Raw genomic sequence first — 57,083 nt, 5'->3', positions numbered from 1 at the left:
CACTCGCTTCTGCTATTCGCGCCATTATCCAAAACCATGCTGTTGTTTGGTTGTTCTCTGCTATACTAAACGGCATACCTGTATATGAAAACGCGTGGAACATGTCCAAAACAGCCACAACGAAAAAAGCGAGCGATACAAGTAACAATAATCTTGACTTAGTAAAAGGATAAGTTAACCAACCATAAAGAAAAATGGAGAAGGAGATTGCAATACTTATGAGCTCTAAAATAGTATGAAATAATAAATGATCACCTACATGATAAAGATTCGTTTCTATTCCTTGAAAATAAACTAATGTAAATAAAAGTATTCCCACCATAATGAGAGCAATGGAATGTCTTTCACTTTTATCAATATTCAAACGGCTTCACCCCACGCGGATTATCCATTTATTATAACACTTCCCTTTATAGTGAAACTTCACCTATTTATAAAAATAATAAGAAAAACACGGAAGCGTGTTTTCGTTTCAAGCGAAGTGCGAAGCCATCGCTGCTAGACCAAAGCTTTTTAACTTTCTATCTTTTTAAAAAATGACTGATTTACCGCTGTGAAAATCGTTAATACAATCATTGAAATTGTAGCTCAGACTCATCAACATCTTTATAGATCCAATCTCCTCCCGCTCCATAAGCAATAACGGTATGATGAACAACCAACACATCCCATGTCTCATATTTGCGGTCAGAGCAGCCGTTATTTGTGAACATGAAACGGGTTTCCGTTTTTTAGCAGCCACAGGAGCGCTTATTCACGCAAAAGCAACTCTATTCCTCGCTATATATTAGGATTAACTGCTCCTGTGTCCACCAACGTTCCAAAACGCTAGCAATGTTCACAGATAACGGTTTTCATGGCCGCTTACTTACCATAAAAGTGCGCAGCCTTCGCTCTTCTAGAATAGGCGTTCTAAGCTTCACTGCTATACCAAAATTATTATACTTCCTTATTTTCAAAAAAATAAATAAGACCCCCAAGCATAAATACTCGAGAGCCTTCCATACACACATATTAACGTTTTGAGAACTGAGGTATGATTTTTAAGCACCTATTTCATTGAACTCAGACGGTATAAAATCAATTTCAACATCAAGTGATTCGATGAAATGAATATAATCAGATATGCTTATTTTTTGAATCTTTTCCTCATTAACAGAATTGCCACTCTCATCAGTTCCGTAGAACCAATCCAAAGTTAGAACTGTTTCACCATCACCAGAAAGAGCTAAAAACTCTGAACTACTAAAAAGGTCTCTTTCTGTTTCATTTAGATATTCATTTTTGTACACCGATTCAAAGAATTTAATATCACTTCCTCTGTAGCCAAACCAACGATTAGCTCCCATATCATAAATGACTTGTCCATATTCACGAACACTGTCAAAGACAAAACCATTTGGTCTAACAAAGTTCATACCAAAACCATGCCCAATATGAATTTCCTCTTCAGATTGCAAATTAAAAATGTAGCTATCTACGTAGTTATAATGCTTCCCACCAGATACCCCTCGTAATCGATACATAATATACTGCCCATCAGGAGATATTTGGCCTTCTACAGTAGTAGCCTCGTCATCATCAGGTACCGCTTTAAATAAGACAGGATCAGAATCCTTCGATGCGTCATATGTGTAAGCCTTCCATTCATCATCGTTTGCGCCGTAAATAAAGAAGATTTCGCCTGATTGATCAAAGTTAAAGCCAAGGATTGTTGGCATATCGTTAATCGTGATAAATGGACTTGACCCTTTATCGGTTAGCTCGTAAATCGTTCCTTCATCACTATAACTTTCAATGTAGAGCACTTTTCCTGTTGGAAGAGCATATAAGGTGTAATCACTATTGGCGGAATGACTAATTTCATTCGCTTCTATATTGAAAACAACGGACACGTTTGTTTCTGTTTCGTCTTTACATCTTCCTTCAAAATAATGAGTACTTGTAGCTTTAATTCCATAAAAACGGCAATCTGTATAAACCCCAATTGTGGATGCATCAATGACCTCACCATTGTATACAAAATAAGGCGTTGTCATTTCTTTTTCACCACTTTTGTCTACTTTATTGAAAAATACAACACTACCATCATAATTTATAGAGATGGCGTCATATTTCACTCCTTCTTCCTCTTCAAAGGAATAGACTTCTTCTATAACAGTACTTGTCTCACTTACAGAAGTATCTTCCTTTTCAATACTAGCATTGTTTTCGGATGAATCATTGTTACTTACTTCTTCGTTACTGCTGCACCCCCATAACAATAGAATAGCAGCAATCATAACAAAGTTAAATTTAGCATATTTTCTCATATTTTCCTCCCCTATGTAAATTAACAGGAATTATTATAACATCCTTTTCTGGAAATGAAAACCAATAGTTAATTAATCTATGCAAAAAAAGTATTTATCATAAAAGGCTTGAAAGTATTATCAAAAATAAGTTGCGGTCAGTTGCAACCGATAAAAATCCCGCAGTAGAAAACTCTTTTTAGCATTAAGAAAAACGCGGAGCGTGTTTTCGTTTCAAGCGAAGTGCGGAACCCTGCCCGCTTTTGACAGTCAGCCCCAAGTGCTCTTTTGGGGTGAAACGCGCAGGTGCGCAGCCTTCTCTCTTCTAGAATAAGCTTTCAAAACTTCACTGCTACACCAAAATTTTTATACCTATCTTTTTAAAAAATGACTGGTTTACCGCTGTGAAAATCCTTAATACAATCATCGAGATTGTCAGCTCAGAGTCATCAACATCTTTATAGATCCAATCTCCTCCCGCTCCATAAGCAATAGCGGTATGATGAACAACCAACACATCCCATGTCTCATATTTGCGGTCAGAGCAGCCGTTATTTGTACATGATACGGGTTTCCGTTTTTTAGCGGCCACAGGAGCCCTTATTCACGCAAAAGCGACTCTATCCCTAGCAATATATTATGATTAACTGCTCCTGTGTCCTCCAACGTTACAAAACGCTAGCAATGTTCACAGATAACGGTTTTCCTGGCCGCTTACTTACCATAAAAGCGTCTTTTCTTTCAAGCGAAGTGCGGAGCTTCACTGCTATACCAAAATTATTATACTTCCTTATCTTTTAAAAAATAAATAAGACCCCCAAGCAAAATAGCTTGAGAGCCTTCCAAACGTACATATTAACGTTTTGAGAACTGAGGTGCACGACGAGCTGCTTTAAGACCGTATTTTTTACGTTCTTTCATACGAGCATCACGCGTTAAGAAACCAGCAGCTTTTAAAGATGCACGGTATTCAGGATCAACTTCTAATAGAGCTCTTGATACACCATGACGGATAGCACCAGCTTGACCAGTATATCCTCCGCCTTGTACATTAACAAGAACATCATATTGTCCTTCTGTCGCTGTTTCTACTAATGGTTGTTTTACGATTAATTTTAACGTTTCTTTACCACCAAAATACGTATCGATTTCACGATTATTAATAACAATACGACCGTCACCAGGCACTAAACGAACACGTGCTACAGAGTGCTTACGACGACCAGTACCATAATATTGTACTTGTGCCAAGAAAATAACCTCCTTTTAATTATCCACGAAGCTCATAAGCTTCTGGCTTTTGTGCTTCATGTTTATGCTCACTACCAGCGTAGACATGAAGTTTCATACCTTGCTTACGTCCAAGTGTATTTTTCGGTAACATACCTTTGATTGCTAATTCAAGCATTCTTTCAGGTTTGTTTTTTAACATTTCTCCAGCTGTTGTTTGTTTTAATCCACCTGGATGATTAGTATGACGATAATAAATCTTGTCAGTTAACTTCTTCCCAGTTAAAACAATCTTTGAAGCATTAATAATAATTACGAAATCACCTGTATCTACGTGTGGTGTAAACGTTGGTTTATGTTTACCACGAAGGATTGAAGCAACTTCACTCGCAAGACGACCTAAAGTTTGGCCTTCTGCGTCAACTACATACCACTTACGTTCAACTTCGTTTGGCTTTGCCATATATGTTGTACGCATCTTGTTCCCTCCTATGCGAAACGTTTCATTTCATTTTGAATTTTTATTTAGATTTTCCATTGTCTATAGTAACACTCTAACCGTAAACCCGGGGCTAGTGGGTTTATTTTAGAAATACCATTTAACATCATATCCTATATAAAACTTAATGTCAACCGTTTTGTTACACTAGGATACGTTGTTTATAATATTTTTTTTAATACGTCACTTTCCATAAATACAATCCATGGCTAGGTGCTGTTTTTCCTGCTTTATCCCGGCTTTTTGCCTCGATGATTTGTGTTATATCTGAAACCTTTTTCTTACCTTGTCCAACTTCAAGCAATGTCCCTACTATAATACGAACCATATTGTATAAAAAGCCACTTCCGACAACACGAATAATCAGTTCATTTCCTTCTTCAATCAATTCTAGCTCATAAATTGTTCTCACTTTATTCCCCACGACTGTTTTAGCAGAACAAAATGAGGTAAAGTCAAACGTGCCTATGAGTAGCTTTGCCGCTTCTTTCATCTTATCTAGCTGAAGAGGATATGGATAATGATACACATACTTTCTTCTAAACACTTCTTCGGTTTGTGAACATAATATCCGATACCGATATTCTTTTGTTTTCACATCAAACCGAGCATGGAACTGATAATCCACTTCCTCTGCCTGTACGATAACTATATCATCAGGCAGCAAAGAACGTAGTGCACGGGGCCATCTTTCTTCATCAATGGCCAAAGTTGTATCAAAGTGAATGACTTGTCCTTGGGCATGCACACCTGCGTCTGTACGACCTGAAGCTGTAAGGGCCACGTCTTGACCTTTATGTATTTTTCGTAAAGCTTCTTCTAAATCACCTTGGACCGTTCGTTTATTAGGTTGAATTTGAAACCCGGAAAACTCACTTCCATCATAAGAAACAATGCATTTCATTCTTTTCATCATTATCCCTCCTTTTCCCATTTATTAAACATTACGAACGAAACAATAATAACCCAATGGCAATTAGAGAGATGACAATAAATACGAGACTATCCTTTCTCGTCCATTGCAACACTCTTATTTTTGTCCGTCCTTCCCCGCCGCGATAACCACGCGATTCCATCGCAGTCGCTAAGTCTTCTGCTCGTTTAAAGGAATGAATAAATAAAGGGATAAGGAGTGGGAAAATGGCCTTCACCCGGTCGGTAATCGGACCCGATTTGAAATCGACCCCTCGAGCCATTTGTGCTTTCATAATTTTTTCCGTTTCTTGCAGTAATGTTGGAATAAAGCGTAAGGAAATCGACATCATCAACGCTAGTTCATGAGCAGGTACACCTACTCGTTTAAATGGACGTAAGAGACTCTCGAGTCCGTCTGTTAAATCGAGCGGTGGTGTTGTTAACGTAAGTAATGATGTGAGTAAGAAAATGACAAGCAGTCGAATACAAATAAAAACCCCATTTGTAATACCACCTTCATAAACGGCAAACGGACCCCATTCATAAACAAGTGCCCCTTCTTTATTTATAATGATATGGACGACAAGTGTAAAAACTAAAAGAAAAAATACTGGTTTTAACCCTCGGTATATAAATCGAAGCGATACCCGAGAGAGAAGTACAAGTCCTATGGCTACAGCGGAAATTAGTACGTATGTTGTCCAATTGTTTGCTAGAAATATAATGATAATAAAAAATAAGATTGCAAGTAGCTTTGACCTAGGATCTAAGCGGTGTAAATAAGAGTGTCCATCTACATATTGTCCAATAATGACGTGCGAAAACATGTTACGTCAACCTTTCTTTATGGCACATCGCCGTAACTTGTTCTGCCACTTCTTCAACTGAGAACGCCACGGGCGGCATTTCTTGGTTCAGTCTTTTACTTAACGCATACAGAAACTGAACAGGTTCTGGCATATCCAACCCTAACTCAAAAAGTCTCTCTCGTTGCTTAAAGATTTCCGTAGGGCTTCCGTTAGCGGCCACCGTCCCTTCTTTCATTACAATAATTTGGTCAGCAAACCGTGCGGCATCGAGCATATTATGTGTAACGAGAACAACACTCTTCCCATGTTCTTTATGTAACACTGAAAATAGATCCATCATTTCTTTTCTTCCTTTTGGGTCAAGTCCGGCTGTTGGCTCATCAACAATTAATACTTCTGGGTCCATCGCTAGAACTCCGGCTATGGCGACACGCCTCATTTGACCACCACTTAGTTCAAAAGGTGACCGTTGTAGAAATTCTTCAGACAAGCCAACTCTTTGCAGCCATAAGGAAGCTCGATGTTTCGCTTTTTCTATCGGAACACCAAAATTTAAAGGACCAAAACAAATGTCTTTCTCTACCGTTTCTTCAAATAATTGATGTTCAGGATACTGAAAAACTAGTCCAACTTTTTGCCTAAGTTCTTTTAAATGCTTATTCTTTTTCGTTGAATAAATCGTTCTATCACCAACTTTTATTTCTCCTTTTGTTGGTGTTAATAATCCGTTGAAATGTTGAACAAGTGTTGATTTGCCCGATCCTGTTTGTCCAATTATAGCGGTGTAGGATTTAGATGGAATCGTAATCGATATATCTCGTATCGCATAATGAGAAAAAGGGGTTCCTGGCATATATTCATAGGTTACTTTTTCTGCACGGATATCCATAGCTCACTCACCAACTCTGCTTCTGTCATACTTTGACCTGAAAGAGAAATTCCCCTTTTAATTAGCTCTTCTTGCAGTTCGATAAGAAACGGAAGTTCTAAACCAACATTTCTTAATTTTTCCTGTTGTACAAATAATTCTTTAGGTTTTCCTTGTATTATGATTCTTCCTTCCTCTAAAACAACCATTCGGTCGGCTAATATTGCTTCTGACAAGTCATGGGTGATTGTAATAATCGTTAATTTTTCCTGTTGGTGAAGTTGTTGAATGGACGTTATAATCTCTTTTCTTCCTATCGGGTCTAACATCGATGTCGCCTCGTCAAACACCATAACCTTTGGTTTCACTGCTAAAATTCCCGCAATCGCCACTCGTTGTTTTTGTCCACCTGATAGGTGATGAGGCTCTTTCATTAACAACTGGTCTACGTTTACTCGTTTGGCACTTTCAACAATAATGGCTTCCATTTCACTTGGTGGGAACCCTAAATTCTCCAACCCAAAAGCGATATCATCTTTCACCGTTGTTGCAACAAATTGATTCTCTGGGTTTTGAAACACAACCCCTACTCTTTGACGAACTTCCCATACATTGTCTACTTCGTTCGTTAAAAACCCGTCGACGACAACCTTGCCACTAGAAGGTATATATAATCCATTTAATAGTTTGGCTAAAGTCGACTTTCCAGAGCCATTGTGACCCGTAATAGCGATCCATTCCCCTTCATTCACAGTAAGAGTAACATCTTGAAGTGCAGGTTGTTGTGCGCCCTCATATGTAAAGCTCAGATTTTCGATTACGATTACCTCTTTCATAATACCCAACCTCACTTCTTTAAAGTTGTAAGACCAAACAAAAAAGGGCCCTCAGAGTCAGAGCTGTAGCTCGGATCTGTTGCGCCCTTAGTCGTTAGAGTTTGACTCTTACTGTTACACTAGTTCAATAATTACCATCGGCGCGCCGTCTCCACGACGAGGGCCAACTTTAAGAATACGTGTGTATCCACCTTGACGTTCTTCATAACGAGGTGCAATATCACTGAATAACTTTTGAATTGCATCTTGTCCTGATTCTTCGTCTGCAACTTCACGACGTACAAATGAAGCCACTTGACGACGTGCATGTAGGTCTCCACGTTTTCCAAGCGTAATTAGTTTCTCCACGATTGAACGAAGCTCTTTCGCTTTTGCTTCAGTCGTTTCGATTTTTTCATTAATGATTAAATCTGTAGCTAAATCACGGAACAATGCTTTACGACCAGCACTGTCACGTCCTAATTTTGCATATGCCATATGAGATTCCCTCCTTTGCTGCTAGTTAATCTTCTTTACGTAATCCTAAACCGAGTTCACCAAGCTTTTCTTGAACTTCTTCAAGTGATTTACGTCCTAAGTTACGAACTTTCATCATATCTTCTTCAGACTTATGAGTAAGCTCTTGCACGGTATTTATACCGGCGCGCTTCAGGCAGTTGTAAGAACGAACAGACAAATCTAATTCTTCGATTGTCATTTCCAGAACTTTTTCTTTCTGGTCTTCTTCTTTTTCTACCATAATTTCAGCATTTTGAGCTTGATCTGTTAAGCCTACGAATATATTTAAATGCTCAGTTAAAATTTTTGCTCCAAGAGAAACAGCCTCTTCAGGGCGAATGCTTCCGTCAGTCCAAACATCCAGGGTTAGTTTATCATAGTTTGTAATTTGGCCAACACGAGTGTTTTCTACTTGATAGTTTACGCGAGAGACAGGTGTGAAAATCGAGTCAATTGGAATAACGCCAATTGGTAACTCTTCAGACTTATTTCCTTCAGCAGGAACATAGCCTCGACCACGCTTTGCATTAATTCGTAGGTGCAAACGACCACCACTTGCTAATGTAGCAATATGAAGATCAGGATTCAGCACGTCTACATCACTGTCATGAGTTAAATCTCCTGCAGTAACAGGTCCTTCACCTTGCATATCAATTTCTAATGTTTTTTGTTCATCAGAATATATTTTTAAAGCAAGCTGTTTTAAATTGAGGATAATCGTTGTTACGTCTTCTACAACGCCTTCAATTGTAGAAAATTCATGCAACACACCATCAATTTGTACAGATGTTACAGCTGCCCCTGGTAATGAAGATAAAAGGATACGACGTAGCGAATTACCTAAAGTTGTACCATACCCGCGCTCAAGTGGTTCAACAATAAACTTACCATACTTTGCATCTTCACTAATCTCAACCGTTTCAATATTTGGCTTTTCTATTTCTATCATTCAACAAACCCTCCTTCAAAACGTCGAATTCCGGTAGACTTCTTTTCTTGCCTGACCGGAATCCCCCATTAGGCAGTTCCGAACGTATACAACCTAAACAGTCAATAACTTGTAAGAACCGTTTCACAGGGAAATCTCGTCTTAACCCATTATTGACACTTTAAGGAAATCTATTCAATCCTTTTGATTTCTTTTACACTCTACGACGTTTTGGCGGACGGCAACCATTATGAGGTACAGGAGTAACGTCTTTAATCATGTTAACTTCTAAGCCAACCGCTTGAAGTGAGCGAATTGCTGCCTCACGACCAGCTCCAGGTCCTTTAACAGAAACTTCAACTGTTTTCATGCCGTGTTCCATTGCTGTTTTACCAGCAGCTTCTGCAGCCATTTGTGCAGCAAACGGAGTAGATTTACGAGAACCTTTAAACCCTAAGTTTCCAGCACTTGCCCATGAAATTGCGTTACCATGTACGTCAGTAATTGTTACGATCGTGTTGTTAAATGTAGATTTAATATGAGCAACTCCAGTATCAACATTTTTACGTTGACGACGTTTTGTACGTGTGTTCGTTCTTTTAGCCATTTACGTTACCTCCTTTACTTCTTCTTATTTGCTACTGTACGACGAGGACCTTTACGAGTACGAGCATTGTTTTTTGAATTTTGTCCACGAACTGGTAAGCCACGACGATGACGGATACCACGATAAGAACCGATTTCGATTAAACGTTTGATGTTAAGAGAAATCTCACGACGAAGGTCACCTTCTACACGATATGCATCGATAACTTCACGGATTTTGTTTAACTCTTCCTCTGTTAAATCACGAACTCGAGTATCTTCAGAAACTCCTGCTTTTGCTAGAATTTCAGAAGATCTTTGTTTACCTACACCATAGATGTATGTTAGCGAGACAACAACTCGTTTATCACGAGGGATGTCGACACCTGAAATACGTGCCATTACATAAGCACCTCCTTTAAATTAACCTTGTTTTTGTTTGTGCTTTGGATTTTCACAAATTACCATAACCGTACCTTTACGACGAATGACTTTACACTTTTCGCAAATCGGTTTGACTGATGGTCTGACTTTCATCCTTTTTACCTCCTTATGATGCGGAGTACCATGAACTTATTGCTTCTATCAGCTTTGCCGAAGAATAATAAATTCAATCTAATCTAATCTTATTTATATCGATACGTAATTCTACCACGTGTTAAGTCATACGGTGATAACTCAACCGTTACTTTATCTCCTGGAAGAATACGAATAAAATGCATGCGAATTTTTCCGGATACATGGGCTAACACCTTATGCCCATTCTCAAGCTCAACTCGAAACATCGCGTTTGGCAGTGGCTCTATAACAGTACCTTCAACTTCAATTACGTCTTCTTTCGCCATGAATTTACTCTCCTTCCTTCAGCAAATGATTTTGTTGTTCTAAAAATTTTTGCAAGGCATATCTCAACTTTCCATTGGTAACACGACCAGTTTCTTCGACGCTTTCTTTGACTTCACTTGATATATAATCGATAAGTTTTAGATGAAGTACATTTTTCCGTTTAGCTCGGTCATACTTACGCTTATCTCCATCGGCTATATATACAAAGCGAGGGCTGTCAATTCGAACGACAACGCAAAACTGATCTTTATCTCGACCCTTTAAAATCTCGACAACCTGACCTATTTGAGGTCCCGATTCAGGATCTATCATAATAGCTACCACCTACATTTACAGTTTCGTTAAAATCTCATAGCCAGTCTCTGTAATCGCAACAGTGTGTTCAAAATGTGCACAATTTTTACCATCCGTAGTCACAACAGTCCAATTATCGGCTAGCGTTCGGACATAGCGACTACCGGCATTCACCATCGGTTCAATCGCTAAAACCATTCCTGGTTTTAAACGAGGACCTTTTCCTGGAGGACCATAATGAGGAATTTGTGGGTCTTCATGCAGCTCTTGGCCAACGCCATGACCAACGTACTCACGCACGATAGAATAACCAAATGGCTCCACATACGATTGTATAGCATGCGAGACATTGGATAAACGTTCACCCGGTTTTGCCTCCTGTAGTCCTTTGTACAATGACTCTTCCGTTACATCGAGAAGTCTTTGATCTTCATCAGAAATATTCCCAACAGCATATGTCCATGCCGAATCTCCGTGATAACCATTATACTTGGCACCTATATCAATTGAGATAATATCCCCGTCTTTCAGAACTTTCTCCCCCGGTATACCGTGGACTAATTCTTCATTTACTGAAGCACAGATACTACCCGTAAATCCATTATAGCCTTTAAAGGATGGAACCGCATCATGTGAACGAATTAGCGCTTCTGCAATTTTATCAAGTTCTGCCGTAGTTACACCAGGTTGAATATGTTTCTTCAACTCTTGATGTGTTAATGCGACAATTCTCCCTGCTTCACGCATAATCTCGATCTCTCTTTGCGTCTTACATATAATCATGCATTTAACCCTTTCAGAAGTTGTTCAATATCTTCGTAGACTTTATTAATATCTTGTAATCCATTGATATTACGAAGGGCACCGCGCTCAGTATAAAAATCAATTAAAGGTTGTGCCTGTTGCACATTGACTTCAAGTCGCTTTTTCACTGTCTCAGCTTTATCGTCATCACGTTGGATAAGTTGACTACCATCTACGTCACATACTCCTTCAACCTTTGGAGGATTAAAAAGAACATGGTACGTCTTACCCGAAGTTGGGGAAACTCGACGACCCGTCAATCGCTCCATTAAAACCTCTTGTGGCACATCAATGTTTAGCACGTAATCAATGCCAGAACCCATCGATGAAAGTAATTCCTCTAGCGCCTCAGCTTGAGCCACCGTACGAGGAAACCCATCTAATAGGAACCCTTTTTTACAATCCGAATCACTCAAGCGCTCACGTACAATGCCAATGGTAACTTCATCAGGAACAAGCTCGCCAGCATCCATAAACTGCTTTGCTTTTTTCCCCAACTCTGTTTCATTTTTCATAGCTGCACGAAACATGTCTCCAGTAGAAATGTGTGGTATATCATAGTTCGCTACAATTTTTTCTGCCTGCGTTCCTTTCCCAGCACCAGGAAGTCCCATTAAAATCAGATTCATAAAATCTCCTCCCCAAAGGTTATCGATAATTAGGTTAAGGGAAGAAAGCTTCCCTTATTAATTATTTAATAAAACCTCTATAACTACGTTTAATTAATTGACTCTCGATTTGTTTCATCGTATCTAATGCTACACCAACGACGATTAATAATCCAGTTCCGCCAATTTGTACTGCAGGAGGTAGATCCATAAACTGAGTAAAGAAAAACGGAACAATCGAAACAGCAGTTAAGAACAAAGCACCTACAAAGGTTAAACGATATAGGATCGTTGTGATAAACTCCTGAGTCGCTCTTCCCGGTCTTCGGCCAGGGATATAACCACCTTGTTTTTTCAAGTTTTCCGCCATTTGTTCAGGGTTAACTTGAATGAATGTATAGAAATACGTAAATCCAATGATTAGTAAAGCATAGATTGTCATTCCAATTGGATGTGGATCTTGTAAATTCACATAACGTAATATCCATTCAGACACTGCATTACCACCAAAGAAACCAGCGATTGTTGCAGGGAAGATGAATAAGGACATTGCAAAAATAACAGGAATAACCCCGGCTGCATTTACTTTTATCGGTAAGTGTGTAGATTGACCACCTACTGGACTTCTACCAACAAGCTTTTTAGCATATTGTACAGGAATTTTACGAATGGCTTGCTGTACATAAATAACTCCAACAACAATTGCTAATACAACTAATAATAAGAGCACGATGGTTACAATGTTTAAAAACAGTGCATCCCCAGCATCTTCAATTTGCTGTAAATACAATTGGTTGACTGCGGTTGGAATTGCAGAGGCAATCCCCGCAAAGATAATAATTGAAATCCCGTTTCCTACACCTTTAGCAGTAATTTGTTCACCTAACCACATTAAAAATGCAGTTCCCGCAGTTAAAACTAACGCAATGAACAAATATTTCGGAACACTTGGGTTAGGAATTAACCCAGGGAAAATGTTATTAAATCCAATAGACATTGCTAGAGCTTGAATAAACCCTAACACAATTGTTCCGTAACGAGTAAACTGAGCTAATTTTTTACGGCCAGCTTCCCCTTCTTTTGCCCATTCTGCAAATTTAGGAACAACATCCATTTGTAATAACTGAACAATAATTGAAGCGGTGATGTAAGGCATAATACCCATTGCAAAGATCGAGTAGTTCTCGAGTGCTCCACCACCGAATGTATTAATTAAGCCAAATGCACTCACTTCGTCTTGGAACTGAAGTACATCACGGTTTGAACCGGGTACAGGTATAAAGCTTCCGATACGAAATACAACGAGCATTAGTAATGTAAAAATAACTTTTTTACGCAAATCACTGACACGCATAATATTAGATATCGTCCGAAACATTACATCACCTCAGTTTTTCCGCCGACAGCTTCGATCGCTTCTTTAGCAGAAGTAGAGAACTTTGCTGCTCTAACAGTAAGTTTCTTCTCAAGCTTGCCGCTGCCAAGGATTTTAATGCCGTCTTTTGCATTCTTCACGACACCAGTTTCTAATAATAGTTCTGGTGTTACTTCAGTACCTGCGTCAAAACGATTTAACGTATCAAGATTTACAATAGCAAACTCTTTACGTGTAGGATTTGTAAATCCACGTTTTGGCAAACGACGGAAGATTGGGTTTTGCCCACCTTCAAAGCCTGGACGAACACCGCCACCAGAGCGAGAGTTTTGACCTTTATGTCCACGACCTGATGTTTTACCGTTACCAGTAGCAATACCACGTCCAACTCGATTGCGCTCTTTACGAGAACCTTCTGCAGGTTTCAACTCATGAAGTTTCATGTTGCCACCTCCTCATTGAAAACTTTTATTTATTACGCCTCAATTTCTTTTACAGTTACAAGGTGAGATACCTTGTTTACCATTCCACGAATTGCAGCATTATCTTCTTGTACTACAGTTTGATGCATTTTACGTAAGCCTAATGTATTCACAGTCACTCGTTGATCACCAGGACGTCCGATTAGGCTTCGAGTGAGGGTAATTTCTAACTTTTTAGCCATCTGATTTCCCTCCTATCCTAACAGTTCTTCTACAGATTTTCCACGAAGTTTTGCTACTTCTTCAGCACGCTTCATGTTACTTAAACCTTGGATTGTAGCACGAACCATGTTAATTGGGTTATTAGAACCATGTGATTTTGATAAGATATCACCAACACCTGCAAGGTCTAATACCGCACGAACAGGTCCACCAGCAATAACTCCCGTACCTTCTGAAGCTGGTTTAAGTAGTACGCGACCTGCACCATAGTGTCCTACGATTTGATGAGGAATTGTTGTACCTACGATCGGTACTTCAATTAAATTTTTCTTTGCATCTTCAATCGCTTTACGAATTGCTTCAGGAACTTCTTGTGCTTTTCCTAAACCGAATCCAACATGGCCATTTTTGTCTCCAACAACAACTAACGCTGCAAATCGGAAACGACGTCCACCTTTAACTACCTTCGCTACACGGTTGACAGCTACAACTTTCTCTTCAAGCTCTAGTGTATTAGGGTCAATACGACGCATTCATTTTCCCTCCTTTGTTTCTTAAAATTGTAATCCTGCTTCCCTTGCTGCATCAGCAAGTACTTGAACACGTCCGTGATAAATATATCCACCACGATCGAATACAATTGTTTCATAACCTTTTTCTTTCGCACGCTTAGCAACTAGCTCGCCGACTTTTTGCGCTGCTTCTTTATTTCCACCGTTTTCTAAATTTAGTTCCTTATCTAAACTAGACGCTGATGCTACAGTTACACCTGCTACATCATCAATTAATTGAGCGTAAATGTGTTTAGATGAACGGAATACGTTTAGACGAGGACGTTCAGCAGTACCTGTTATTGTACGACGAACATGAGCATGTCTTTTCTTACGTGCCACGTTTTTGTTAGGCTTCGTAATCATTGAACGTCATTCCTTTCCGTTATCTTTTTACTTACTTACCTGTTTTACCTTCTTTACGACGAACATATTCTCCTTCATAACGAATCCCTTTACCTTTGTAAGGTTCTGGTAAACGTACAGAACGAATATTTGCCGCAATCGCACCAACACGTTCTTTATCGATACCTTTTACTAATACTTTTGTATTAGATGGTACTTCAATATCAATGCCAGCTTCAGGAACGATTTCTACTGGGTGTGAGTAGCCAACGTTTAGAACTAATTTCTGACCTGATTTTGTAGCACGGTAACCAACCCCGATTAACTCAAGACCTTTCTCATAGCCTTTTGTTACTCCTTCAACCATGTTACTAATGATGCTTCGAGTCGTACCATGAAGAGCACGGTGTTCTTTTTGATCACTTGGGCGTTCAACTGTAAGTTCTTTTTCTTCTACTTTTACGATCATATCAGGATGAAGGTTACGAGTAAGTTCACCTTTAGGTCCTTTTACAGTAATCGTATTATCGTTTAACGTAACTGTTACTCCACTTGGGATTTCAACAGGCTTTTTACCAATACGAGACATCTAGTTACACCTCCGTTCCTTTCCTTTTGTTCTTACCAAACGTAAGCTAATACTTCTCCGCCTACTTGTTGTTGTCTAGCAACTTTATCTGTCACTACTCCGTTCGAAGTTGAAACGATAGCAATTCCTAATCCACCTAGTACACGAGGTACTTCAGTCGCTTTCGCATATACACGAAGGCCAGGTTTACTAATACGTTTTAATCCAGTAATAACACGCTCATTGTTTACACCGTATTTTAAGAAAATACGAAGTACTCCTTGCTTGCTATCCTCGATGAACTCATAGTCACGGATGAATCCTTCACTTTTAAGGATTTCTGCGATATCTTTTTTGATCTTAGATGCAGGTACTTCTAACTTTTCATGTCGTACCAAATTCGCATTACGAATGCGAGTTAGCATATCTGAAATAGGATCTGTCATGACCATTTATATTACCTCCTTCCCATCTTCGGGTTACCAACTAGCCTTTTTAACGCCAGGAATTTGACCTTTATAAGCAAGCTCTCTAAAGCAAATACGGCAAAGCTTAAATTTTCTAATGACTGAATGTGGACGTCCGCAACGTTCGCAACGTGTATACTCTTGAACTTTAAACTTTTGAACACGTTTTTGCTTTGCAATCATTGATTTTTTCGCCAAGGTTTTCCCTCCTTTTCGGCAGAACCGATTATTTTTGGAATGGCATACCCATTTGTGATAATAACTCACGAGCTTCTTCATCAGAATTAGCAGTAGTTACAATAACAATGTCCATACCTCTTACTTTGTCAACTTTATCATAATCAATCTCTGGGAAAATTAATTGTTCTTTCACACCAAGCGTATAGTTACCACGGCCATCAAATGCTTTCTTTGAAATACCACGGAAGTCACGAACGCGAGGTAAAGAAACTGAAATTAATTTATCTAAAAACTCATACATACGCTCACCGCGTAAAGTTACTTTCGCTCCAATTGGCATACCTTCACGTAATTTAAATCCTGCAATTGATTTTTTCGCTTTTGTAACTAATGGTTTTTGACCTGCGATTGTTTCTAACTCTTCAACAGCTTTATCTAATGCTTTCGGATTAGAAACGGCATCACCAACACCCATGTTAATAACGATTTTTTCAATTTTCGGTACTCCCATTACAGAAGAATAATTGAACTTCTCAATAAGAGAAGGAGCAATTTCATTACGATACTTCTCTTTCAAACGTGTCATGCTATTGACCTCCTTTCATGTCAAACTTACTTATCTAATACTGCGCCTGATTTCTTCGCAATACGTACTTTTTTTCCATTCTCAACTTTATAACCTACTCGAGTAGGTTCACCGGTTTTCGGATCGACTGGCATAACATTAGAAGCATGTATTGATGCTTCTTTATTAATGATTCCGCCTTGTGGGTTATCTTGAGAAGGTTTTGCATGCTTCTTAACAATGTTTACACCTTCAACAAGAACACGGTTTTTCTTTGGATAAGCTTCAAGAATAACACCTTGTTTGCCTTTATCCTTACCTGTGATAACCTTCACTGTGTCACCTTTTTTAACGTGCATTGACATTCCCGCACCTCCTTAAAAGGCATGATTAAAATTTTTTATAGTACTTCCGGAGCTAGAGAGACAATTTTCATAAATTGTTTTTCACGAAGCTCACGAGCTACAGGTCCAAAGATACGAGTTCCACGTGGACTCTTATCATCACGAACGATAACTGCAGCATTTTCATCAAATTTAATATATGAACCATCTTGACGACGCGCACCGCTCTTCGTACGAACAATAACAGCTCTTACAACATCGCCTTTCTTGACAACGCCACCTGGTGTTGCTTGTTTAACAGAACATACGATAATATCACCGATGTTTGCAGTTTTACGGCCTGAACCACCTAAAACTTTAATACATAGCACTTCACGTGCACCAGAGTTGTCAGCAACTTTTAAACGAGTTTCCTGTTGGATCATCTACTTTTACCTCCCTTCGCCATACAAAGAAAAATCCATTAAAGAATAACAGCTTCTTCTACGATTTCAATTAACCGGAAGCGTTTGTCTTTAGAAAGTGGACGTGTTTCCATAATTTTTACAACATCGCCAATTTTAGCAGTGTTCTCTTCATCATGCGCCTTAAACTTTTTCGTGTATTTTACACGTTTACCGTAAATACGATCTTTTTTATACGTTTCAACTTGAACAGTAATTGTTTTATCCATTTTATCGGAAACAACGCGTCCTGTATAAACTTTGCGCTGGTTACGTTCCATATTGAAAACCTCCTTTCGAATTAGCCGTTGTTAATTCCAAGTTCTCTCTCACGCAACACTGTTTTCGCGCGAGCGATTGCTCTTCGAACTTCACGAATGCGGGTTGGATTATCCAACTGGCCAGTTGCTAACTGAAAGCGAAGGTTGAATAATTCTTCTTTAAGTGACTTCGTTTTTTGTTCGAGTTCAGCAGTGGTCAAATCGCGGATATCATTAGCTTTCATTTGAGTCACCACCCACTTCTTCGCGTTTTACAAACTTACATTTAACAGGAAGTTTATGAGAAGCAAGACGTAATGCTTCACGAGCTACCTCTTCAGAAACACCTGAGATTTCAAACATAATTTTTCCTGGTTTTACGACTGCTACCCATCCTTCAGGAGCACCTTTACCAGAACCCATTCGAACCTCTAATGGTTTAGCAGTGTAAGGTTTAGAAGGGAAAATCTTAATCCAAACTTTACCTCCACGCTTCATATAACGAGTCATTGCAATACGAGCTGCTTCAATTTGACGGTTTGTAATCCAAGAAGCTTCAAGTGCTTGTAGACCATATTCACCGAAATGAACTTCTGTCCCACCTTTTGCACGACCACGCATTTTACCACGATGTTCACGACGATATTTTACACGTTTAGGCAATAACATAATTATTTGCCTCCTTCCTCTTTTTTCGTTCCTTTCGTTGGAAGGACTTCACCACGATAAATCCAAATTTTCACACCTAGTTTACCGTAAGTTGTGTCTGCTTCAGCAGTTCCATAGTCGATATCTGCACGAAGAGTGTGTAGAGGAACTGTTCCCTCGCTATAATGTTCTGCACGAGCGATATCTGCTCCACCAAGGCGGCCAGAAACTTGAGTTTTAATCCCTTTAGCACCCGCACGCATAGTACGTTGGATAGCTTGCTTCATTGCACGACGGAACGAAATACGATTTTCTAATTGACGAGCAATATTTTCTGCAACTAATTTTGCATCTAAATCTGCTTGTTTAATTTCAAAGATATTAATGTGTACACGTTTGCCAGTTAGTTCATTTAATGCTTTACGAAGAGCTTCAACTTCAGATCCACCCTTACCAATTACCATACCTGGTTTCGCAGTGTGTACTGTAATGTTTACACGGTTTGCTGCACGCTCAATTTCAACTTTTGAAACTGAAGCATCTTTCAAACGCTTTTCAATGTACTCACGAATTTTGATGTCTTCATGAAGTAAGTCAGCATAGTCTTTATCTGCGTACCATTTTGACTCCCAATCACGGATAACACCAACTCGTAGTCCTATAGGATTAACCTTTTGACCCACGCGTTACCCCTCCTTTTTTTCTGAAACAACTAATGTAATATGACTTGTGCGTTTGTTAATGCGGCTTGCACGGCCCATTGCACGCGGACGGAATCTTTTTAACGTTACACCTTCATCAACAAAAACTTCACTGATATATAGGTTATTAGGTTCCATTTCATAATTATGTTCTGCATTTGCGATTGCAGAGTTTAATAACTTCTCCACTACTGGAGATGCTGCTTTAGGTGTGTGACGAAGAATTGCAACAGCTTCGCCCACTTGCTTGCCTCGAATTAAGTCGACGACTAAACGAACTTTACGAGGAGCAATGCGCACTTGTTTAGCTACAGCTTTAGCTTGCATAGGTTTTGACCTCCCCTCTTAACTTAGCGTCTTGTTTTCTTATCGTCAGCAGCATGCCCTTTGTAAGTACGAGTTGGTGCGAATTCACCAAGCTTGTGACCTACCATGTCTTCTGAAATATACACTGGTACATGCTTACGACCATCATAAACCGCAATTGTGTGCCCAATAAATTCTGGGAAAATTGTAGAACGACGTGACCATGTCTTAATCACTCTTTTTTCATCTTTTTCATTCATTACTTCGACTTTCTTCATCAAGTGATCATCGACAAAAGGTCCTTTCTTTAAGCTGCGACCCATGAATAAACCTCCCTTCGCGATTGGCCCACGGTTCGAGTGAACCGTAGAGCAACCCCGTTATTTTTTACGACGACGAACGATATACTTATCAGAATGCTTGTTTTTCTTTCTCGTTTTGTATCCAAGAGTTGGTTTGCCCCATGGAGACATCGGAGATTTACGACCAATTGGAGAACGACCTTCACCACCACCGTGTGGGTGATCGTTAGGGTTCATAACTGAACCACGAACAGTCGGACGTTTACCTAACCAACGAGAACGACCAGCTTTACCGATGTTAACAAGTTCATGTTCTAAATTACCAACTTGACCGATTGTAGCACGGCAAGTCGCCAAAATGTAGCGTGTTTCACCTGAATTCAATCGAACTAATACATAATCTCCCTCTTTACCAAGAAGTTGAGCTTCTGTACCAGCTGAACGAACAAGCTGACCACCTTTACCAGGTTTTAATTCGATATTGTGGATAACAGTACCAACTGGGATATTTTTAAGTGGCAATGCATTACCTACTTTAATATCTGCGTCAGGACCAGACTCAACCATCATATCAACTTTAAGACCTTTTGGTGCTAAAATATAACGTTTTTCTCCATCAACATAGTGAATTAACGCAATATTAGCTGTACGGTTCGGATCGTATTCAATAGTAGCAACGCGGCCTGGAATACCATCTTTAGTACGTTTAAAATCAACAATACGATATTGACGTTTGTGTCCACCACCTTGGTGACGAACAGTTAACTTCCCTTGGTTGTTACGTCCACCTTTTTTGTGTAATGGTGCAAGCAACGATTTTTCCGGCGTGTCTGTCGTAATCTCTTTAAAATCTAATACCGACATTCCACGACGACCAGCACTGGTCGGTTTGTACTTTTTAATCGCCATTTTTATTTCCTCCCTTCATTAAAACTTATACACCTTCAAAGAACTCTAATTCTGTGCTTTCTGGTGTTAATGTAACGATAGCTTTTTTACGACGAGCAGTATAACCAGAATGACGTCCAAAGCGCTTGAACTTACCTTTGTAGTTCATTGTGTTTACTTGTTGGACTTTTACTCCAAAGATTTCTTCTACTGCGTCTTTAATTTGTGTTTTATTCGCACGAACATCAACTTCAAATGTATACTTTTTCTCAGCCATTAAATCTGTTGAACGTTCAGTAATTACGGGGCGCTTAATGATATCACGAGCGTTTGACATTATGCAAACACCTCCCCTATCTTTTCAACTGCATCTTTTGTGATGACAAGCTTATCATGTTTAAGTACATCAAGTACATTCACACCTTCAGCCGTAACAAAAGATACACCAGGAATATTTCGTGCAGATAATGCAACTGATTCGTTATAATCTGCTGTAACAACTAGTGCTTTACGGTCTACTGAAAGATTCGTAAGTACAGAAACCATTTCTTTTGTTTTTGGTGCATCAAATGCTAAAGCATCTAACACTACGATTTCTTCAGCTTTCACTTTGCTAGAAAGAGCAGATTTAATCGCTAAACGACGAACTTTTTTCGGTAAGTTATAACCGTATTTACGAGGTGTTGGACCGAAAACAACTCCACCACCAACCCATTGTGGAGCGCGGATAGTACCTTGACGAGCACGTCCTGTACCTTTTTGACGCCATGGCTTACGTCCACCACCACGTACTTCCGAACGTCCTTTCACTTTATGAGTTCCTTGACGCATAGAAGCTTGCTGCATAACGACAGCTTCATGTAATACATGTTCATTTGGCTCAATACCAAATACTGAATCAGATAATTCTATATCACCAACTTGAGAACCTGATTGGTTATATAATGCAACTTTCGGCATGATGTATCCTCCTTTCTGTTAGACGTTAGTTTTTAACTGAACTTTTCACAGTTACATAACTTTTTCTAGCACCAGGAATATTACCTTTTACTAATAAAAGATTACGCTCTGTGTCTACTTTTACAATTTCAAGATTTTGAATCGTAATTTGCTCTCCACCCATACGACCCGGCAATGCTTTTCCTTTAAATACGCGGTTTGGCGCTACAGGACCCATTGAACCTGGACGACGGTGGTAACGAGAACCGTGGGACATTGGTCCACGAGATTGGTTATGGCGCTTAATTGCACCTTGGAAACCCTTCCCTTTCGATGTACCAGTTACATCGACAACGTCTCCTTCTGCAAATACATCAACTTTGACTTCTTGACCAACTTCATACGTAGAAACATCAGTTCCACGAATTTCTTTCATGAAGCGCTTAGGTGCCGTGCTTGCTTTTTCCGCATGGCCTTTCGCTGGCTTTGTAATTCGAGATTCTTTTTGGTCATCAAATCCTAATTGAATCGCTTCATAACCATCAGACTCAACTGTTTTCTTTTGAAGAACTACGTTTGGAGTAGCTTCAATTACTGTTACAGGAATTACATCACCATTTTCTGCAAATACTTGAGTCATTCCTAGTTTTTTTCCTAAGATTCCTTTGGTCATCAGTCACACCTCCTACAAAATGATTATTATATTTTTTTGCCATTATTTATCATGTGTTTTCGTTCAATTATATGAAAAATGTTAACTAATCGACATACACTATTATTAAAGTTTGATTTCGATATCGACACCAGATGGTAAATCAAGACGCATTAGCGCATCAACCGTTTGTGGTGTTGGATTAACAATGTCAATCAAACGCTTATGAGTACGCATTTCAAACTGTTCACGAGAATCTTTATATTTATGCACCGCACGAAGGATTGTGTATACACTTTTCTCCGTTGGAAGCGGAATTGGACCGGATACATTAGCACCTGAGCGCTTAGCTGTATCAACGATCTTTTCTGCAGATTGATCAAGAATTCTGTGATCATAAGCTTTTAAACGAATGCGAATCTTTTGTTTTGCCATTATAGCCCCTCCTTTATCGTCCATTTTTAAAATAGACATGCTCCGTGAAAATTTCCTTACACCCCGCCATGGCAATGGGGCCGGGTGTGTCAGCAACCTTTCACATCATTGCTGTCAATGACCAACAGTCTTATTATAATGAAATAAACTAACTGTTGCAAGCAAAATATACTTGCACGATCACACTTTTACTATTATACAGATTACATACTCTATTTGCAAGTTGTTTTTCAATAAATTATTCTTTCCAATTATATCTAGATCAAACACTTAGAACTTTACTGTAATACAAAAATTTTTAATTATGTAAGAAAAACGCGGAGCGTCTTTTCTTTCAAGCGAAGTGCGGAGCCCTGCCCGCTTTTGAAAGTGAACCCCAAGTGTTCTTCTTGGGGTGAAACACGCAGGTGCGCAGCCTTCGCTCTTCTTGAAATAGCTTTCAAAGCTTCTCTGCTACACCAAAATTTTTATCTTTCTTATCTTTTAAAAAAAGAAGCACCATCTTAGGTGCCTCTTTCTATATTTAAACATTATTTTTGGATAGATGCTACAACACCAGCGCCAACTGTACGTCCACCTTCACGAATAGAGAACTTAGTTCCTTCTTCGATCGCGATTGGAGAGATTAGTTCTACAGTCATCTCGATGTTGTCTCCAGGCATAACCATTTCTACACCTTCAGGAAGGTTACAAATACCAGTTACGTCAGTTGTACGGAAGTAGAACTGAGGACGGTAGTTTGTGAAGAATGGAGTATGACGTCCACCTTCTTCTTTAGATAATACATAAACTTCAGCTTTGAAGTTTGTATGTGGTGTAATTGTACCTGGCTTAGCAAGTACTTGACCACGTTGGATATCATCACGAGATACACCACGAAGTAATGCACCAATGTTGTCTCCAGCTTCAGCATAGTCAAGAAGTTTACGGAACATTTCAACTCCAGTTACAACTGTTTTGCTTGGCTCTTCAGTTAAACCGATAACTTCGATTTCATCACCAACTTTAAGTTGTCCACGCTCAACACGTCCTGTAGCAACCGTTCCACGACCAGTAATTGAGAAAACATCCTCAACAGGCATCATGAAAGGCTTGTCAGTGTCACGCTCTGGTGTTGGGATGTAGTCATCAACAGCAGCCATAAGCTCGATGATTTTTTCTTCCCACTCTGCTTCTCCTTCAAGAGCTTTAAGAGCAGAACCTTGAATTACTGGTACATCATCACCAGGGAAGTCATATTCAGAAAGCAAGTCACGAACTTCCATTTCTACTAATTCAAGTAACTCTTCGTCATCTACCATGTCACATTTGTTTAAGAATACAACTAGGTAAGGAACACCTACTTGGCGAGAAAGAAGAATGTGCTCACGAGTTTGTGGCATTGGACCATCAGCAGCAGATACTACTAGGATTCCTCCGTCCATTTGTGCAGCACCAGTGATCATGTTTTTAACATAGTCAGCATGGCCTGGGCAGTCAACGTGTGCATAGTGACGATTGTCAGTTTCATACTCTACGTGTGCCGTAGAGATTGTAATTCCACGCTCACGCTCTTCTGGAGCACCATCGATAGCGTCATATGCCATCGCAGAACCTTTACCAGAGCGCTTATGTAGCACTGTAGTGATAGCAGCTGTTAAAGTTGTTTTACCATGGTCAACGTGGCCGATAGTACCAATGTTGGCATGTGTTTTCGAACGATCAAATTTTTCTTTACCCATTTCTCATTTCCTCCTTAAATTGGCAATCAAAAATTTTATGGATAAGAAAGGTGCAATATCCAATGATTTTCACCTTTCTTAGCTTACAACAAAATATTTCAAGAAACAATCTTTTACAAGAGATTATTCTCCAGTTTGTTTCTTAACAATTTCTTCAGCAATACTTTTCGGTACTTCTTCATAATGATCAAAGAACATAGAATACGTACCGCGTCCTTGTGTACGAGAACGAAGTGATGTTGCATAACCAAACATTTCAGCTAATGGTACCATCGCTTTAATTGTTTGAGCGTTTCCGCGAGCTTCCATACCTTCTACTCTTCCACGACGAGATGTAATATCACCCATAACATCACCCATATAATCTTCTGGGACAACAACTTCAACTTTCATCATTGGCTCAAGAAGAACTGGGCTACAATGAGATTTTGCGTTTTTCAATGCCATTGAACCAGCAATTTTAAACGCCATCTCATTTGAGTCAACATCATGGTAAGAACCATCAAAAATTGTTGCTTTAATATCAATTACAGGGAATCCTGCAATCATACCATTTTGAAGAGCTTCTTCGATACCAGATTGTACTGCTGGAATGTATTCACGAGGAACAACCCCACCGACAATTTTGTTTTCGAATTCAAAACCTGCTCCTTCTTCATTTGGTTCAAACTCAATCCAAACATGTCCATACTGACCACGTCCACCAGACTGACGAACGAACTTACCTTCAACTTTAGCTCCTTTACGGATCGTTTCACGGTAAGATACTTGCGGAGCACCAACATTAGCTTCTACTTTAAATTCACGCTTCATACGGTCTACGATAATGTCTAGGTGAAGTTCACCCATACCAGCAATAATCGTTTGACCTGTTTCTTCATCAGTGTGAGTTCTGAAAGTAGGATCTTCTTCAGCTAATTTTGCAAGTGCCATACCCATCTTATCTTGGTCAGATTTTGTTTTTGGTTCTACAGATAAAGAGATAACTGGCTCAGGGAATTCCATAGACTCTAAGATAACTTGGTTCTTTTCATCACATAGAGTATCGCCTGTTGTTGTATCTTTTAAACCAACGCCAGCCGCAATATCTCCAGCATAAACTGTTGAAATTTCCTCACGGCTATTTGCGTGCATTTGTAGGATACGTCCAATACGCTCACGTTTACCTTTAGTAGAATTCACTACATATGAACCTGAATTGATTGTACCTGAATACACACGGAAGAACGTTAACTTACCAACATAAGGGTCAGTCATAACTTTAAACGCTAGCGCAGCGAATGGACCTTCATCTGTCGCCTCACGTGTAGTTTCTTCATCTGATTCTGGTAGAGTACCTTTAATTGCAGGTACATCAAGAGGTGAAGGTAAGTAATCTAAAACTGCATCCAACATTAATTGAACACCTTTGTTTTTAAAAGCTGAACCACAAAGAACTGGGTAAAACTCTACATTACAAGTTCCTTTACGGATAGCTCCTTTGATTTCTTCCTTCGTTAACTCTTCACCTTCAAGGTATTTCATCATTAACTCTTCATCAAGCTCAGCAGCTGCTTCAACAAGCTTTTCATGCAATTCTTGAGCTTTTTCTTTATATTCTTCTGGAATCTCTTTTGCTTCTGTACGAGTACCAAGATCATCTTCATAGAAGTATGCAACCATGTCAATTAAATCAATAATTCCATTGAAGTCATCTTCTGCTCCAATCGGTAATTGGATAGGATGAGCATTAGCGCCTAGACGGTCATGAAGAGTTCCTACTGAATATAAGAAATCTGCACCTGTTTTATCCATTTTGTTAATGAATACAACACGAGGTACACCATATGTTGTTGCTTGACGCCAAACCGTTTCGGTTTGTGGTTCTACTCCAGATTGTGCATCAAGTACTGCTACTGCTCCGTCTAATACACGTAAAGAACGTTCTACTTCTACAGTGAAGTCCACATGACCAGGAGTATCAATAATATTTACACGGTGACCTTTCCATTGAGCCGTTGTCGCAGCGGAAGTAATTGTAATTCCACGCTCTTGCTCTTGTGCCATCCAGTCCATTTGAGAAGCACCTTCATGAGTTTCACCGATTTTATGGATACGTCCAGTATAGAAAAGAATACGTTCTGTTGTTGTTGTTTTACCAGCATCAATATGTGCCATGATACCGATATTACGTGTATTCTTTAAGGAGAATTCTCTTGCCATAGGGTATTTCTCCTTCCTTAACTAATTTTGGATTTTTTTAATAGATTGACTCCTACCAACGGTAATGAGCAAATGCTTTATTTGCTTCAGCCATTTTATGAGTGTCTTCACGCTTTTTCACAGCGGCACCAGTATTGTTAGCTGCATCTAAAATCTCATTAGCTAAGCGCTCTTCCATCGTCTTTTCTCCACGAAGTCTTGCATAGTTTACTAACCAGCGAAGACCTAGTGTTGTACGACGCTCAGGCTTTACTTCGATTGGTACTTGGTAGTTCGCACCACCAACACGACGAGCTTTAACTTCAAGAACTGGCATAATGTTTTTTAACGCTTGGTCAAACACTTCCATCGGGTCATTTCCAGAACGTTCTTGAACAAGACCGAATGCATTATATAAAATCTTTTCTGCAGCACCCTTTTTACCATCAACCATGATGCGGTTGATTAAGCGAGTAACTAATTTTGATTTGTATAACGGATCAGGTAAAACATCTCTACGAGCAACAGGTCCTTTACGAGGCATTATTTCCCCTCCTTTCAACGATTAAACATTAAAGATTTGTAAACCATTACTTAAGTTCACATTACTTTTTCTCTTTCGGTCTTTTCGTACCGTATTTAGAACGACCTTGCATACGGTTTTGAACACCAGCAGTATCAAGCGCACCACGAACGATGTGATAACGTACCCCTGGTAAGTCTTTTACACGTCCGCCTCGGATAAGAACAACACTGTGCTCCTGTAAATTGTGACCAATTCCAGGAATATATGCAGTTACCTCGATTCCGTTTGTTAAACGTACACGAGCATATTTACGAAGGGCTGAGTTCGGTTTTTTTGGTGTCATTGTACCAACACGAGTACAAACGCCACGCTTTTGCGGTGAAGATAAATCAGTCTGTTCCTTTTTGAAACTGTTGTAACCTTTGTTCAAAGCTGGAGAGTCAGACTTTTTGATTTTTGCTTCACGACCTTTACGAATTAACTGATTAATTGTAGGCATGTTTTTTCCTCCTTTCTTCCGTAATTTCAAGACCACCGATCCTGGTGGTTCAAGAATGTACAAAAGTAAAGTTTTTGCCATGTAGTCGACACTACGATGGCAAAAACGTTTTTACTTTTACTTTATTATGGCAACAGTTGAAGCTCCGACATCGATGCCGCATGCTTTTCCAAGCTTCTTCATCGAATCTACCGTTATAATCGGAATGGATTTTCTTTGAGCCACTGTGCGTACCTTCATGACTACTCGTCGGTCCGCATCTTCGGCTATAACTAATTCTTTCACATTCCCAGTTTCTAGAGCTTTCAAAGTTTGCTTCGTACCTATAACTAGGTCTTCTGCCTGTGTCACTTTTTCATAAGACATTGAACATCCTCCAAAGTGTTAGGTTATCAGGCACACTTTGATATAATATCACTCTGACAATTTCATGTCAACAGTAAAATTAATCTTGTGTCACTGCCGTTTCAATTGCTTCTAGCTCTTCAGGCGCTGTTTCCTCATCATCGTATTTAGAGAGAATATTTAAATTTCGGTAACGATTCATTCCTGTTCCTGCTGGTACAAGCTTACCGATAATAACATTTTCCTTCAGACCAAGCAACTCATCTTTCTTGCCTTTAATCGCTGCATCTGTGAGAACGCGTGTTGTTTCTTGGAACGAAGCAGCGGATAAGAACGACTCTGTTTCAAGAGATGCTTTTGTAATCCCAAGAAGAACCGGTCTTCCTGTCGCTGGACGCTCTCCACGAAGAAGAACTTTTCTATTTTCATCATTAAAGACATGGATATCAATAAGAGAACCTGGTAACACATCTGTATCCCCTGCATCAATAACACGGATTTTTCGAAGCATTTGTCTTACCATTACTTCTACGTGTTTATCTCCAATTTCTACCCCTTGCATACGGTAAACTTTTTGAACTTCGCGGAGTAAATATTCTTGAACTCCTTGTATACCAGTTATTCCAAGCAATTCTTTCGGGTCAATTGAACCCTCTGTAATAACTTTACCTGGTGCTACCTCATCATTAACCGCAACTTTAATCCGAGCACCGTATGGAATCGCATAATTTCTCGTTTCCATCTCACCTTGAACGACAACTTCACGCTTATCAGAAGCATCATTAACAGTAATAACTTTACCATCAATTTCTGAAACGACCGCTTGCCCTTTAGGATTACGGGCCTCAAACAACTCTTGAATACGAGGTAAACCTTGAGTGATATCGTCACCGGCAACTCCACCAGTATGGAACGTACGCATTGTAAGCTGTGTACCTGGCTCACCAATGGATTGTGCAGCAATAATTCCAACTGCTTCACCCACTTCAACATCGCTACCTGTTGCAAGGTTACGGCCATAACATTTTTTACAAACACCATGGCGTGTATCACAAGTAAACACCGAACGAATCGTTACATCTTCTATTCCAGCATCTACGATTTGTTTTGCTAGATCTTCCACGATTAATTCGTTTTTCCCTACAATAACATCACCAGATTGTGGATCACGTACCGTTTTGAACGCAACACGACCTACAAGGCGGTCAAATAAATTTTCAATAACATCTGTGCCTTCTTTAATCGCAGCAACTTTAAGCCCTCTATCTGTACCACAATCATCTTCACGAACAATTACATCTTGAGCAACATCAACAAGACGACGAGTTAAATAACCTGAGTCGGCTGTTTTAAGCGCCGTATCCGCAAGACCTTTACGAGCACCATGCGTTGAAATAAAGTACTCGAGTACAGTTAAACCTTCACGGAAACTCGATTTAATTGGTAACTCAATAATACGACCAGACGGGTTTGCCATAAGTCCACGCATACCAGCAAGCTGTGTAAAGTTAGATGCATTACCACGGGCACCAGAGTCACTCATCATAAAGATTGGGTTTAGATGATTAAGGGATTTCATTAATTTTGCCTGGATAACATCTTTCGCTTCACTCCAAATTGAGATGACTCGGTCATAACGCTCTTCTTCCGTAATTAAACCACGACGGAATTGTTTAAGAACGCGTTCCACTTTTCCTTCAGCCTCATCTAGTACAACTTTCTTCTCAGGTAATACAACAATATCTGCAATACCAATTGTAATCCCTGCTTTTGTCGAGAATTTAAACCCTAAATCTTTCATACGGTCAAGCATTTTGGACGTTTCAGTAATCTTAAACGTCTTAAATACTTCAGCAATAACGTTTCCTAAGAAACCTTTTTTAAATGGTGAGACTCTCTCTCTTTCAGCAAAAAGCTCTTTCACATTTGTGTTCATTGGAACCATATACTTTTCATCTAACGCAACTTCTAAGTTCGAGTCGGTCGGCTCATTAATATACGGGAATGACTCTGGTAAGATTTCATTAAATATTAGTTTTCCAACGGTCGTTAACAATAATTTTTTATTGTCTTCTTCCGTAAATGTCGGTTTATTTAATGATTTGACAGGGACAGCAATACGACTATGCAAATGGACATACCCATTTTGGTAAGCTGTTAATGCCTCATTTGTATCTTTAAATATGGTCCCCTCACCTTTTGCTCCTTCACGTTCCATTGTTAAGTAATAGTTTCCTAACACCATGTCCTGGGAAGGTGTAACAACAGGCTTACCATCTTTCGGGTTTAGAATGTTTTGTGCCGCTAACATTAGAATACGTGCTTCAGCTTGCGCTTCAGCTGATAACGGTACGTGAACCGCCATTTGGTCTCCATCAAAGTCTGCGTTGTAAGCTGTACAAACGAGTGGATGTAGCTTAATTGCGCGACCTTCTACAAGAGTTGGTTCAAACGCCTGAATTCCAAGTCTATGAAGCGTTGGAGCACGGTTTAATAGAACAGGATGCTCACGAATTACTTCCTCTAGTACATCCCATACTTCAGGTTGCACTCGTTCAACTTTTCGTTTCGCACTTTTAATATTATGAGCGAGTCCTTTGCTTACAAGCTCTTTCATAACAAATGGCTTAAATAGTTCTAATGCCATTTCCTTTGGAAGTCCACATTGATACATTTTCAGGTTTGGACCAACAACAATAACGGAACGACCAGAATAGTCAACACGTTTCCCTAATAGATTTTGACGGAAACGACCTTGCTTCCCTTTTAACATATGAGAAAGAGATTTCAACGGGCGGTTACCCGGACCAGTAACTGGACGTCCTCTTCTTCCATTATCAATAAGGGCATCTACCGCTTCTTGTAACATTCGTTTTTCATTTTGAACAATAATATTCGGTGCGCCTAAATCTAACAAACGTTTCAAACGATTGTTTCTGTTAATAACGCGACGATATAAGTCATTTAAGTCAGAAGTAGCAAATCGTCCACCATCCAACTGTACCATCGGACGAAGCTCAGGTGGAATAACAGGTAATACTTCTAAAATCATCCATGCTGGATCATTTCCTGAGTGACGGAATGCTTCTAATACTTCTAATCGTTTAATCGCACGTGTACGTCGTTGACCTTGAGCAGTCAACAATTCTTCTTTCAGGCCGTCTACATCTTTATCCAAATCAATATCAGAAAGTAATTTTTTAATAGCTTCTGCACCCATTTGAGCTGTAAATGAACGGCCATACTTATCACGGTACGTACGATATTCTTTTTCAGATAATAATTGTTTCTTTTCCAGTGGTGTGTCACCAGGCTCTGTTACAACATAAGAAGCAAAATAAATCACTTCTTCTAACGAACGAGGAGACATATCTAACACTAAACCCATCCTGCTTGGGATTCCTTTAAAATACCAAATATGCGAAACAGGTGCCGCTAATTCAATGTGACCCATTCGTTCACGACGCACTTTCGCTCTTGTCACTTCCACACCACAACGGTCACAAACCACGCCTTTATAGCGAACACGTTTATATTTACCACAATGACATTCCCAGTCTTTTGTAGGTCCAAAAATACGTTCACAAAACAAACCATCTTTTTCTGGTTTTAATGTACGGTAGTTTATCGTTTCTGGCTTTTTCACCTCACCTCTAGACCACGAACGGATCTTGTTTGGAGATGCCAAACCAATTTTCATATATTCGAAATTATTAACATCTATCAAGGGGCCAACCTCCCTTTGCTCTTTGCGTGCTAATGACAAATTATTTTTTGGGGCTGGCCAAGCCAGCCCACGTTATTACCCGTTTGACTCGTTTGTTTCAAGATTTAAATTAAGTTTTTCATTCGTTTGGTCGTCTTCATCATCTAGCTCACGCATTTCAATTTCTTCTTCGTTGCTAGATAACATTTTTACGTCCATTCCTAAACTTTGTAACTCTTTAATTAATACTTTAAATGATTCTGGTACACCTGGTTCTGGTACATTTTCACCTTTAACAATGGCTTCATACGTTTTCACACGACCAACAACATCATCAGACTTAACCGTTAAGATTTCTTGGAGAGTATACGCCGCACCATAGGCTTCAAGTGCCCAAACTTCCATTTCACCAAAACGTTGTCCTCCAAATTGTGCTTTACCACCTAGTGGCTGTTGTGTGACAAGCGAGTATGGTCCTGTTGAACGCGCATGAAGTTTATCATCAACCATGTGTGCCAGTTTAATCATATACATAATTCCAACTGAAACACGGTTGTCAAACGGTTCACCTGTGCGACCGTCATACAAAACCGTTTTTCCATCTCGAGCCATTCCGGCTTCAGCTAACGTACTCCACACATCTTCCTCACGAGCACCGTCAAATACTGGAGACGCTACATGAATACCTAATTTCCTTGCTGCCATTCCTAAATGAAGTTCAAGCACTTGTCCGATATTCATACGTGATGGAACCCCTAATGGATTTAACATGATGTCAATTGGTGTTCCATCTGGTAAATAAGGCATATCCTCTTCCGGAAGGATTTTTGAAATAACCCCTTTGTTACCATGGCGGCCTGCCATTTTATCGCCTTCGTGAATTTTACGTTTCTGCACGATATACACCCGTACAAGCTGGTTTACACCCGGTGGTAATTCATCTCCGTTTTCACGGTTAAAGATTTTCACATCTAATACAATTCCATCTCCACCATGAGGCGCACGCAATGAAGTATCACGAACTTCACGAGCTTTTTCACCAAAGATTGCATGTAATAAACGTTCTTCTGCTGTTAGTTCAGTCACCCCTTTAGGCGTAACCTTCCCTACTAGAATATCACCGTCTTTGACTTCTGCTCCGACGCGAATAATTCCACGGTCATCTAAATTACGAAGTGCATCTTCACCAACATTCGGAATATCACGTGTGATTTCCTCTGGTCCAAGCTTAGTATCACGTGCTTCTGACTCATATTCTTCAATATGAATCGAAGTATACACATCATCTTTCACAAGTCGTTCACTTAAGATAATCGCATCTTCATAGTTGTAACCTTCCCATGTCATAAATCCAACCATGACATTTCGTCCTAACGCTAATTCGCCTTTTTCCATTGATGGTCCATCAGCGATAATTTCACGCTTTTCAATAATATCGCCTTCACTAACAATTGGGCGTTGGTTATAACACGTTCCTTGGTTCGAACGAATAAACTTTTGCATCTTGTATTTGTCTAGGTCACCTTTTACTTCTTTTCCGTCAACTTCAACGAGACGACGAATCCAAACTTCTTTTGCCGTAACACGTTCAGCAATCCCTCTATGTTTTGCAACAATTGCAGCACCAGAGTCTTTTGCTGAAACATGCTCCATTCCTGTACCAACAAGAGGAGCTTCCGGAACCATTAATGGTACGGCCTGACGTTGCATGTTTGCTCCCATGAGGGCACGGTTGGAGTCATCGTTTTCCAAGAATGGAATACAAGAAGTCGCAGCCGATACAACCTGTTTTGGAGATACATCCATATAGTCAATTCTTTCTTTTGGAACAACTGTGTTTTCCCCACGGAAACGGGCAATAATATTGTCATTTACGAAAGAACCATCTTCAGCAAGAATCGCATTTGCTTGGGCTACAACATAATTATCTTCTTCGTCTGCCGTTAAATAATCAATGCGACTTGTTACTTTCCCAGTTTCAGGATCAACACGACGATAAGGTGTTTCCATAAAGCCAAATTCATTTACTTTTGCATAACTCGATAGCGAGTTAATTAAACCAATATTCGGTCCCTCTGGCGTTTCAATTGGACACATACGCCCATAGTGGGAATAGTGAACGTCACGTACTTCAAACCCAGCACGCTCACGTGTTAAACCACCAGGTCCTAAAGCAGAAAGACGACGTTTATGTGTTAATTCAGCTAATGGGTTTGTTTGGTCCATAAACTGAGACAATTGCGAACTACCAAAGAACTCTTTAATCGACGCAATCACTGGTCGAATGTTAATTAATGCTTGAGGTGTAATCATGTTAGGGTCTTGAATGGACATTCTTTCACGAACAACACGTTCCATACGAGATAAACCAATACGGAATTGATTTTGTAACAATTCCCCTACAGATCGAAGTCGTCTGTTTCCTAAATGATCGATATCATCCGTATCGCCTACACCATGCAGTAAATTAAAGAAATAGTTAATAGAAGCAATAATATCAGCAGGTGTAATATGCTTCACTTCTTTTTCTACTAAGGCATTTCCAATGACCTTAATCACTTTTTCACCGTCTTGATCATCTGGTGCATAAATATGAATCGTTTGTAACGACACATCCTCATCTTCGACAACCCCACCTGATACATTAACAGAACGGAAACCTACGTTTTTCTCAAGGTAAGGCAAGATACGATCTAACGTACGTCTATCAATTAACGCACCTTGTTCTGCAATGACTTCACCCGTTTCAGGATCAACTAACGTTTCTGCTAGTTTTTGGTTAAATAAGCGATTTTTAATGTGGAGCTTTTTGTTAATTTTATAGCGACCTACATTCGCTAAATCATATCGTTTCGGATCAAAGAATCGAGAATCAAGCAAACTTTTTGCATTATCTACAGTTGGTGGTTCTCCAGGACGTAAACGCTCATAAATTTCTAATAGAGCTTTATCCGTTCCATCTGTATTGTCTTTTTCTAATGAATTACGTAAATATTCATCTTCACCTAACAAATCGATAATCTCTTGGTCAGCTCCGAAGCCAAGCGCACGCAAAAGAACCGTAACAGGGATTTTCCTCGTACGATCTATTCGGACATACACAATATCTTTGGCATCCGTTTCTAACTCCAACCAAGCACCACGATTCGGTATTACAGTTGCAGTGAAGCCTTTCTTTCCGTTCTTATCTATCTTCTTGCTGTAATAAACACTTGGAGAACGAACAAGCTGCGATACAATAACGCGTTCTGCACCATTGATAACAAATGTCCCTGTTTCGGTCATTAATGGGAAATCTCCCATAAATACTTCTTGTTCTTTTACTTCACCAGTCTCTTTGTTAATAAGGCGTACTTTTACTCGTAATGGCGCTGCATATGTAACATCACGCTCTTTCGACTCATCAACAGAATACTTTGGTTCACCTAGACTATAATCAATAAATTCTAGCACTAAGTTTCCTGTGAAATCTTGAATTGGAGAGATATCTTGAAACATTTCTCTTAACCCTACATCAAGAAACCATTGGTAGGAAGCTGTTTGAATTTCAATTAAGTTAGGTAGCTCTAAAACTTCATTAATGCGAGCATAGCTTCTACGTTGGCGGTGGCGTCCATACTGAACTAGTTGACCTGTCAACTCATTCACCCCTTAACTCATCCATTTTTCACTTACAACATTTAGTTGAAAGTTTTATTTATACTTTAACCCTTTTACAAAGACTCTACATCTTTATAAAGGTAAAATAACAAAAAAATTGCGCAGTTGAACAGATAAACGAAAAGAAAAAAATGGTTTTTTGTAAAACCACAAAATGTTACTTTTTTTCGATTATAAAAGTATACCCAACTACGACCTTTTTATACAATAAATTTCACTTGACTTTTTGTAAAAAAACTATCTAATAAATAGTTTCTATATGCATTAAATAACAATACCACAAATAGGAATATGAGTCAAACTTTTTTTGCACAAATAATGAAATACCCTTTTTTCTTAACTACCGTTTCTACTTCTCCAAAATGCTCTTGTAATTTTTCTATTGTCGAAGGAGCCCCTTGCTTTTTTTGAATAACAACCCACAGCTGTCCACCTTTTTTTAAATGATGAAAGGCTTGTTCATATAAAGCATGAACGACTTGTTTTCCTGCTCGTATCGGCGGATTCGTAATAACGACTTGAAAATCTCGTTCTTCGACACTTTCAAATAACGAACTTTGTTTTATGATAATATTCGACACACCATTTTGGTTAGCATTTTGCTTAGCTAATGCTATTGCTCGTTCATTTACATCAACCATATGTACAGTAATATCAGGTTGTTCATTTGCTAGAGTTATCCCAATCGGACCATATCCACAGCCTACATCAATAATGTTTCCTTTTTCAGATGGAAACTGAAACGTATCTAGTAAAAGTCTTGTTCCAAAATCAATTTCTTTTTTTGAAAAAACGCCATGGTCCGACGTGAATCGATATTGTTTTCCACGCAATTCAAACGAAAACGTAACCGGTTTACTTTCGACTGAGGGATTGTTTGTATAGTAATGTTCGCTCACCATATCCTCTCCTTCTCTTTTTGTCCCTAGTAGTATTCACAAATAATAATAACCTCAATCCATCAGATGAGAGGAAAAAAGCTAGATACGAATTATCGCATCTAGCTTTCTTTGAAGTATTATAATTACTTAACTTCTACAGTTGCGCCAGCTTCTTCAAGCTTAGCTTTCATTTCTTCTGCTTCTTCTTTTGCTACGCCTTCTTTGATCGGAGCAGGAGCGCCATCAACTAAAGCTTTTGCTTCTTTTAAGCCAAGGCCAGTGATTTCACGAACAACTTTGATAACGTTGATTTTTGATCCGCCAGCAGATTCAAGAATTACGTCGAATTCAGTTTGCTCAGCAGCTCCGCCTTCAGCAGCTCCACCAGCAACAGCTACAGGAGCAGCTGCAGTTACACCAAACTCCTCTTCGATTGCTTTTACAAGGTCGTTTAATTCTAAAACTGTCATTTCTTTAATCGCTTCAATGATTTGATCTTTACTCATTTTAAAATCCTCCTATGTTTTGTTTTTGTTTTTTATATTTGAAACACGTACAACAATGAAGCATTAAGCTCCTTGTTCTTCTTTTTGATCAGCAACAGCTTTTGTAGCCAATGCAAAGTTGCGCATAGGTGCTTGAAGCACGCTAAGCAACATAGAAAGTAAACCTTCGCGAGACGGAAGCTCAGCTAATGCTTTCACTTGGTCCACAGTCGCGATGTTTCCTTCGATAACACCTGCTTTAATTTCTAAAGCTTCATGTTTTTTCGCAAATCCGTGTAGAATTTTAGCTGGAGCAATAACATCTTCTGCACTAAACGCGATAGCAGTTGGTCCTACCAATTGCTCGTTTAATCCAGAAAGCTCAGCTTCATCTGCAGCACGGCGAGATAATGTATTTTTGTATACTTTAAACTCAACACCAGCTTCACGAAGTTCTTTACGAAGTTCAGTTACTTCAGCAACCGTAAGTCCACGATAGTCAACTAATACCGTTGATTTGCTCTCACGAAGCTTCGTAGCAATATCACTTACAACTTGTTTTTTCTTTTCGATAATGCTGCTCATTATGACACCTCCTGTAGATTCTGTTTCATACCAATAAACATAAAAAGCCTTCGTATGCTTGTAGACATACGAAGGCTAATAGATTCAGAACAATTCTGATAATCCAGACCTCGGTAGGAGATTAAGCGTTTTACGCACCTACTGTCTACGGTATGACTCAATATATTATTGATGTATTCATTATGAACACTTTTGTAATTATATACGACGTTTATAGGAAAGTCAACTTTGATTATTTTGTCAATAATTGTGCGTTAACTTTAACACCAGGACCCATTGTAGAAGTCACAGCAACATTTTTCATGTACGTTCCTTTTGAAGCTGCTGGTTTTGCTTTTACAAGCGCATCAACAACAGTATTTAAATTCTCAACTAGCTTTTCTGTTTCAAATGAAACTTTACCAATTGGAACATGTATATTTGCTGATTTATCAACGCGGTATTCTACTTTACCAGCTTTGATTTCATTAACCGCTTTTTCAACTTCAAACGTAACTGTACCCGTTTTAGGGTTTGGCATTAAACCTTTAGGTCCTAACACACGACCAAGTTTACCTACTTGACCCATCATATCTGGAGTTGCAACGATAACATCAAAATCAAACCAACCTTGGCTAATTTTATTAATGTAGTCTTCATCTCCAACATAGTCTGCACCTGCAGCTTCTGCTTCTTTTAGTTTTTCACCTTTAGCAAAAACTAACACGCGTTGAGTTTTCCCTGTACCATTTGGAAGTACAACTGCTCCACGAATTTGTTGGTCCGCTTTCTTAGGATCGACTCCTAAACGAAAAGCCACTTCAACAGTTTCATCAAACTTTGCAGTTGCTGCCTTTTTTACAAGTTCAATCGCTTCTTGTGCACTATATGCTTGATCACGGTCAATTAACTTAACAGCTTCTTGATATTTTTTTCCTCTTTTAGCCACTTTCATTTCCTCCTCAATTGTGGTTTTAGCGGTATTACCTCCCACTAATAAAGGTTGCAGACCTAATAAAATTAGGTGCAACAACCTCTGGCAAAAGCTCTCTTAGTCTTCAATCACGATACCCATGCTTCGCGCTGTACCTTCAACCATACGCATAGCAGATTCAACGTTTGCAGCGTTTAAATCTGGCATTTTTGTCTCAGCAATCTCGCGTACTTTATCACGCTTAACTGTTGCAACTTTATTACGGTTTGGCTCACCCGAACCAGACTCAATTCCAGCCGCTTTTTTAAGTAAAACAGCAGCAGGCGGAGTTTTAGTGATGAATGTAAAAGAACGGTCTTCAAATACCGTAATTTCAACCGGAATAATTAGACCAGCTTGATCAGAAGTACGAGCGTTAAATTCTTTACAGAAACCCATAATATTCACACCCGCTTGTCCTAGTGCAGGACCAACCGGCGGAGCTGGATTTGCTTTTCCCGCTGGGATTTGTAATTTAACCATTTTAATAACCTTTTTAGCCACGTGACACACCTCCTTAGTCCGTGATGTGGTAACCGGGTTTTAGAACCCTCCCACTCATAGCTACCTTATTTTAAGGTAGTCGGTTTAATACTAAACCAATATCAAACATGAAAATTCTATCACTTTCAGATACAGATATCAAGTTGTTTTTAAAAAAGTGAAAAGATTACCTTAAAAAAAGCAACACTTCCTCGCAAAAAAAGAAAGTGTTAAATCTTTTCCACTTGGTTAAACTCTAATTCAACCGGCGTTTCTCGCCCAAACATATTGACGTGAACCTTCAGCTTTTGCTTGTCTATAGAAATATCTTCTATTGTTCCTATAAAGTTAGCAAATGGACCTTCTTTTACCTTAACAGATTCTTTTAGTTCAAAATCAATATCCGCTCTTGGCTCATCGACACCCATTTGTTTCAAAATGGACTCTACTTCTTCTGGTAAAAGCGCTGTCGGTTTTGAACCAGCACCAGCTGAACCAACAAATCCTGTTACTCCTGGTGTATTACGAACAACATACCAAGAGTCATCCGTCATCACCATTTCCACAAGAACATAGCCAGGAAACACTTTTCTTGTTACAGATTTCGTTTTTCCGTTTTTCACTTCAGTTTCTTCTTCAACCGGAACAAGAACACGGAAAATCTTGTCTGACATTTCCATCGATTCAACACGTTTTTCGAGATTGGTTTTTACTTTATTTTCATAACCTGAATACGTATGCACAACATACCAATTTTTTTCCATACTACCTAGGACGTTATTTGTCCTTCCCTCCTCTATAGATAGACTACAATAAACGGGACTATCCTAAAATCATACGAACAAGTCTAGATATCCCTGTGTCTACTAATGCAAAGAATACAGAAATGAACAACACTGTCCCAAGAACTACTAAAGTATATCTAGTCAGTTCCTTGCGTGTTGGCCACGTAACACGTTTCATTTCTGCTCCTACACCTCGAAAAAACTTACCCATACTTCTTTTTTCTCCTTCAGCCATTTGCGACACCTCCAAATTCCTTAACGAGCCTTCTTTTTTATTCTAATGGATTCTTCTTGCATAAAAAAAAGAATCCGCTTGTCCAATTATTTTGTTTCGCGATGAAGTGTGTGGGCGTTACACTGTTTACAAAACTTTTTCATTTCAATGCGGGTTCCACATGTTTCTTTGTTTTTTTCTGTTGTATAGTTTCTAGAAGCACAAATAGAGCATGCCAAAACAACCTTTGTCCGCATTGAACACACCTCCACAATTGGAAAATGACAATTACATACTTTTTTACTCTATCACAAGGAAAATATAGTGTCAATAAAGCATTGAGGACTGAAACAGAGAAGCTTTTGCTTTTTTACAAGTGTAGTCAAATCCTATAGGAAGTAAACATTCATTTCCTTTTTTATTGATCGGAAAAGCATGTATCTGATAAATACATCCATACTTGTTTCTAGTAACGTGATTTTATTATGTACAAGAGCCTGTCCGTTCCAATCCGCTACAACCACTTGCTAGATCAACAAGCACGTAAAAATTACACGAAGCGACAAAGAATGAGGATTGGCCGTAGTGAACATAGATAATGAGAACCCCCTACCTTTTATTCATAGGGGGACTCTTTAACATTTTCTTTTTGATTACAAGCTTACTCCTTTTAATTCTACATACCGCTCTAACTTGCGCTTTACTCTTTGCAAGGCATTATCAATAGACTTAACATGACGGTTTAGCTCAGCTGAAATTTCTTGATATGATTGACCATCGAGATATAACATGAGCACTTTTCGTTCTAAATCACTTAAGATCTCACTCATTTTTAGTTCAATATCATCAAATTCTTCTTGGTTAATAATCAATTCTTCAGGATCAGTCACACGTGAGCCACAAATAACATCAAGTAACGTACGGTCAGACTCCTCATCATATAACGGCTTATCAAGAGAAATATAGGAGTTAAGAGGAATATGCTTTTGTCTTGTCGCTGTTTTGATTGCCGTGATGATCTGTCTAGTGATACAAAGTTCTGCAAAGGCTTTAAACGAAGATAGCTTGTCCCCTTTAAAGTCACGAATTGCTTTATATAAGCCAATCATGCCTTCTTGTACAATATCCTCATGGTCTGCCCCAATTAAAAAATACGACCTAGCTTTGGCACGTACAAAGTTTTTGTACTTGTTAATTAAAAACTCCAACGCAGAACTATCGCCCTCTCGTACCCGCTCTAGCAACTCTTCATCCTCTGCTTGTCCAACTGTTTGAATTGTGTCTTTAAGGTCCATGCTCACGTAAAATCCCTCCGACCTTGTCATTTTGTAAAATATAGAAACATTATATAGCACACTTTTTGGAAGCGTCAACAGGTCATCGGTCACCTCGACGCCATCTTTCAAAAATTTCAGCAATTTCACTAGAAAGTGGGATTTTTGTCGAAGGTTGTTTTTTTTTCGTTTTTTCTACATTTTTTTTAATGCTTTTTTCGGCCCCATCCAACTCGATAATTAACTCTCGGGCAGACTTTCGTAATGCTCCTTTCCCGAAAGTAACAGATTGCTCTACAAAGTCCGATGTTGCAACATAGATTTGGGTATCAATCCGCTTTAACTCCATAACTAGCTTTTCAATTCTTTCATCTGCCGTTTCATTTTCTCTTGTGTACACAATATCTACGCGATAATTGTTGTACTTTTTACCTATGCCTGAAACCATGTGAGCATCAAAAACAACGATCACACGATAACCGGTATATGCTTGATACTCTGCCATTTTTTCAATTAATAAATCACGTGCTAGTGCTAAATTTTTGTTTTTTAATTCTCTTAACTCTGGCCAAGCACCAATTATATTATAGCCATCCACTAACAAAATGACGTTCATCTTACTCGTTTCCTAACGGGTTCCGCTTTCGGTAAACCTCATACATGAGTAAGCTAGCTGCTACAGAAGCATTAAGTGATGTCACATGACCAACCATCGGAATTTTAATTAAGAAGTCACATTTTTCTTTGATAAGGCGACTAATTCCTTTCCCTTCACTCCCTATAACAAGGGTTATTGGCATATCAAACTGTCCCGCTCGATAATCGTCTGCCCCTGTAGCATCCGTACCTGCAAACCAAATGCCTTGTTTTTTCATGTCATCCATTGTTCGCGCTAAATTTGTTACTCTTGCAACCGGAACATACTCAATGGCACCAGTGGACGATTTTGCAACGGCTTGAGTTAACCCGACAGCGCGGCGTTTTGGAATGATGACTCCATGGACACCACATGCATCGGCTGTTCTTAAAATCGACCCTAAATTATGCGGATCTTCTATTTCGTCTAGTAATAAAAAGAATGGTTGTTCTCCTCGCTTTGCAGCATTTGCAAATAAATCTTCTAGTTCCGCGTATTCATATGCAGCAATTGACGCAACGACACCTTGATGATTTGTCGAATTTACAAGCTGGTCTAGCTTTTTTTTCGGCACGTGCTGTACGAGCACACCTTGTTCCTTTGCCAATTGTAATAGTTTTGTCATTTGTCCTTTTTGTGAACCTTCGCCAATCCATATTTTATTTATCGCATGTTCTGCTCGTAGTGCTTCAATTACCGGGTTTTTACCTAAAATAAACTCACTGCTCATTTTGTTCACCCCTTTCCTCAATAATGACAAACATTTCTCTAATAATTTCATCTAGTCTCGTATTATTTTCATGTAAATATAAATAGCCGAGTAGTGCTTCAAAAGCTGTACTATAACGATACGTATTACGGTCAGTGTTTTTTGGGATTGTTCCCGATTTTGCATTTCGTCCCCGCATAAGTACAGCTGTTTCCTCATCACTTAAAAACTTTGAATCCAATAATTCGTGAACTACTTTTGCTTGCGCTTTGGCCGAGACATAGGAGGTAGCCTCAACATGTAAACGTTGAGGCCTCACTTTCCCCTTTGCTATAAGGTGATATCTCACATACGTGTCTAGCACTGCATCACCCATGTAAGCAAGCGCTAAGGCATTTAGTTGAGAAGCATCAATTTGAAGCTTATCTAATTTCATGTTACTATCCCCTTTTCCAACGCACACCTTGAGCTGTATCTTCGAGGATAATGCCTTGCTCATTTAACTGATCACGAATTTTGTCGGCTAGCTCAAAGTTTTTATCTTTTCGGGCTTGATTACGCTGTTCAATTAGCGATTCGATTTCGCCATCTAATAACTCTGTTTGTTCTTCTAAAGAGAAACCTAAAACACTTCCCATTTCTTCTAATAAAGATAAAAAGTATTGTAATACTTCTTTTGAGGTTTGCTGTTCTCGCAAGTATACATTCGCTTCTTTTGCCGTATCAAACATAACCGTTATCGCGTTTGCCGTATTAAAGTCATCATCCATTTCTTTGATAAAGCGAGCTTGTAACTCAGCTCCTTTTTCAAGCCAGCTCTTATTTTCTATAGCTAAATCTGCACTTTCACTTAAACGGTGTTTCACATTTGCAACGGTTGTTTTCAATCGGTCTAAACTGCTCTTGGCACTAATTAAAAGTTCTTCACTAAAGTTAATAGGGCTTCGGTAATGTGCGGTTAACATAAAGAAACGAACGACATCTGGTGAATGTTGTTGAATAATGTCATGTACTAAAACAAAATTTCCGAGTGATTTTGACATTTTTTCATTGTCTATTTTAATATAGCCGTTATGCAACCAGTAATTGGCCATTGTTTTTCCTGTTAACGCCTCTGATTGCGCGATTTCATTTTCATGATGAGGAAATGCTAAATCTTGACCTCCTGCATGAATATCGATCGTATCACCTAAATATTTTTTTACCATAGCTGAACATTCAATATGCCACCCTGGTCTACCTAATCCCCAAGGACTTTCCCAGGAAATTTCGTTTTCTTTGGCACTTTTCCATAAAGCAAAATCTAATGGGTCTTGTTTCTTTTGACCAATTTCAATTCTTGCCCCTGATTGTAAATCCTCAATTGACTGGTCTGATAGTTTACCATATTGTTTAAATGCTCTCGTTTTATAATACACATCACCTTCTACTTCATAAGCAAACCCTTTATCAATGAGTTGTTGGATAAAATCAATAATTTCACCCATTGTTTCCGTTACTCGTGGGTGATGGTCTGCAGTCTTTACTCCTAAAGCACAAGTATCTTCATGGTAGGCTTCGATAAAGCGGTTTGCTATTGTTAAGACATCTTCCCCTAACTCATTTGCTGCCTTAATTAATTTATCATCGACATCCGTAAAGTTAGAAATAAAGGTTACATCATAGCCACGATATTCCAAGTATCGACGGACGACATCAAAAATAATCGCAGGTCTTGCATTCCCAATGTGAATATAATTATATACCGTTGGACCGCATACATACATTTTTACTTTTCCTTGTTCGATTGGTACAAACTTTTCTTTTTTCCGTGTTAATGTGTTGTACATGTAAATTGTCATCTTATTCATCTCCTTGCTTATTTCTCTTATTTGTGGATAGTTTATTCACTCATCTCTTTCTGTTGAATGTTTTTCATATGAGCGAGTTCTTTTCGTAAGCTTGCAAGTTCGACTTCCAATTCTTTAAATTTATCTGAAATAGGGTCCGGTAGCTCATCATGATTTAAATCACCTCTTACCCTAATACCATCTTGTAAGACGACTTTCCCTGGAATTCCTACGACTGTTGAGTTAGGAGGTACTTCCTTTAACACAACAGAACCAGCACCAATTCTGGAATTTTCGCCTATTGTAAACGATCCTAATACTTTCGCTCCTGAGGCAATTAACACATTGTCTTCAATGGTCGGATGCCGTTTTCCTTTCTCTTTCCCTGTTCCTCCAAGTGTCACTCCTTGATAAATCGTAACATTATCTCCTATTTCACATGTTTCACCAATTACAACACCCATCCCATGATCGATAAACAATCGCTGCCCAATTTTCGCTCCTGGGTGTATTTCGATTCCTGTTATAAACCGACTAATTTGTGAAATTAACCGCGCGAGAAAGAACATTCTTTTTTTCCAAAACCAATGTGCAATTCGATGAGCCCAAATCGCATGAACCCCTGAATACGTAAAAATCACTTCAAGTCGGCTTCGTGCGGCTGGGTCTTGCTCAAAGACAACATCAATATCATTCAACCATGTGTTTTTGCTTTTTTTCATCTTGATTCCCCCAATGTATTGCCCTTCTTGCTTGAGAAGAGTGTTATCTTCTTCCGGTTAAACTCCTATAAAAAAACGCCTCTGTGCTACGAATAGCACAGAGGCGCATAAGTGCGCGGTTCCACTCTGTATTGCAGATAACTGCATCTCTTTTATCATAACGGTTTAATACCGCTCTTATCTACTTTAGTTCAATAAGAGGCTCCAAGGGGCAATTTCAGAATTTTTTCCTTAAACCACTTTCAGCCACGGTGGTTCTCTCTGAAAAGAAAATAAAAATTCCTACTCATCCTTGTCACTGCTTTTTCAATATTTATTTAACGAGTGATGATATACGAGACAAGACAACGTCTTTTCCGAGTAACTCAATAACATGTTCTAAATCCGGCCCATGTGTTTGACCTGTAACGGCCACACGGATAGGCATAAATAATTTTTTCCCTTTTTGTCCTGTCGATTTTTGAGTCGCTTTCATTGCTGCTTTGATTTCAGTAGCTACAAACGACGGCAATACTTCTAGTTGTTGTCTAAACTCAGCAAGTACTTCAGGAACTTGTGGTTCTGCTAATACTTCATTTGCTTCACTATTATAATCGATTTCTTCTTTAAAAAACAACTCTGTGAGCTCAACTATTTCCGCTCCAAATGACATTTTTTCTTGGTGAAGTCCAATTAAGCGTGTCACCCACTCTTCTTGTTCAGGAGTTCTCGTTTCAGGAACTTTCCCCGATTTAACAAGGTGTGGAAGAGCCACTTTTACAACCTCTTGCACATCTGCTTTTTTCATGTATTGATTATTCATCCAAGCTAACTTGTTTGTATCAAAAATAGCAGGTGCTTTTGATACACGTTCTAAAGTAAATTGAGAAGCTAATTCATCAAGAGTAAAGATTTCTTCTTCTCCTATAGGTGACCACCCTAGTAACGCTAAAAAGTTAACAATGGCTTCAGGTAAGTATCCAAGCGCTTTATATTGTTCAACAAATTGGATGATTGACTCATCACGTTTACTCATCTTTTGTCTGTCTGCATTTAATATTAACGATGCATGAGCAAAAGTGGGAACATCCCAACCAAATGCTTCATATAGTAATACTTGTCTAGGTGTATTCGATAAATGCTCTTCTCCACGAATAATATGCGTCATTTCCATTAAATGGTCATCAACAACTACTGCAAAATTATACATTGGAATTCCATCTTTTCTTGCAATGACAAAATCACCAATGCCATCAGATTCAAAGGTTACTTTTCCTCTTACTGCATCATGAATCACAATGTCTTTTCCAGAAGGGACTTTAAATCGAACAACAGGCTTAAACCCTTTTGCTTCATAAGCCTCACGTTCTTCGGCTGTTAGATTCCGGTCACGGCCACTATACATAGGCATTTCTCCACGAGCAATTTGCTCTTCCCGTTCTGCCTCAAGCTCCTCTTCCGTCATATAACAATAGTACGCATGGCCTTCATCAATCAATCGCTGGATGTGTTGCTTATAAATATCAAGTCGCTCCATACAGCTGTAAGGACCAAAGTCCCCACCAATATCAACACTTTCATCCCAATCAAGACCAAGCCATCGTAAGCTCTCCATCAGTTTTTGTTGTGCATCTTCGACATTTCTTGCTTGATCCGTATCTTCTATGCGTAAAATAAATTTCCCGCCTTGATTTCGTGCATATAAATAATTAAATAACGCCGAACGAGCTCCTCCAATATGTAAATGTCCTGTTGGGCTTGGTGCAAAGCGCACTCGTACTTCCTTTGACATCTATGTCACCTTCCGTTTCTTATAAATCTATCTCTGCTTATTATTACGAAGCTTTATAAAGAAATCAAGCATCTTGTAAGAAAAACGCGGGAGCTTCTTTTCGTTTCATGCGAAGTGCGGAGCGCTGCCCGCTTTTGACAGCTAGACCAAAATTTTTATACATTCTTATCTTGTAAAAGAATCACAGCTTGGGCAGCAATACCTTCTTCACGACCTGTAAATCCTAATTTTTCAGTTGTTGTCGCTTTCACATTGACTTGAGAAATGTCAGCTTCTAATAAATCAGCAATCCGCTTTTGCATGACAGGAATATGCGGTGCCATTTTCGGCTTTTGGGCAATAATCGTACAATCAACATTTCCTAGTCGATATCCTTTCTCTTTGACAATTTTCCAGACATGTACTAACAATTTCGCTGAATCAGCGTCTTTAAATTCAGGGTCAGTATCTGGGAAATGCTTGCCGATGTCTCCCTCTCCAATAGCACCTAATGCTGCGTCCGCGATCGTATGTAATAACACATCCGCATCCGAATGACCTAATAAACCTTTTTCATACTCAATTTCAATTCCTCCAATAATTAAAGGACGTCCTTCCACTAACTGATGAACATCAAACCCTTGACCAATTCTCATTTTATTTCCCCCTGCTTTAATATCGCTTCTGCAAAAAGTAAATCTTCTGGTGTTGTGACTTTTATATTTAAATAATCACCTTCTACAACAACAACTTGTCCACCTTTATACTCAACTAAGCTTGCATCATCCGTTCCTAAATAGTTTGTATGTATGGCATGGTGATGTGCTGCTTTTATAATAGACAGACGAAAAGCTTGTGGGGTTTGGACTGCCCACAAGCTAGAACGCTCTAGCGTTTCTTCAACGACGTTTGAGCGTTGAACACGTTTAATTGTATCTTTGACAGGAGCAGCAAGAACAGCCGCTCCTACTTCATATGCTTTTTGTACGACATTTTCAATATGTTCGACTTTGATAAACGGACGTGCTCCATCATGAATAAGAACAATGCCATCGTTAGCAATTCCTTCTAATCCACGCTCAACACTATACTGTCTTTCAGAGCCGCCTTGAATCACGTTCGATACTTTGTTTATTTGATAAGATTGGGCAAGTTGTTGCATCTCTGCCACTTCATCTTTATTTGCCACAATGATAATCTCGCTACAGGCATCATGTTGCTGAAATACTTCTAATGTGTGGACTATCAGTGGTTTATCTGCTACTTGAATAAATTGCTTGTTCTTCCCAGCACCCATTCGTTTTCCTTGACCTGCTGCTGGAATTATTACTGTATACTGCATAAACAATCCTCACTTAATCCATTATAATGCTTTTTCTAATAATTTCGGTTTCGCAAAAATCATTCGCCCTGCACTTGTTTGTAACACACTCGTAACGATGACATCAATATCTTTACCAATATAATCTCGGCCGCCTTCTACAACAATCATTGTACCGTCATCTAAATAAGCTACACCTTGATTATGTTCTTTCCCGTCTTTTATCACTTGAACTTTTAATTCTTCGCCAGGGAGAACAACAGGTTTCACAGCGTTCGCTAAATCGTTAATATTTAGTACGGATACTCCTTGTAACTCACATACTTTATTTAAATTAAAGTCATTTGTGACAACAATACCAGATACTAGTTTCGCTAATTTAACTAACTTACTGTCAACTTCTTGAATTTCTTCAAAATCACCTTCATAAATTTCTACTTTAATCGGCAATTCTTTTTGGATTTTATTTAAAATATCAAGTCCTCTTCTCCCACGATTTCTCTTTAATACATCGGAAGAATCCGCAATATGCTGTAATTCTTCTAGGACAAATCCTGGTATAACTAATGTTCCTTCTAGAAAACCAGTTTTGCATATATCTGCTATACGACCGTCAATAATTACACTCGTATCTAAAATCTTTAATTTCGTTCCTGTTTGTTCTTCTTTCTTTTTATCCTTGCCACCTAATCGGCCCGGAAAAAGATTCATTAACTCAATTCGCTTTTTAAATCCAATTTGAAAACCAAAATAACCAAGAAAGAATGTGATGAAAATAGGTAATACCGAACTGAAAAATGTTAGTTGAATATTGTTAAGAGGAATGACAATAAGAAATGCTACGATAAGTCCAAAAATAAGTCCTAATGTCCCAAACAACACATCAGTAATTGGTGCTTTCACAATAGCTTCTTCTAAAAGCCGCATTAGCCCTACAATATAATCAGCTAACCAAAAAGTAGTAACGTATAATATAATTCCCCCAAGTACTGCTCCAGCAATTTGGCCAGTTAGCCATGCTGGTAAATTCCCGATATTTAAAAGATTTATTAAATCAGGAATAAAAATATACCCTAGCGTTGCTCCTACTACTATAAAAAATAATTGCACTATGCGCTTTAGCACGATATTTCACCTCCTTCATTTATTATAGACAAAGTTTTGTATTTACAACCTATCAAACTGGAATTCACACAAAATTCCAAGATTACGGATAAAGTTACAAGTTGCTGTAACAGAAATGATACGAGCGTATCTATTTATTATATAATATTTATTCAAACCTATCTTTAGCGAATCAATTGTATTTTTGTCAATTTATATATGACGGTCAATAAATAATTGTTCTTGGATCCGATTTAACCCTTCTTTAATCATTTTTGCACGTGCTGCCCCAATTCCATCAACTTCATCAAGCTCTTTTATTGAAGCGACCATAATATGGTTTAAATCCCCATAGGTTTCGATTAAATTTTCAATGACCATTGTTGGTAGACGTGGAATCTTGTGTAAGATTCGATATCCCCGAGGAGATACGGTATATTCTTGAATATCGATTCCTTTTGAATAGCCTAATAATTTTACAATCACATGTTCATCTAACAAATCTTCATTTGATAATTTTGTTAGTTCTCGTAATGTATCAAAAGCATCTTGGTTTTTATCTTTTAAATAATCTTTTATTAATAAAACCGCTTCTTTTTCAATATTAGCAACAAGTTCATTTAACTGCATTGTAATTAAACGGCCTTCACTGCCAAGCTCATTGACATAGTTTAAAATTTCATTTTTTATTCGTAACACCATTTGGATACGATGAATCACTTGAGATACTTCATGAAAACTTACGAGTTCCTCAAACTCAAGTGCCCCTAGGTTCGTAATTCCTTGGTCAAGAACTGACTTATATTTTTCTAATGTTTGAATCGCTTGGTTTGCTTTTGTTAAAATGACGCCTATATCTTTTAGGGAATAGCGATTTTCTCCTTGATATAATGTAATGACATTCCGTCGTTGTGAAATTGAAATGACAAGATTTCCTGTTTGTTTCGCAACTCTTTCTGCTGTTCTATGTCGAATGCCTGTTTCATTAGATGAGATAGAATTGTTTGGAACAAGTTGGGTATTTGCATATAGGATACGCTTCCCATCTTCACTTAAAATAATAGCTCCATCCATTTTCGCTAACTCATAAAGGAAAGCAGGCGAAAATTCACAATTAATAAAGAAACCGCCGTCTACAATTTGCATCATTTCTTCATTGTATCCGAGTACGATTAAGCCACCTGTTTTTGCGCGCAACACATTATCAATACCATCACGGAGGAGCGTACCCGGCGCTACAATTTTTAATACTTCTCCAATAAATATTCCTTTTTTTCTATCTTCCATACGTTATCCTCCTAGTATTATGTCTAATGCATCATCTACTGTTGATACACCGATGATTTGAATATCTTTTGGGAACGTCCAGCCTCCGATGTTTTTTTCCGGGATAACGGCGCGCTTAAAACCAAGCTTTGCAGCTTCATTCACTCTTTGTTCAATACGAGAAACTCTTCTGACTTCACCTGTTAATCCGATTTCACCTATGACCACATCGGTTGGGTTTGTAGGTTGATTTCGAAAACTCGAGGCAATACTTAATGTTATAGCCAAATCGATTGCAGGTTCATCTAGCCTTACTCCTCCAGCAACATTTAAGTAAGCATCTTGGTTTTGCAAAAGCATCCCCACTTTTTTTTCTAGCACAGCCATCAATAAAGAAACACGGTTATGGTCAATTCCTGTTGCCATTCTTCTTGGATTCCCAAAGCTTGTTGGAGAAACTAAAGCTTGAATTTCTACAAGCACTGGACGAGTTCCTTCCATCGAGGCAACAACAGTTGAACCAATAGCACCCTCTGTTCGCTCTTCTAAAAAGATTTCGGAAGGATTTAACACCTCTTCTAAACCTTCTTCTTTCATTTCAAATATTCCGATTTCATTTGTGGAACCGAAGCGGTTTTTAACTGCTCGCAAAATGCGATATGTATGATGTCGCTCTCCCTCAAAATATAAAACAGAATCCACCATATGCTCAAGTAACTTTGGACCAGCAATCGAACCTTGCTTTGTTACGTGTCCAACAATAAAAATAGCCGTTCCTGTTGTTTTTGCGATTTTCATAAATGCTGCTGTACATTCTCTTACTTGTGAAACACTTCCTGGTGCAGATGTGATTTCTGCTTGGTATACCGTTTGAATAGAATCAATAATAACGAGAGTAGGCGTAATCTCTCTTATCGCCTTATCAATTAAATCTAAGTCTGTTTCCGCTAAAACATACAATAAGTCAGCTGAGGCTTGTAAACGATCCGCACGTAACTTCGTTTGTTTTACTGATTCTTCACCTGATATATATAATACTTTATGATTCATTCTTGCTAACAAGGCAGATGTTTGCAATAGGATGGTTGACTTTCCTATTCCCGGATCTCCTCCAACTAAAACTAAAGAGCCTGGAACAATACCACCCCCAAGAACTCGGTTTAGTTCTTTCATCCCTGTTTGAATCCGTGGTTCTTCTTCGCTTTTTACATTTGTTATCGGCTGTGGACTCGTAATTGCCGCCGAGTTTCCCGTAACAAAAGACCGACTTCTTGAGTCTGGTTTTGTTTCTTCCCATTCTTCAACCATTGAATTCCAACTTGAACAGCTTGGGCATTTCCCCATCCATTTTGTCGATTCATACCCACATTCTTGGCAAACGAATTTTGTTTTCTTTTTCGCCATCTATTTTCACTCTTTTCCAACGCTTTTTTTAAATTGTACCATGAAACCTCGTCGGAATAGAGTTATACGCTTCTATAATATAGTATATGGGTAAAAAGCCGGAGGTATTACTATCCTCCAGCTTTCTCTTCTTTTAAACTTGTGCATTTGCCTTTGTTTCTACTGTTAGTTCACCATCTTTCAGGTCAATGATGGCTCTTTGTCCTTTTTGAATTGTACCTTTTAACAACTCTTCAGATAAACGATCTTCTACTTGTTTTTGCAAAGCTCTTCGTAACGGTCTTGCACCATACTCAGGGTCATAACCCTCGTCTGTAATTTTATCCATAGCGGCTTCTGTAAGCTCAAATTCAATTCCTTGTTCAGCTAAGCGTTTCTTTAACTGTTCTGCCATTAATGAGATAATTTGACGAACATGTTTCTTCTCTAATGAATGGAAAACAATGATTTCATCAATCCGGTTTAAAAATTCAGGTCTAAACGAATTTTTCAGCTCAGACATCACTTTGCCTTTCATATCTTTGTACTCATGGTTTTCTCCTTCAACAGCAAATCCAAGAAACTTATTTTTGCGTAACGTACTAGCTCCTACATTCGAAGTCATAATAATGGCTGTATTTCGAAAATCAACTGTACGCCCTTTTGAATCTGTTAAGCGACCATCCTCTAACACTTGTAATAGAATATTAAATACTTCTGGATGTGCTTTTTCAATTTCATCTAAAAGGATAACAGAATATGGATTCCGTCTAACCTTTTCTGTTAACTGTCCACCTTCGTCATGACCGACATAACCCGGAGGTGACCCGACCAATCGACTTGTAGCGTGTTTTTCCATATATTCTGACATGTCAATTCGAATAAATGCATCTTCGTCTCCAAAAAGCGTTTCAGCAACAGCCCGAGCTAATTCGGTTTTACCGACCCCTGTAGGTCCTAGGAAGATAAATGAACCAATTGGTCGTTTCGGGTCTTTCAAACCTGCCCGCGCACGACGAACGGCCTTAGAAATCGATTTAACAGCTTCTTCTTGCCCAATGACACGCTGGTGTAAAATCTCTTCCATACGGAGAAGTCTTTCTGTTTCCTCTTCTGCCAGTTTTGAAACAGGAATTCCTGTCCAGCTCGCCACGACTTGAGCAATATCATCAACAGCGACTTCTGTATTTTCTTGTCCTTGTTTTTTCTTCCACTCGTTTTTCATACCATCAAGCTCTTCACGCAACCGCTGCTCACTGTCTCGAAGTGATGCTGCTTTTTCAAACTCTTGACTTTGTACAGCAGCATCTTTTTCTTTTCGTGTTTCTTCTAGTTTTTGTTCTAACTCTTTTAAATTTGGTGGCGCAGTGTAAGAACGTAAGCGGACTTTTGATGCTGCTTCATCAATTAAATCGATTGCTTTATCTGGTAAAAAGCGGTCAGCGATGTAACGATCAGACAGTTTAACAGATTCTTCAATCGCCTCGTCTGTAATTTTCACGCGGTGATGGGCCTCATAACGATCTCGTAACCCTTTTAAAATTTGAATCGATTCATCTAACGTTGGTTCATTAACTTGAATAGGCTGAAATCTTCGCTCTAATGCTGCATCTTTTTCAATATATTTTCTGTACTCATCTAATGTTGTTGCCCCAATACATTGCAACTCACCACGAGCGAGTGATGGTTTTAGTATGTTTGAAGCATCGATAGCTCCTTCTGCTCCTCCAGCACCAATGAGCGTATGCAACTCATCAATAAATAAGATGACATTTCCCGCCTGTCTAATTTCATCCATTACTTTTTTGAGTCGGTCTTCAAACTCCCCACGATATTTTGTTCCAGCTACGACTGTTCCCATATCAAGAGTCATGACTCGTTTGTTTCGTAATGTTTCTGGAACTTCATTATTGATAATAGCTTGAGCTAACCCTTCAGCAATCGCTGTCTTCCCGACACCAGGCTCTCCAATTAAAACCGGATTGTTTTTCGTTCTACGGCTCAACACTTGAATAACACGTTCAATTTCTTTGCTTCGTCCAATGACAGGATCTAAGCCTTCCTCTTTTGCAATTGATGTTAAATCACGGGCTAAACTATCTAAAGTCGGTGTGTTCGCATTAGAAGGTTGCCCTTGTTGACTAGCACCTGTCGCTTCATTACTACCTAAGAGCTGTAGAACTTGTTGACGTGCTTTGTTTAAACTAACTCCTAAATTATTTAATACTCGTGCTGCAACGCCTTCCCCTTCTCGGATTAAACCTAATAAAATATGCTCTGTGCCGACATAGGAATGTCCTAGCTTTCTCGCTTCATCCATAGAAAGTTCGATTACTTTCTTTGCTCTCGGTGTATAGTGAATTGTTTTTGAGCCTTCTTGACCAGTGCCAATGAGTGATTCGACTTCTGTTTGAATTTTGTCAGAGCCAAGGCCTAGTGCTTGTAAAGCTTTCGCCGCAATTCCTTCCCCTTCGCGAATTAATCCTAGCAATATATGTTCTGTCCCTATATTATTGTGCCCTAATCGTATGGCTTCTTCTTGTGCTAGTGCTAATACTTTTTGTGCGCGTTCTGTAAACCTTCCAAACATCATGGTCATGCACCTCCGTAATATATTAACTATTGTGTTCTTCTAATTTTAATCGTTGTCTGATTAGAGCTGCTCTTCTTTCATCTCTCTGGTCAGGAGATAATGTTTCCCCTGCAAACTGCTGCAAGAATCCAGGTTGGGTTAAAATCATAAGTTCATTCAATATATTTCCTGAAACACCTTTTAGTAAACCTAAATCAATCCCTAAGCGAACATCAGACAACCGTTGAGCAGCTTCTTTTGATTCAATGATGCGACTAAATGCTAAAATCCCGTAAGATCTGTGAACACGGTCTTCTACTTGTAATTTTGATGATTGCATAACTAATTCTCTTGCTGCACGTTCTTTTTGAATGAGTTGAGATACAACACCAGCTAAATCTTCGACTATATCTTCTTCAGACTTTCCTAATGTAATTTGATTAGAGATTTGAAATAAGTTCCCTAATGCTTCACTGCCTTCTCCATAAATTCCTCTCACGACAAGCCCAAGTTGATTTATCGCTGGCAAGATTCGGGAAAGTTGTTGAGTAAGAACAAGGGCAGGTAGATGCATCATGACCGAAGCCCTTATCCCTGTACCGACATTCGTTGGACAACTCGTCAAATAGCCATGTTTCTCATCAAAAGCATATGTGAGTTTACTTTCGATCCAATCATCTAAATCATTGGCAAATGCTAATCCTTCAGCTAGTTGGAAACCTGAAAACAAACATTGTATTCGTAAATGGTCTTCTTCATTTACCATTACACTAATAGATTCATCCTCACTTAAAAGAACCGCACCATGTTTGGACTCATTTGCTAACTGAGGACTAATTAAATGCTTTTCAACAAGTACCTTTTTTTCGTTTGCTTTCATGTCGTCCATCGTCAGTAACTCTAATACCCCACCAGGTGATTCGGACTTTAGCATTTCCTTTGAAACCGTGTCAACGATAGTACGCGACTCTTCCATTGAAGCTAACATCGGAAACGTATTTTCTTTTAGGTTTCTTGCTAATCTTATTCTACTACTCAATACAATATCCGAATCTGGACCATTTTTCTTCATCCAAGGGCTAATCGCTTCACTAATAAACCTTTCTAACGACATCGACTATCCCTCCTCTTTATCTCGAATCGATTGTTCAAGAGACCGGATTTTATCTCGGATTAGTGCCGCATTTTCAAATTCCTCTTTTGCCACTTGTTCTTTTAGCTCTTCTTTCAACTCGGCAATTTTCTTACGAATTTCTATACTTCCACCAATTCGTTTCGGAATTTTGCCTCCGTGTGAATGGTTACCACCATGAACTCGTTTTAAAACCGGGTCTAATTTCGACTTAAATGTTTCATAACAATGCGCACATCCAAATCGACCTAATCTGACAAATTGCTCATATGACATATTACACTTTGGACACGTTTCTGGTTTCGCCACTATTTTGTTTGCATCTTGTACTGCATGTTCGAAATTTAATAGACCTGACAATAATTGATGGATAGAGAAGCTATTTGAATTCGGGTTATATTCACCTTTTTCTTTTGCACATTGTTCACAAATATGGAATTCTGTTTTCTCTCCATTCACAATCTTCGTAAAGTGCAACGATGCAGGTCTTTCATTACATTCTTGACACTTCATATGGTTACACCTACTCCCTGTCTATTTGAGTTTCTTTTACTTTTAAAGTTCTCAACATTGATTTTAGTATATTTGCACGAATAAAGTCTCTATGAACAGTCACCGTGTTGTATAGATTACGGTCTATTACACTAAGCATTAGTGTAGCTTCACGTTTGGAAATTGCTTGTTCTTCATACAATCTTGTTATTACATCTTCCGCAGTGGTTTGGCTGATGCTATCTCCAATTAGGTTAATCATTTGTTCAAACAAATGGGCATCATTGTGCGTTTCAACTTTAATAATGCGGATATATCCTCCACCGCCACGTTTACTTTCTACGATGTACCCTTTTTCAATTGTAAATCTTGTACTAATCACATAGTTTATTTGTGACGGAACACATTGAAACCTTTTTGCAAGTTCACTTCGTTTGATTTCTATTAAATCTTGTTCACTTTTAGTGAGGATGGTTTTTAAATAAGATTCAATAATATCAGATATATTACTCATCCACCTAGCCTTCCTCCTTCATTTGACTTTGACTATCTTTGACTTTATTCACTTTTATTATAAGTAATCGTTCTTAAATATGCAATATGTACACTTCTGCTATTATAGCCTAATTTTTTTGTTTCGATTCTTTGCTGATAAGTTGTATATTATGTTTTCGTGTTGATTTTACTAATTCCTTTTTATTTTATGAAGAGTTCATCGACAATGTTTATGCATTGAAAAAAATAGTGGAGATTGATAGGGAATACTGTCTAGAAGCAACAAAAAAGAACCTGATTGTTATAAAAAGTCGAGGCTAGTGTTGTTGAAGAGAAGAGGCGGGCAGTGGTGGCCAATGGGTGACTAGTTGAAGGGACTTATCGGACATCTGTTCCGTTATATGCCCTGAACGGGCACCAATCATCCCTCATTTTGCTGATGTAACGGAATAGATGTCCGTAATCAAAACCACCCGTGTGAACGGGTGGTTTGTTCTGCGGCTGAAAGCCTTTGTTACTGACCAAGCCCTAAAGGGCTACTGAATGGTTCGCCAATTGTACTACTTTCACTGGCCAGACCTTAAAGGCCTATCTCACTTTCTTTTTCCGCTTTATTTCTTCCCCTGTGAACGGATCCACATACTCTAACAAGCTTAGTTGTTCCGCGACTATATCATCTTGTATTTGGTTTCTTATATATTCTTCAATCACCTTTTTATTTCTTCCTACTGTATCCACATAGAAACCTGT

At 38.8% G+C, this 57,083-nt stretch carries 71 protein-coding genes, 1 pseudogene and 2 other annotated features (1 of these 74 running past the window's edge); all 72 genes and pseudogenes read right to left on the bottom strand.

Annotated features, from left to right (window positions below; genetic code table 11):
* Positions 1-364: the 5' portion of an MASE3 domain-containing protein gene (locus T323_RS0112145; protein WP_026673531.1), read on the bottom strand. The gene continues 1,883 nt to the left of window position 1, outside the view; 364 of the gene's 2,247 nt are visible here — the first part of the coding sequence; the start codon lies at positions 362-364; its stop codon lies beyond the left edge, outside the window.
* 208 nt (positions 365-572) lie between these two features.
* A complete protein-coding gene (locus tag T323_RS28840; protein ID WP_156942441.1) occupies positions 573-713 on the bottom strand; it encodes a hypothetical protein in 141 nt (46 codons plus the stop codon).
* A gap of 330 nt (positions 714-1,043) precedes the next feature.
* Entirely contained in the window at positions 1,044-2,312 is a 1,269-nt protein-coding gene (locus tag T323_RS0112135) for a hypothetical protein (protein WP_026673530.1), read from the bottom strand.
* A gap of 834 nt (positions 2,313-3,146) precedes the next feature.
* Entirely contained in the window at positions 3,147-3,542 is a 396-nt protein-coding gene (rpsI, locus tag T323_RS0112125; protein ID WP_026673529.1) for a 30S ribosomal protein S9, read from the bottom strand.
* Between the two features lie 19 nt (positions 3,543-3,561).
* Positions 3,562-3,999, bottom strand: a complete 438-nt coding sequence (rplM, locus tag T323_RS0112120; protein WP_026673528.1) for a 50S ribosomal protein L13 — start codon at positions 3,997-3,999, stop codon at positions 3,562-3,564.
* A gap of 196 nt (positions 4,000-4,195) precedes the next feature.
* Positions 4,196-4,933: a tRNA pseudouridine(38-40) synthase TruA gene (gene truA / locus T323_RS0112115; protein ID WP_026673527.1), complete on the bottom strand. Its 738-nt coding sequence runs from the start codon at positions 4,931-4,933 to the stop codon at positions 4,196-4,198.
* Positions 4,934-4,964: 31 nt separating this feature from the next.
* Entirely contained in the window at positions 4,965-5,762 is a 798-nt protein-coding gene (locus tag T323_RS0112110; protein ID WP_026673526.1) for an energy-coupling factor transporter transmembrane component T family protein, read from the bottom strand.
* A gap of 1 nt (position 5,763) precedes the next feature.
* A complete protein-coding gene (locus T323_RS0112105) occupies positions 5,764-6,633 on the bottom strand; it encodes an energy-coupling factor ABC transporter ATP-binding protein (RefSeq protein WP_026673525.1) in 870 nt (289 codons plus the stop codon).
* Positions 6,609-7,448: an energy-coupling factor transporter ATPase gene (locus tag T323_RS0112100; RefSeq protein WP_026673524.1), complete on the bottom strand. Its 840-nt coding sequence runs from the start codon at positions 7,446-7,448 to the stop codon at positions 6,609-6,611. Before T323_RS0112100 ends, T323_RS0112105 begins: the two co-directional genes overlap by 25 nt.
* 114 nt (positions 7,449-7,562) lie before the next feature.
* On the bottom strand, positions 7,563-7,925 hold the full coding sequence (gene rplQ / locus T323_RS0112095; protein ID WP_026673523.1) for a 50S ribosomal protein L17: 363 nt from the start codon (positions 7,923-7,925) through the stop codon (positions 7,563-7,565).
* Positions 7,926-7,950: 25 nt separating this feature from the next.
* Positions 7,951-8,895, bottom strand: a complete 945-nt coding sequence (locus tag T323_RS0112090) for a DNA-directed RNA polymerase subunit alpha (RefSeq protein ID WP_026673522.1) — start codon at positions 8,893-8,895, stop codon at positions 7,951-7,953.
* A 193-nt stretch (positions 8,896-9,088) separates the two neighbouring features.
* Entirely contained in the window at positions 9,089-9,481 is a 393-nt protein-coding gene (gene rpsK, locus T323_RS0112085) for a 30S ribosomal protein S11 (protein ID WP_026673521.1), read from the bottom strand.
* 14 nt (positions 9,482-9,495) lie between these two features.
* Positions 9,496-9,861, bottom strand: coding sequence for a 30S ribosomal protein S13 (rpsM, locus tag T323_RS0112080; RefSeq protein ID WP_026673520.1), 366 nt, complete (start codon positions 9,859-9,861; stop codon positions 9,496-9,498).
* A gap of 21 nt (positions 9,862-9,882) precedes the next feature.
* Complete coding sequence (gene rpmJ / locus T323_RS0112075; protein WP_003322638.1) at positions 9,883-9,996, bottom strand: 50S ribosomal protein L36; 114 nt, start codon at positions 9,994-9,996, stop codon at positions 9,883-9,885.
* 89 nt (positions 9,997-10,085) lie between these two features.
* Entirely contained in the window at positions 10,086-10,304 is a 219-nt protein-coding gene (infA, locus tag T323_RS0112070) for a translation initiation factor IF-1 (RefSeq protein ID WP_003322635.1), read from the bottom strand.
* A gap of 4 nt (positions 10,305-10,308) precedes the next feature.
* Complete coding sequence (locus T323_RS0112065; RefSeq protein ID WP_026673519.1) at positions 10,309-10,617, bottom strand: KOW domain-containing RNA-binding protein; 309 nt, start codon at positions 10,615-10,617, stop codon at positions 10,309-10,311.
* Positions 10,618-10,635: 18 nt separating this feature from the next.
* Entirely contained in the window at positions 10,636-11,382 is a 747-nt protein-coding gene (gene map, locus T323_RS0112060) for a type I methionyl aminopeptidase (RefSeq protein WP_026673518.1), read from the bottom strand.
* Positions 11,379-12,032: an adenylate kinase gene (locus T323_RS0112055; RefSeq protein WP_026673517.1), complete on the bottom strand. Its 654-nt coding sequence runs from the start codon at positions 12,030-12,032 to the stop codon at positions 11,379-11,381. The genes map and T323_RS0112055 overlap by 4 nt, the downstream gene beginning before the upstream one ends.
* A gap of 61 nt (positions 12,033-12,093) precedes the next feature.
* Complete coding sequence (gene secY / locus T323_RS0112050; protein WP_026673516.1) at positions 12,094-13,389, bottom strand: preprotein translocase subunit SecY; 1,296 nt, start codon at positions 13,387-13,389, stop codon at positions 12,094-12,096.
* Positions 13,389-13,829: a 50S ribosomal protein L15 gene (gene rplO / locus T323_RS0112045; RefSeq protein WP_026673515.1), complete on the bottom strand. Its 441-nt coding sequence runs from the start codon at positions 13,827-13,829 to the stop codon at positions 13,389-13,391. The genes secY and rplO overlap by 1 nt, the downstream gene beginning before the upstream one ends.
* 32 nt (positions 13,830-13,861) lie before the next feature.
* Positions 13,862-14,050 carry a 50S ribosomal protein L30 gene (gene rpmD, locus T323_RS0112040; protein ID WP_026673514.1) on the bottom strand — a complete coding sequence of 63 codons (189 nt, stop codon included), beginning with the start codon at positions 14,048-14,050 and terminating at the stop codon, positions 13,862-13,864.
* Between the two features lie 12 nt (positions 14,051-14,062).
* Complete coding sequence (rpsE, locus tag T323_RS0112035) at positions 14,063-14,563, bottom strand: 30S ribosomal protein S5 (protein WP_026673513.1); 501 nt, start codon at positions 14,561-14,563, stop codon at positions 14,063-14,065.
* A gap of 21 nt (positions 14,564-14,584) precedes the next feature.
* Entirely contained in the window at positions 14,585-14,947 is a 363-nt protein-coding gene (gene rplR / locus T323_RS0112030) for a 50S ribosomal protein L18 (protein WP_026673512.1), read from the bottom strand.
* A 31-nt stretch (positions 14,948-14,978) separates the two neighbouring features.
* Positions 14,979-15,515, bottom strand: coding sequence for a 50S ribosomal protein L6 (gene rplF, locus T323_RS0112025; RefSeq protein WP_026673511.1), 537 nt, complete (start codon positions 15,513-15,515; stop codon positions 14,979-14,981).
* Between the two features lie 32 nt (positions 15,516-15,547).
* Positions 15,548-15,946 (bottom strand): 30S ribosomal protein S8, encoded by a 399-nt coding sequence (rpsH, locus tag T323_RS0112020; protein WP_026673510.1) that lies wholly within the window; start codon positions 15,944-15,946, stop codon positions 15,548-15,550.
* Positions 15,947-15,973: 27 nt separating this feature from the next.
* Positions 15,974-16,159 carry a 30S ribosomal protein S14 gene (rpsN, locus tag T323_RS0112015; RefSeq protein ID WP_026673509.1) on the bottom strand — a complete coding sequence of 62 codons (186 nt, stop codon included), beginning with the start codon at positions 16,157-16,159 and terminating at the stop codon, positions 15,974-15,976.
* A gap of 28 nt (positions 16,160-16,187) precedes the next feature.
* Positions 16,188-16,727, bottom strand: a complete 540-nt coding sequence (gene rplE, locus T323_RS0112010; RefSeq protein WP_026673508.1) for a 50S ribosomal protein L5 — start codon at positions 16,725-16,727, stop codon at positions 16,188-16,190.
* Positions 16,728-16,753: 26 nt separating this feature from the next.
* Complete coding sequence (gene rplX, locus T323_RS0112005; protein WP_026673507.1) at positions 16,754-17,065, bottom strand: 50S ribosomal protein L24; 312 nt, start codon at positions 17,063-17,065, stop codon at positions 16,754-16,756.
* A gap of 41 nt (positions 17,066-17,106) precedes the next feature.
* A complete protein-coding gene (gene rplN, locus T323_RS0112000; RefSeq protein ID WP_026673506.1) occupies positions 17,107-17,475 on the bottom strand; it encodes a 50S ribosomal protein L14 in 369 nt (122 codons plus the stop codon).
* Positions 17,476-17,513: 38 nt separating this feature from the next.
* Complete coding sequence (gene rpsQ / locus T323_RS0111995; RefSeq protein ID WP_026673505.1) at positions 17,514-17,774, bottom strand: 30S ribosomal protein S17; 261 nt, start codon at positions 17,772-17,774, stop codon at positions 17,514-17,516.
* A gap of 20 nt (positions 17,775-17,794) precedes the next feature.
* Positions 17,795-17,998 carry a 50S ribosomal protein L29 gene (gene rpmC / locus T323_RS0111990; protein WP_026673504.1) on the bottom strand — a complete coding sequence of 68 codons (204 nt, stop codon included), beginning with the start codon at positions 17,996-17,998 and terminating at the stop codon, positions 17,795-17,797.
* Positions 17,988-18,422: a 50S ribosomal protein L16 gene (gene rplP / locus T323_RS0111985; RefSeq protein ID WP_026673503.1), complete on the bottom strand. Its 435-nt coding sequence runs from the start codon at positions 18,420-18,422 to the stop codon at positions 17,988-17,990. The genes rpmC and rplP overlap by 11 nt, the downstream gene beginning before the upstream one ends.
* Before the next feature lie 2 nt (positions 18,423-18,424).
* On the bottom strand, positions 18,425-19,084 hold the full coding sequence (rpsC, locus tag T323_RS0111980) for a 30S ribosomal protein S3 (RefSeq protein WP_026673502.1): 660 nt from the start codon (positions 19,082-19,084) through the stop codon (positions 18,425-18,427).
* Positions 19,085-19,087: 3 nt separating this feature from the next.
* A complete protein-coding gene (gene rplV / locus T323_RS0111975) occupies positions 19,088-19,429 on the bottom strand; it encodes a 50S ribosomal protein L22 (RefSeq protein WP_026673501.1) in 342 nt (113 codons plus the stop codon).
* Positions 19,430-19,452: 23 nt separating this feature from the next.
* Positions 19,453-19,731 carry a 30S ribosomal protein S19 gene (rpsS, locus tag T323_RS0111970; RefSeq protein WP_026673500.1) on the bottom strand — a complete coding sequence of 93 codons (279 nt, stop codon included), beginning with the start codon at positions 19,729-19,731 and terminating at the stop codon, positions 19,453-19,455.
* 57 nt (positions 19,732-19,788) lie between these two features.
* Positions 19,789-20,619: a 50S ribosomal protein L2 gene (gene rplB / locus T323_RS0111965; protein WP_026673499.1), complete on the bottom strand. Its 831-nt coding sequence runs from the start codon at positions 20,617-20,619 to the stop codon at positions 19,789-19,791.
* Between the two features lie 25 nt (positions 20,620-20,644).
* Positions 20,645-20,935: a 50S ribosomal protein L23 gene (gene rplW, locus T323_RS0111960; RefSeq protein WP_026673498.1), complete on the bottom strand. Its 291-nt coding sequence runs from the start codon at positions 20,933-20,935 to the stop codon at positions 20,645-20,647.
* Positions 20,935-21,558, bottom strand: a complete 624-nt coding sequence (gene rplD, locus T323_RS0111955) for a 50S ribosomal protein L4 (protein ID WP_026673497.1) — start codon at positions 21,556-21,558, stop codon at positions 20,935-20,937. The genes rplW and rplD overlap by 1 nt, the downstream gene beginning before the upstream one ends.
* Positions 21,559-21,583: 25 nt before the next feature.
* Entirely contained in the window at positions 21,584-22,210 is a 627-nt protein-coding gene (rplC, locus tag T323_RS0111950; RefSeq protein ID WP_026673496.1) for a 50S ribosomal protein L3, read from the bottom strand.
* 105 nt (positions 22,211-22,315) lie between these two features.
* Positions 22,316-22,624 carry a 30S ribosomal protein S10 gene (gene rpsJ / locus T323_RS0111945; RefSeq protein ID WP_026673495.1) on the bottom strand — a complete coding sequence of 103 codons (309 nt, stop codon included), beginning with the start codon at positions 22,622-22,624 and terminating at the stop codon, positions 22,316-22,318.
* A 530-nt stretch (positions 22,625-23,154) separates the two neighbouring features.
* A complete protein-coding gene (gene tuf, locus T323_RS0111940; protein WP_026673494.1) occupies positions 23,155-24,345 on the bottom strand; it encodes an elongation factor Tu in 1,191 nt (396 codons plus the stop codon).
* 123 nt (positions 24,346-24,468) lie between these two features.
* Positions 24,469-26,547, bottom strand: coding sequence for an elongation factor G (gene fusA, locus T323_RS0111935; RefSeq protein ID WP_026673493.1), 2,079 nt, complete (start codon positions 26,545-26,547; stop codon positions 24,469-24,471).
* 52 nt (positions 26,548-26,599) lie between these two features.
* A complete protein-coding gene (rpsG, locus tag T323_RS0111930; RefSeq protein ID WP_026673492.1) occupies positions 26,600-27,070 on the bottom strand; it encodes a 30S ribosomal protein S7 in 471 nt (156 codons plus the stop codon).
* A gap of 61 nt (positions 27,071-27,131) precedes the next feature.
* On the bottom strand, positions 27,132-27,551 hold the full coding sequence (rpsL, locus tag T323_RS0111925; RefSeq protein WP_026673491.1) for a 30S ribosomal protein S12: 420 nt from the start codon (positions 27,549-27,551) through the stop codon (positions 27,132-27,134).
* Between the two features lie 117 nt (positions 27,552-27,668).
* Positions 27,669-27,917 (bottom strand): 50S ribosomal protein L7ae-like protein, encoded by a 249-nt coding sequence (locus T323_RS0111920; protein WP_026673490.1) that lies wholly within the window; start codon positions 27,915-27,917, stop codon positions 27,669-27,671.
* Between the two features lie 79 nt (positions 27,918-27,996).
* Positions 27,997-31,623: a DNA-directed RNA polymerase subunit beta' gene (gene rpoC, locus T323_RS0111915; RefSeq protein WP_026673489.1), complete on the bottom strand. Its 3,627-nt coding sequence runs from the start codon at positions 31,621-31,623 to the stop codon at positions 27,997-27,999.
* A gap of 75 nt (positions 31,624-31,698) precedes the next feature.
* Complete coding sequence (gene rpoB, locus T323_RS0111910; RefSeq protein WP_026673488.1) at positions 31,699-35,241, bottom strand: DNA-directed RNA polymerase subunit beta; 3,543 nt, start codon at positions 35,239-35,241, stop codon at positions 31,699-31,701.
* A 317-nt stretch (positions 35,242-35,558) separates the two neighbouring features.
* Positions 35,559-36,161 carry a class I SAM-dependent methyltransferase gene (locus tag T323_RS0111905; RefSeq protein ID WP_026673487.1) on the bottom strand — a complete coding sequence of 201 codons (603 nt, stop codon included), beginning with the start codon at positions 36,159-36,161 and terminating at the stop codon, positions 35,559-35,561.
* A gap of 125 nt (positions 36,162-36,286) precedes the next feature.
* Positions 36,287-36,649, bottom strand: a complete 363-nt coding sequence (gene rplL, locus T323_RS0111900) for a 50S ribosomal protein L7/L12 (protein ID WP_026673486.1) — start codon at positions 36,647-36,649, stop codon at positions 36,287-36,289.
* Positions 36,650-36,712: 63 nt separating this feature from the next.
* A complete protein-coding gene (gene rplJ / locus T323_RS0111895; RefSeq protein ID WP_026673485.1) occupies positions 36,713-37,213 on the bottom strand; it encodes a 50S ribosomal protein L10 in 501 nt (166 codons plus the stop codon).
* Positions 37,214-37,244: 31 nt separating this feature from the next.
* Positions 37,245-37,382: a sequence feature (ribosomal protein L10 leader region), on the bottom strand.
* 63 nt (positions 37,383-37,445) lie between these two features.
* Positions 37,446-38,186 (bottom strand): 50S ribosomal protein L1, encoded by a 741-nt coding sequence (gene rplA, locus T323_RS0111890; RefSeq protein WP_281175738.1) that lies wholly within the window; start codon positions 38,184-38,186, stop codon positions 37,446-37,448.
* 57 nt (positions 38,187-38,243) lie between these two features.
* Positions 38,244-38,669, bottom strand: coding sequence for a 50S ribosomal protein L11 (rplK, locus tag T323_RS0111885; RefSeq protein ID WP_026673483.1), 426 nt, complete (start codon positions 38,667-38,669; stop codon positions 38,244-38,246).
* Positions 38,670-38,878: 209 nt separating this feature from the next.
* Positions 38,879-39,412, bottom strand: coding sequence for a transcription termination/antitermination protein NusG (gene nusG, locus T323_RS0111880; protein ID WP_026673482.1), 534 nt, complete (start codon positions 39,410-39,412; stop codon positions 38,879-38,881).
* Positions 39,413-39,470: 58 nt separating this feature from the next.
* Positions 39,471-39,668 (bottom strand): preprotein translocase subunit SecE, encoded by a 198-nt coding sequence (secE, locus tag T323_RS0111875; RefSeq protein WP_156942440.1) that lies wholly within the window; start codon positions 39,666-39,668, stop codon positions 39,471-39,473.
* An 86-nt stretch (positions 39,669-39,754) separates the two neighbouring features.
* Positions 39,755-39,904 (bottom strand): 50S ribosomal protein L33, encoded by a 150-nt coding sequence (rpmG, locus tag T323_RS0111870; RefSeq protein WP_026673480.1) that lies wholly within the window; start codon positions 39,902-39,904, stop codon positions 39,755-39,757.
* A gap of 396 nt (positions 39,905-40,300) precedes the next feature.
* Positions 40,301-40,948: an RNA polymerase sporulation sigma factor SigH gene (sigH, locus tag T323_RS0111865; protein ID WP_026673479.1), complete on the bottom strand. Its 648-nt coding sequence runs from the start codon at positions 40,946-40,948 to the stop codon at positions 40,301-40,303.
* 76 nt (positions 40,949-41,024) lie between these two features.
* Positions 41,025-41,537 (bottom strand): NYN domain-containing protein, encoded by a 513-nt coding sequence (locus tag T323_RS0111860; RefSeq protein ID WP_026673478.1) that lies wholly within the window; start codon positions 41,535-41,537, stop codon positions 41,025-41,027.
* Position 41,538: 1 nt separating this feature from the next.
* Positions 41,539-42,288, bottom strand: a complete 750-nt coding sequence (gene rlmB / locus T323_RS0111855; RefSeq protein WP_026673477.1) for a 23S rRNA (guanosine(2251)-2'-O)-methyltransferase RlmB — start codon at positions 42,286-42,288, stop codon at positions 41,539-41,541.
* Entirely contained in the window at positions 42,278-42,703 is a 426-nt protein-coding gene (locus T323_RS0111850; protein ID WP_026673476.1) for a Mini-ribonuclease 3, read from the bottom strand. The genes rlmB and T323_RS0111850 overlap by 11 nt, the downstream gene beginning before the upstream one ends.
* A gap of 4 nt (positions 42,704-42,707) precedes the next feature.
* On the bottom strand, positions 42,708-44,108 hold the full coding sequence (gene cysS, locus T323_RS0111845; RefSeq protein ID WP_026673475.1) for a cysteine--tRNA ligase: 1,401 nt from the start codon (positions 44,106-44,108) through the stop codon (positions 42,708-42,710).
* A gap of 41 nt (positions 44,109-44,149) precedes the next feature.
* A complete protein-coding gene (cysE, locus tag T323_RS0111840) occupies positions 44,150-44,818 on the bottom strand; it encodes a serine O-acetyltransferase (RefSeq protein ID WP_026673474.1) in 669 nt (222 codons plus the stop codon).
* A 96-nt stretch (positions 44,819-44,914) separates the two neighbouring features.
* Positions 44,915-45,126, bottom strand: a binding site (T-box leader).
* 5 nt (positions 45,127-45,131) lie between these two features.
* Complete coding sequence (gene gltX, locus T323_RS0111835; protein ID WP_026673473.1) at positions 45,132-46,589, bottom strand: glutamate--tRNA ligase; 1,458 nt, start codon at positions 46,587-46,589, stop codon at positions 45,132-45,134.
* Positions 46,590-46,744: 155 nt separating this feature from the next.
* Complete coding sequence (gene ispF, locus T323_RS0111830) at positions 46,745-47,224, bottom strand: 2-C-methyl-D-erythritol 2,4-cyclodiphosphate synthase (RefSeq protein WP_035178540.1); 480 nt, start codon at positions 47,222-47,224, stop codon at positions 46,745-46,747.
* Positions 47,221-47,910 carry a 2-C-methyl-D-erythritol 4-phosphate cytidylyltransferase gene (ispD, locus tag T323_RS0111825; protein ID WP_026673471.1) on the bottom strand — a complete coding sequence of 230 codons (690 nt, stop codon included), beginning with the start codon at positions 47,908-47,910 and terminating at the stop codon, positions 47,221-47,223. Before ispD ends, ispF begins: the two co-directional genes overlap by 4 nt.
* A 21-nt stretch (positions 47,911-47,931) precedes the next feature.
* The gene (locus tag T323_RS0111820; RefSeq protein WP_026673470.1) at positions 47,932-49,014 is read right to left on the bottom strand and encodes a PIN/TRAM domain-containing protein; all 1,083 of its coding nucleotides are present in this window, start codon (positions 49,012-49,014) and stop codon (positions 47,932-47,934) included.
* Between the two features lie 192 nt (positions 49,015-49,206).
* Positions 49,207-50,280, bottom strand: a complete 1,074-nt coding sequence (gene disA / locus T323_RS0111815; RefSeq protein WP_026673469.1) for a DNA integrity scanning diadenylate cyclase DisA — start codon at positions 50,278-50,280, stop codon at positions 49,207-49,209.
* Positions 50,281-50,283: 3 nt separating this feature from the next.
* Positions 50,284-51,663 (bottom strand): DNA repair protein RadA, encoded by a 1,380-nt coding sequence (radA, locus tag T323_RS0111810; protein WP_026673468.1) that lies wholly within the window; start codon positions 51,661-51,663, stop codon positions 50,284-50,286.
* 133 nt (positions 51,664-51,796) lie between these two features.
* Positions 51,797-54,235: an ATP-dependent protease ATP-binding subunit ClpC gene (gene clpC, locus T323_RS0111805; RefSeq protein WP_026673467.1), complete on the bottom strand. Its 2,439-nt coding sequence runs from the start codon at positions 54,233-54,235 to the stop codon at positions 51,797-51,799.
* A 22-nt stretch (positions 54,236-54,257) separates the two neighbouring features.
* A complete protein-coding gene (gene mcsB / locus T323_RS0111800; RefSeq protein ID WP_026673466.1) occupies positions 54,258-55,328 on the bottom strand; it encodes a protein-arginine kinase McsB in 1,071 nt (356 codons plus the stop codon).
* 3 nt (positions 55,329-55,331) lie between these two features.
* Positions 55,332-55,859 (bottom strand): protein-arginine kinase activator protein McsA, encoded by a 528-nt coding sequence (gene mcsA, locus T323_RS0111795; protein WP_026673465.1) that lies wholly within the window; start codon positions 55,857-55,859, stop codon positions 55,332-55,334.
* A 10-nt stretch (positions 55,860-55,869) separates the two neighbouring features.
* Entirely contained in the window at positions 55,870-56,352 is a 483-nt protein-coding gene (locus T323_RS0111790; RefSeq protein ID WP_026673464.1) for a CtsR family transcriptional regulator, read from the bottom strand.
* Positions 56,353-56,921: 569 nt separating this feature from the next.
* A pseudogene (locus tag T323_RS0111785) lies at positions 56,922-57,083 on the bottom strand (IS200/IS605 family transposase); the annotation flags it as partial.

The organism is Alkalihalobacillus bogoriensis ATCC BAA-922 (assembly GCF_000621445.1).
GTDB classification, from domain to species: Bacteria; Bacillota; Bacilli; order Bacillales; family Bacillaceae_F; genus Bacillus_AO; species Bacillus_AO bogoriense.
The sequence above is the reverse complement of the archived record's forward strand: the minus strand, read 5'-3'. Positions and strand labels throughout refer to the sequence as shown.

What these genes read in the sequence shown, in the direction of transcription:
- T323_RS28840 (WP_156942441.1), bottom strand. Translation starts at nt 713, where the DNA reads ATGTTCACAAATAACGGCTGCTCTGACCGCAAATATGAGACATGGGAT.
- T323_RS0112135 (WP_026673530.1), bottom strand. Translation starts at nt 2,312, where the DNA reads ATGAGAAAATATGCTAAATTTAACTTTGTTATGATTGCTGCTATTCTA.
- rplM (WP_026673528.1), bottom strand. Translation starts at nt 3,999, where the DNA reads ATGCGTACAACATATATGGCAAAGCCAAACGAAGTTGAACGTAAGTGG.
- truA (WP_026673527.1), bottom strand. Translation starts at nt 4,933, where the DNA reads ATGAAAAGAATGAAATGCATTGTTTCTTATGATGGAAGTGAGTTTTCC.
- T323_RS0112110 (WP_026673526.1), bottom strand. Translation starts at nt 5,762, where the DNA reads ATGTTTTCGCACGTCATTATTGGACAATATGTAGATGGACACTCTTAT.
- T323_RS0112105 (WP_026673525.1), bottom strand. Translation starts at nt 6,633, where the DNA reads ATGGATATCCGTGCAGAAAAAGTAACCTATGAATATATGCCAGGAACC.
- T323_RS0112100 (WP_026673524.1), bottom strand. Translation starts at nt 7,448, where the DNA reads ATGAAAGAGGTAATCGTAATCGAAAATCTGAGCTTTACATATGAGGGC.
- rplQ (WP_026673523.1), bottom strand. Translation starts at nt 7,925, where the DNA reads ATGGCATATGCAAAATTAGGACGTGACAGTGCTGGTCGTAAAGCATTG.
- T323_RS0112090 (WP_026673522.1), bottom strand. Translation starts at nt 8,895, where the DNA reads ATGATAGAAATAGAAAAGCCAAATATTGAAACGGTTGAGATTAGTGAA.
- rpsK (WP_026673521.1), bottom strand. Translation starts at nt 9,481, where the DNA reads ATGGCTAAAAGAACGAACACACGTACAAAACGTCGTCAACGTAAAAAT.
- rpsM (WP_026673520.1), bottom strand. Translation starts at nt 9,861, where the DNA reads ATGGCACGTATTTCAGGTGTCGACATCCCTCGTGATAAACGAGTTGTT.
- rpmJ (WP_003322638.1), bottom strand. Translation starts at nt 9,996, where the DNA reads ATGAAAGTCAGACCATCAGTCAAACCGATTTGCGAAAAGTGTAAAGTC.
- infA (WP_003322635.1), bottom strand. Translation starts at nt 10,304, where the DNA reads ATGGCGAAAGAAGACGTAATTGAAGTTGAAGGTACTGTTATAGAGCCA.
- T323_RS0112065 (WP_026673519.1), bottom strand. Translation starts at nt 10,617, where the DNA reads ATGATAGATCCTGAATCGGGACCTCAAATAGGTCAGGTTGTCGAGATT.
- map (WP_026673518.1), bottom strand. Translation starts at nt 11,382, where the DNA reads ATGATTATATGTAAGACGCAAAGAGAGATCGAGATTATGCGTGAAGCA.
- T323_RS0112055 (WP_026673517.1), bottom strand. Translation starts at nt 12,032, where the DNA reads ATGAATCTGATTTTAATGGGACTTCCTGGTGCTGGGAAAGGAACGCAG.
- secY (WP_026673516.1), bottom strand. Translation starts at nt 13,389, where the DNA reads ATGTTTCGGACGATATCTAATATTATGCGTGTCAGTGATTTGCGTAAA.
- rplO (WP_026673515.1), bottom strand. Translation starts at nt 13,829, where the DNA reads ATGAAACTTCATGAGTTGAAACCTGCAGAAGGTTCTCGTAAAGAGCGC.
- rpmD (WP_026673514.1), bottom strand. Translation starts at nt 14,050, where the DNA reads ATGGCTAAAAAGTTAGAAATTACCCTCACTCGAAGCCTAATCGGACGT.
- rpsE (WP_026673513.1), bottom strand. Translation starts at nt 14,563, where the DNA reads ATGCGTCGTATTGACCCTAATACACTAGAGCTTGAAGAGAAAGTTGTA.
- rplR (WP_026673512.1), bottom strand. Translation starts at nt 14,947, where the DNA reads ATGATTACGAAGCCTAACAAAAACGTGGCACGTAAGAAAAGACATGCT.
- rplF (WP_026673511.1), bottom strand. Translation starts at nt 15,515, where the DNA reads ATGTCTCGTATTGGTAAAAAGCCTGTTGAAATCCCAAGTGGAGTAACA.
- rpsH (WP_026673510.1), bottom strand. Translation starts at nt 15,946, where the DNA reads ATGGTCATGACAGATCCTATTTCAGATATGCTAACTCGCATTCGTAAT.
- rplE (WP_026673508.1), bottom strand. Translation starts at nt 16,727, where the DNA reads ATGACACGTTTGAAAGAGAAGTATCGTAATGAAATTGCTCCTTCTCTT.
- rplX (WP_026673507.1), bottom strand. Translation starts at nt 17,065, where the DNA reads ATGCACGTTAAAAAAGGTGACACAGTGAAGGTTATCACAGGTAAGGAT.
- rplN (WP_026673506.1), bottom strand. Translation starts at nt 17,475, where the DNA reads ATGATCCAACAGGAAACTCGTTTAAAAGTTGCTGACAACTCTGGTGCA.
- rpsQ (WP_026673505.1), bottom strand. Translation starts at nt 17,774, where the DNA reads ATGGAACGTAACCAGCGCAAAGTTTATACAGGACGCGTTGTTTCCGAT.
- rpmC (WP_026673504.1), bottom strand. Translation starts at nt 17,998, where the DNA reads ATGAAAGCTAATGATATCCGCGATTTGACCACTGCTGAACTCGAACAA.
- rplP (WP_026673503.1), bottom strand. Translation starts at nt 18,422, where the DNA reads ATGTTATTGCCTAAACGTGTAAAATATCGTCGTGAACATCGTGGTAAA.
- rplV (WP_026673501.1), bottom strand. Translation starts at nt 19,429, where the DNA reads ATGCAAGCTAAAGCTGTAGCTAAACAAGTGCGCATTGCTCCTCGTAAA.
- rpsS (WP_026673500.1), bottom strand. Translation starts at nt 19,731, where the DNA reads ATGGGTCGCAGCTTAAAGAAAGGACCTTTTGTCGATGATCACTTGATG.
- rplB (WP_026673499.1), bottom strand. Translation starts at nt 20,619, where the DNA reads ATGGCGATTAAAAAGTACAAACCGACCAGTGCTGGTCGTCGTGGAATG.
- rplW (WP_026673498.1), bottom strand. Translation starts at nt 20,935, where the DNA reads ATGTCAAACGCTCGTGATATCATTAAGCGCCCCGTAATTACTGAACGT.
- rplD (WP_026673497.1), bottom strand. Translation starts at nt 21,558, where the DNA reads ATGCCGAAAGTTGCATTATATAACCAATCAGGTTCTCAAGTTGGTGAT.
- rplC (WP_026673496.1), bottom strand. Translation starts at nt 22,210, where the DNA reads ATGACCAAAGGAATCTTAGGAAAAAAACTAGGAATGACTCAAGTATTT.
- rpsJ (WP_026673495.1), bottom strand. Translation starts at nt 22,624, where the DNA reads ATGGCAAAACAAAAGATTCGCATTCGTTTAAAAGCTTATGATCACAGA.
- tuf (WP_026673494.1), bottom strand. Translation starts at nt 24,345, where the DNA reads ATGGGTAAAGAAAAATTTGATCGTTCGAAAACACATGCCAACATTGGT.
- fusA (WP_026673493.1), bottom strand. Translation starts at nt 26,547, where the DNA reads ATGGCAAGAGAATTCTCCTTAAAGAATACACGTAATATCGGTATCATG.
- rpsG (WP_026673492.1), bottom strand. Translation starts at nt 27,070, where the DNA reads ATGCCTCGTAAAGGACCTGTTGCTCGTAGAGATGTTTTACCTGATCCG.
- rpsL (WP_026673491.1), bottom strand. Translation starts at nt 27,551, where the DNA reads ATGCCTACAATTAATCAGTTAATTCGTAAAGGTCGTGAAGCAAAAATC.
- T323_RS0111920 (WP_026673490.1), bottom strand. Translation starts at nt 27,917, where the DNA reads ATGTCTTATGAAAAAGTGACACAGGCAGAAGACCTAGTTATAGGTACG.
- rplL (WP_026673486.1), bottom strand. Translation starts at nt 36,649, where the DNA reads ATGAGTAAAGATCAAATCATTGAAGCGATTAAAGAAATGACAGTTTTA.
- rplJ (WP_026673485.1), bottom strand. Translation starts at nt 37,213, where the DNA reads ATGAGCAGCATTATCGAAAAGAAAAAACAAGTTGTAAGTGATATTGCT.
- nusG (WP_026673482.1), bottom strand. Translation starts at nt 39,412, where the DNA reads ATGGAAAAAAATTGGTATGTTGTGCATACGTATTCAGGTTATGAAAAT.
- secE (WP_156942440.1), bottom strand. Translation starts at nt 39,668, where the DNA reads ATGGCTGAAGGAGAAAAAAGAAGTATGGGTAAGTTTTTTCGAGGTGTA.
- rpmG (WP_026673480.1), bottom strand. Translation starts at nt 39,904, where the DNA reads ATGCGGACAAAGGTTGTTTTGGCATGCTCTATTTGTGCTTCTAGAAAC.
- T323_RS0111860 (WP_026673478.1), bottom strand. Translation starts at nt 41,537, where the DNA reads ATGAACGTCATTTTGTTAGTGGATGGCTATAATATAATTGGTGCTTGG.
- rlmB (WP_026673477.1), bottom strand. Translation starts at nt 42,288, where the DNA reads ATGAGCAGTGAGTTTATTTTAGGTAAAAACCCGGTAATTGAAGCACTA.
- T323_RS0111850 (WP_026673476.1), bottom strand. Translation starts at nt 42,703, where the DNA reads ATGAAATTAGATAAGCTTCAAATTGATGCTTCTCAACTAAATGCCTTA.
- cysS (WP_026673475.1), bottom strand. Translation starts at nt 44,108, where the DNA reads ATGACAATTTACATGTACAACACATTAACACGGAAAAAAGAAAAGTTT.
- cysE (WP_026673474.1), bottom strand. Translation starts at nt 44,818, where the DNA reads ATGAAAAAAAGCAAAAACACATGGTTGAATGATATTGATGTTGTCTTT.
- gltX (WP_026673473.1), bottom strand. Translation starts at nt 46,589, where the DNA reads ATGTCAAAGGAAGTACGAGTGCGCTTTGCACCAAGCCCAACAGGACAT.
- ispF (WP_035178540.1), bottom strand. Translation starts at nt 47,224, where the DNA reads ATGAGAATTGGTCAAGGGTTTGATGTTCATCAGTTAGTGGAAGGACGT.
- ispD (WP_026673471.1), bottom strand. Translation starts at nt 47,910, where the DNA reads ATGCAGTATACAGTAATAATTCCAGCAGCAGGTCAAGGAAAACGAATG.
- disA (WP_026673469.1), bottom strand. Translation starts at nt 50,280, where the DNA reads ATGGAAGATAGAAAAAAAGGAATATTTATTGGAGAAGTATTAAAAATT.
- radA (WP_026673468.1), bottom strand. Translation starts at nt 51,663, where the DNA reads ATGGCGAAAAAGAAAACAAAATTCGTTTGCCAAGAATGTGGGTATGAA.
- clpC (WP_026673467.1), bottom strand. Translation starts at nt 54,235, where the DNA reads ATGATGTTTGGAAGGTTTACAGAACGCGCACAAAAAGTATTAGCACTA.
- mcsB (WP_026673466.1), bottom strand. Translation starts at nt 55,328, where the DNA reads ATGTCGTTAGAAAGGTTTATTAGTGAAGCGATTAGCCCTTGGATGAAG.
- mcsA (WP_026673465.1), bottom strand. Translation starts at nt 55,859, where the DNA reads ATGAAGTGTCAAGAATGTAATGAAAGACCTGCATCGTTGCACTTTACG.
- T323_RS0111790 (WP_026673464.1), bottom strand. Translation starts at nt 56,352, where the DNA reads ATGAGTAATATATCTGATATTATTGAATCTTATTTAAAAACCATCCTC.